Raw genomic sequence first — 51,050 nt, 5'->3', positions numbered from 1 at the left:
CATAACCTGGAGGCTGGCATCTTGCGCAAAGCCGGAGCTGATTTTGTGACTTTGGGAGAAAATTAGAAAATCTTAGTGTGTCTGTAGGTACACAGTGATGTTCTGCCACGGATGGCAGAACAAGGCAGCATCGAGTCATGGATGACTCGTTGTTGCCGTTCACGTCACTCCAAGAAAATCTAACTCAGACACACTTAGACTTTTCTTATTTTCGTACAATGGAACCAAAATTAACTCCGGCTTTGCGCAAGATGCCACTCACAAGCCTACGATACACCATTTAGGGAGATGATTTATTTCATAAACAAACCAGCATTTGTCGGGCAGCTATGATAGCAGTATTGTACAATATTATCCAACCATAATGCAAGAAAAACGAATAAAAATCAAATATAATATTTACATCAGCTGAAAAAGAAAACAGAATTATGCAAAAAATATAAAAAAGAATATTGAAATAAAATGTGTCAGGAGGAAAAAATGAAAAGAAAATGGTGGCATGACAAGGTAGCATATCAGATCTATCCAAAGAGTTTTCTGGATACAAACGGAGACGGAATTGGTGATCTGAGAGGAATTATCTCAAAACTGGATTATTTAAAAGAACTTGGCATTGATATCATCTGGCTTTCTCCGATTTATAAATCACCGTTTATTGACCAGGGATATGATATATCTGATTACTATAAGATTGCAGAAGAATTTGGAACTATGGAAGAATTTGACGAGCTGCTTGCCGAAGCAAAAAAGCGTGACATGTACATTGTTATGGATCTGGTGGTAAACCATTGTTCGAGTGAACATGAATATTTTAAGGCGGCTTTAGCTGATCCGGACGGACCTTATGCAGATTATTTTTATTTTGTAAAGGGAAAAGATGGAAAAGAACCAAGCAATTATCGTTCTTATTTTGGTGGAAAGGCATGGGAGCCGGTGCCGGGATCGGATAAATACTATCTGCATATGTTTGCTAAGGAACAGCCGGACTGGAACTGGGAAAACAAAGAAGTACGGGATAAGATATATAAGATGATCAACTGGTGGTTAGATAAGGGACTTGGTGGATTCCGTATTGATGCGATCATTAATATCAAGAAAGATACAAGTTTTCCTTCCTATGAACCGGATGGGGATGATGGTCTGGTGTCATGTGTGAAGATGGTAGAAGAGACAGACGGCGTCGGAGAATTTTTAGAGGAGATGAAACATGAGACTTTCGAGAAATACGACGCTTTTACAGTTGGTGAAGTATTTAATATGAAAGAGGACGAATTAAGGGAGTTTGTCGGGGATGATGGTCATTTCTCAAGCATGTTTGATTTCTCTGCACATGAACTGACCTATGGTGAGCATGGATGGTATGACAGCAAAAAGATAGATTTTAAACGCTGGCGAGAAATTTTGTTTGCTTCCCAGAAAGAGATGGAGGGCATTGGGTTTAAGGCAAACATCATTGAAAATCATGATGAACCGAGAGGTGCAAGCCGTTACCTTCCGGATTATGCGCAGAATGAAATGGGCAAAAAAATGCTTGCCACAACTTCAATCCTGCTTCGGGGAATCCCGTTTATTTATCAGGGACAGGAAATCGGTATGACAAACTGTCATAGAAACGATATTTCAGAATATGATGATATCAGTACAAAAGATCAGTATCAGGTTGCAATCGAGGCAGGATGTACGAAAGAAGAAGCATTGGCATGCTGCTATGAAAACAGCAGGGACAATGCGCGTACACCAATGCAGTGGAGTGCAGATGAAAAAGGAGGCTTTAGTGTACATGTGCCTTGGCTTGCAATGAATCCAAATTATAAAGAAATCAATGTCCGTGAGCAGGAAGGACGGGAGGACTCAGTACTTTCCTATTATAAAAAGCTGATCGCACTGCGCAAATCACCGGAATTTAAAGAAACTTTTGTTTATGGAAGAGTAGTACCGGTTTATGAAGATACGGATACAATATTTGGATTTATGCGTATTGGAGAAGAAAACGGACAGAAAATACTTGTAATCGCAAATTACGGAAAAGATGCGGCAGAGTTGATGCTGCCGGGAGAGGTAAAAGAAATTTTGCTGTCAAATACAGGTAGAAAAGCTCTGCCGGGTGAGAAGATTATGCTGGAGAGTCTTGAGACAGCAGTACTTTTTCTGTGAGCAGACATATAATAAACAGCATCTTTCTGGAACAAATATAATGATATTTGACAGATGCAGGCATTACATAGAATTGACAAAAACTTCATAAAAAAAATACAGGAAGCGTTAAGAATCCGATATCCCGGTTGACGGTAAAAAATACGTCTGATATGTTAAAAGAGTGTGTAAAAAGCGGCAATGACGTGTTTGCAGGAAAAACGGAAAATGCCGTAATAACTAAAAAAAGAGGGATAAAATGGGAGCAAAAGAATTTGCATCATTATTAGGAGGACTGGCGCTTTTTCTGTATGGAATGAACATGATGAGCCAGGGGATGGAGGCTGCTGCCGGAAATAAGATGAAACAGATCTTAGAGCGGCTGACAACGAACCGGTATTTAGGTGTTTTAGTAGGAGCAGTGATCACTGCGATCATACAGTCATCCTCCGCAACAACAGTTATGGTCGTAGGTTTTGTTAATTCCGGCATGATGACATTGCGGCAGGCAGTCGGAGTGATCATGGGTGCTAATATCGGTACGACCATTACAGGACAGCTGATCGCACTTGATGCCGGGGCGATCGCACCGTTTATTGCGTTTTTAGGTGTTGTGCTGGTTGTTTTTCTGAAACAGCCAAAAGTAAAAAACATAGGAGGTATTTTAGCAGGGCTTGGTGTTCTTTTTATTGGAATGGAAATGATGAGCACAGCAATGATGCCGCTTCGGGATTCCAAAGCGTTCATTGATATGATGACAAAATTTTCCAATCCTCTGCTTGGAATTTTAGCAGGTGCAGTTTTTACAGCATTGATCCAGTCCTCATCAGCGTCGGTTGGAATCCTTCAGGCTCTTGCGGCAAGTGGGGCGATTTCTTTTTCTGGAGCAGTGTATGTGCTGTTTGGACAAAATATCGGTACCTGTATTACAGCAGTGTTAGCGTCGATTGGAACAGGCCGGAATGCTAAGCGGACGACAATCATCCATCTTTCATTTAATATCATAGGAACAGCAGTCTTTACGATACTCTGTATGCTGACACCGCTGACATCCTGGGTTGGGGGATTTACACCGGCAAATCCGGCTGCACAGATCGCCAACATGCATACGCTGTTTAATATCGTAACAACGATATTGCTGTTACCGGCAGGAAATCTATTGGCAAAACTGGCAGAAAAAATTCTGCCGGACGTGGACGAGCCTGAGGAAGGGATGTATTTAAAATATTTAAAAAATACAAAACCGGTGACAGAGGGAAAAATCGGTGTATCAGCAATCAATTTTGAACTGACACACAAAGAGATTGCAAGAATGCTTGAGATTGCAAAGAAAAATGTCGCAGACAGCTTTACGGCATTTTTAAACTGTGATGACGGGTTTATTACAAAAGTGGAAGAAAAAGAGGAGTACGTGGATTTTTTAAACCGAGAGATTTCAAAGTACATATCCAAAAACATGGCACATGAGACAAATACGCAGGGAAGCAGGATATTAAGTGCCTATTTCAAAGTGACCAGCAACATAGAAAGAATCAGTGATCATGCAATGAATATTTGCGGATATTCTGAGTGGCTGAAGGAAAAAGATGTCAGATTTTCAAAAGAAGTAAAGGAAGAAATTTTGCAGATGCAGCAGACCTGCGAGGAACTTTTGACGCTGCTTTTAAATGAAAATATGGAGGCGCTTGATGGATTAAGCCGTATTTCGGCACTCGAACAAAAGATGGATGACATGACAGAGGATTACAGAAATCGTATGATGCACCGGATACAGGAAGGTACTGCGTCAGGTGAGGGGAGTGTTCTCTATACAGAGATGCTCACTGATTTTGAGAGAATCGGAGATCATGCATTAAATATTGCACAAGAGATGACAGAAGTAAGGTTGGCAGAATAACAGAAGTTGGAGGAATATTATGTCATTTTTAAAAGATGTATTGCGGGGAATCGCAATCGGTGTTGCAAATATCATTCCGGGTGTCAGTGGAGGAACTATGATGGTTTCCATGGGAATATACGGGGATGTGATCTCTGCTGTGACGGAAATGCCTAAACATTTTTGGAGGAGTGTCAGGCTTTTACTGCCATATGCAGTTGGGATGCTGTGTGGGATCGGTGGATTGTCGTTTGTGATCGGATATTTTTTTCTGGAATTTCCGTTTGAGACAGCAATGTTATTTATTGGTCTGATCTTTGGCGGAGTACCACTTTTATTGCCAAAAGTAATGGGAAAACGTGCTTCGGTTTCGGAGATATTGCTGTTTTTACTGTTCTTTGGACTGGTCGTATGGATGCAGTTTTGGAAACAGGGAACAGATGTTTCTTTAGAACCCGGTATACAGAGCAGTATGTCCTTATTTCTGGTCGGAACAGTAGCTGCAGCGACCATGGTCATTCCAGGTGTCAGTGGATCAATGCTTTTGATGTCTCTTGGGTACTATACGCCGGTCATAAACAGGATCAGTGAATTCCTGGCTGCATTGCCGGGATTAAGGTGGGAAGTGCTGTTTTCGTGTGCGGCAGTTCTCATTCCGTTTGGCATTGGTGTAGTGCTAGGAATATTTCTTGTTTCAAAACTCGTGGAATATCTCCTGAAAAAACAGGAGAGAAGAACTTATTTTGCGATTATGGGACTGGTCATTTCATCACCGATCGCAGTTCTTTCGGGAATGAATATTGTTTCCATTGGGATTGGACAGCTTTTGCTGGGAATATTACTTTTTATTGGCGGTTTTTTTATTGCAAATATGCTTGGAAAATAAAATAGTAGAAGATAAATAAAAATAATCAGACAATAACAAAAAAAGTGCGGAAAAATTAATCAATTTTTTTGCGCTTTTTTATTTGAAAAATAAAAAAATGTGTTACAATAGATAGGTACTAACGATTACCTTGGGGGTATTGTATGCAGGATAAAGATTCAGAAATGCTGAATCACCAGCGGAAACGCAGAAAAAGGATTGCGAAGATCCGAAACGGTATTATCTTGATCGTAGCAGGATGGATTGTTCTTTCCATGATTCTGATCGTGGCATTATTTTTTAAGATGGTGTCACTGGAACATAAGATAGACCGGCTGGTGACAAGCAGCAGCGAACAGAATACAGATCAGGTCAATGCAGGCGATGCCGCAAAGCTGAGTGGCGGTGTGATAGCAGAGGAAACAGAAGATACGGAAATTATGCAGACGGAGATGACCTGGGATAAAGTAACACCTCCGGCTACGGGAATATCCGATGAAGATAATATGGCATCGGACGGAGATTTACATAAGGTATACTTAACATTTGATAATGTACCGTCTGAACATACGTCTGAGATTTTAGATGTATTAGAAGAATATGGTGTGAAAGCTACTTTCTTTGTGAATGGAAGCCAGGATGAAGAAATGATTCCTGTTTATAAAAGGATTGTAGATGAGGGGCATACTCTTGGCATGAATTCTTATTCAAATCAGTATAGTGTGATCTATCAGTCAGAGAAAGCGTTTGAGCAGGATTATATGACACTGAAGAATTTCTTAAAGCAGACCACAGGAGTGGACAGCTTTTATTATCGTTTTCCGGGAGGAAGCAGTAATCTCATCAGTAATGTGCCGATGGATTATTTTATCCATTATCTTAATACGCAGGGAATTGTCTATTACGACTGGAATGTATCGGCTGGAGATGGAGCTTCAACTGTGTATACATCTGAGGAAATAGTTGAAAATGTGACAGATGATGTAGTAAAATATAAAACGTCGGTGGTTTTACTGCATGACGGGAAAGATAAGTCAGCAACGGTAGAAGCTTTAGGACCTTTGATTGAGGCTTTAGAGGGAATGGGCGCACAAATATTACCGATTGATGAAGATACACAGGTTATTCAGTATGTGAAAGCAGACACAGTGGAATAACTGAGAATAAATGGAGGAATGAACATGGGATTTTTCAAGGATTTTAAAGATGACTTCTCACAGGCAGTCAATGAACTGATGCCTGCAGATGACAACCTGGAAACCGGTACTAACGAAAACGACGTTGTTGTTAATACGTTAGAAGGGGAAGTAGATGTTGAAACAGAACTTTCCAAGCTGGATGGTCTGTTAGAACAGGTGACAAAGCAGGAAGCTGAGAAAGCAGCCGCAGCAAGAAGTGCCGCAGAAATGGCAGCACAGCATGCAAGTGTACAGCCGGAAAAAACAGCAGCACCTGTAACAGAAAAAAATGAAACAGTTTCAAATATTACAAAAGCAACCCAGGAGGAAAGAAAAATGGCTGACAATACAACAGCACCTGCAACTAATAACCAGAGCGCACCGGTATCTGATGAGGTATCTGTAATCACAGAGGGAACAATCATCAAAGGTGACATTGTATCAAACGGTTCTTTAGATGTAAGAGGACAGGTAGAAGGAAATGTAGGATGTAACGGCAAATTAGTTGTAACTGGTGTCGTAAATGGAAACAGCAGTGCGTCTGAGTTTTTTGCAGATGCAGCAAAGATCGAGGGAGAGGTTGTCAGCACAGGAACCGTTAAAATCGGTCTTGGTTCTGTTATCATCGGTAATGTAACTTCCACTTCCGCAGTGATCGCAGGAGCTATCAAAGGTGATATCGATGTACAGGGACCGGTTGTTGTAGACACATCCGCAGTTGTTATGGGTAACATCAAATCCCGTTCTGTACAGATCAACAACGGCGCAGTAATCGAGGGATTCTGTTCACAGTGCTACTCTGACGTGGATGTACAGAGCCTGTTCAATGGTAATGCTCAGAAAGGAAACGAGTAATCGAATATGAAGAGAGTATTCTTAAAATTAAGCGGTGAAGCTTTAGCCGGTGAAAAACATACCGGATTTGACGAGCCGACTGTTACAGAAGTGGCGCGACAGGTAAAACAGATTACAGATCAGGGCATTCAGGTCGGCATCGTGATCGGCGGAGGTAATTTCTGGAGAGGAAGAACCAGTGAAACCATTGATCGTACAAAGGCAGACCAGATCGGAATGTTAGCAACGGTTATGAACTGTATCTATGTTTCTGAAATTTTCCGTTCCGTTGGAATGAAAACACAGATCCTGACACCATTTGAGTGTGGAAGCATGACAAAACTGTTTTCAAAAGACCGTGCAAATAAGTATTTTGAAAAAGGAATGGTCGTATTTTTTGCAGGAGGAACCGGACATCCGTATTTTTCAACGGACACAGGCATTGTGCTCCGTGCGATCGAGATGGAGGCAGAGGGAATCTACCTTGCAAAAGCAATTGATGGTGTTTATGACAGCGATCCAAAGATCAATCCTTCCGCTGTAAAATACAGCGAGGTATCTATACAGGAGGTTATTGACCGCAAACTTGCAGTGGTTGACCTTACTGCATCGATCATGTGTATGGAAAATAAAATGCCGATGTTTGTTTTTGGACTGAACGAGGAAAACAGCATTGTAAAGGCAATGACAGGCGATTTTAATGGTACGAAAGTAACCGTATAATTCATGACAGCAGAATGTTTACAGAATATACATTCTATTGCAATAAAAACCGCGAAAGGTATGGAAAAATATATGGATGAAAGATTAGTTCAGTTTGATGAAAAAATGCAGAAAACAATGAATAACCTGTCTGAGGAGTTTGGAAGCATCCGTGCCGGACGTGCTAATCCGCATGTCCTTGACAAGTTAAGAGTTGACTATTACGGAACACCGACAGCAATCCAGCAGGTGGCAAACGTTAATGTACCGGAACCGAGAATGATTCAGATCCAGCCGTGGGAAGCATCCATGGTAAAAGAGATCGAGAAGGCAATCTTAACATCGGATCTTGGAATCAACCCGACCAATGATGGAAAAGTGATTCGTCTTCTTTTCCCGGAACTCACAGAGGAAAGACGTAAAGAACTGGCAAAGGATGTCAAGAAAAAAGGTGAGAGTGCAAAAGTTGCAATTCGTAATATCCGTCGTGATGCCAATGATTCTTTCAAGAAGTTAAGTAAGTCTGCAGATGTGTCCGAGGACGAAGTGAAAGAGTTAGAGGACGGCGCACAGAAAATGACAGATAAATATATCACTGAGATCGATAAGGCTGTTGAGGCAAAAACAAAAGAAATCCTGACAGTTTAAGGATTTTTGTGTAGAATATAGAGGTGAGGACATGACAAAAGCGTGTCCTCATTTTCGCTTTATGAAATGAAAATGATTTTTCATGAAAAGTAGGCAGGAACGGAGGATCAAAATGAAAATTCCACAGCATGTAGCAATTATCCTTGACGGAAACGGAAGATGGGCGAAAAGTAAGGGAATGCCAAGAAATTATGGACATACAGTCGGAGCAAAAAATGTGGAAACAGTCTGCAAAGCAGCACATGATATGGGAATCAGATATCTGACCCTGTATGCTTTCTCAACAGAAAACTGGAACAGACCTGAGGGAGAAGTGGCAGCGCTCATGAAGCTTCTCGAAAGTTATCTGAAGAACTGTATCAAAACAGCAGACAAAAATAATATGCGTGTGCGTGTGATCGGAGATACCACACGTTTAAGTGACCGGTTCCAGGCACAGATTACAGAACTGGAAGCAGCTTCTGCGAATAATGATGGCCTGAATTTACAGATTGCTATTAATTATGGAAGCAGGGATGAAATGATCCGTGCAATGAAAAAACTTTATCAGGATATGGAGAATGGAACAAGGCAGATATCAGAATTAAATGAGGATGTGTTTGCGTCATATCTGGATACAGCAGGGATTCCGGACCCGGATCTTCTGATCCGGACAAGTGGAGAACAGCGCCTTTCAAATTATCTGTTGTGGCAGCTTGCGTACAGCGAATTTTATTTCACGGATGTACCATGGCCGGATTTTGGAAAAGAGGAATTAGAAAAAGCTGTAGAAGCGTATAATAAGAGAGACAGAAGATTTGGTGGATTGACAGAGGAATCCAAATAAACTGAAAGAGGAAAGGGCAGGTTTTCGTATATGTTTAAAACAAGACTGTTGAGCGGCATTGTGTTAGTTGTAGCCGCATTGGTGCTTATTATCACAGGGGGAGATGTATTACTCTTTTCGACATTACTCATTTCGTATATCGGGATGTTCGAATTGTACAGGATTTTTCATGTGGAAAAAGAATTACCGGGAATCGTGGGCTATCTTGCAGCAACTGTATTTTACTGTAATTTAAAATGGGATTTTCTGCCGGATATTATGGTAGTTGTTTTAGGTTTTCTGATGGCACTTATGTTTGTTTATGTCTTTACCTATCCGAAATATAAGACAGAGCAGATGCTGGCTGTATTTTTTGGAGTGTTTTATGTTGCTGTGATGCTTTCTTATGTATACCAGACAAGGATGCTTAACGCAGGCGCTTATATTGTCTGGCTGATCTTTTTGTGTTCGTGGGGATGCGATACCTGTGCGTACTGTGTAGGCATGCTGATCGGAAAACATAAGATGTCTCCAAAATTAAGTCCGAAAAAGTCTGTTGAGGGAGCAATTGGCGGAGTAGTTGGAGCTGCACTTTTAACTGTCATTTATGGCATGATCTTTAAAAATGCGATGGGTGTTACCATGCAGCATGTGTGGATCATGGCGGCGATCAGTGCGGTTGGAGCGCTGATTTCCATGGTGGGTGATCTGACTGCCTCTGCAATCAAAAGAAACTATGAGATCAAGGATTACGGAAAGCTGATCCCGGGTCATGGCGGTATCTTAGACCGCTTTGACAGTGTGATCTTTACTGCACCGATGATTTATTTCCTTGCAGCAAATTTTATTGTATTGTAAACAGAGGATACGGATATGAAAAAAATAGCAATCTTAGGTTCGACGGGGTCGATAGGTACGCAGACACTTGATATCGTAAGAGAACAGAAGGATATTGAGGTTGTTGCGTTTGCAGCAGGAAGCAATATTACATTGTTAGAGCAGCAGGTCAGGGAGTTTTCTCCAAAACTGGTATGTGTGTTCAAGGAAGAAGCTGCAGAAGCACTGAAGATTAAAATAGCAGACACAGATACGAAAGTGGTTTCAGGGATGGAGGGACTGATCGATGTGGCAGTTCATCCGGAGAGTGAGATTTTAGTTACTGCGATCGTTGGCATGATGGGAATCCGGCCGACAGTTGCTGCAATTAAGGCAGGTAAAAAAATTGCCCTTGCAAATAAAGAAACACTGGTAACGGCAGGGCATATTATTATTCCATTAGCAAAAGAATATCATGTGCCCATCCTTCCGGTGGACAGCGAACACAGTGCAATTTTCCAGTCGCTGCAGGGAAATGCGGGCAATCGTATTGAAAAGATACTGCTGACAGCATCCGGTGGACCATTCCGCGGAAAAAGTACGGCTGATCTTGCAGGGATGAAAGTGGAAGATGCCCTAAAGCATCCGAACTGGTCAATGGGAAGAAAGATAACAATAGATTCATCCACACTTGTCAATAAAGGACTTGAAGTTATGGAGGCAAAGTGGCTTTTTGGGGTGGAATTAGATCAGATTGAAGTGGTCGTTCATCCACAGAGTGTGATCCATTCTGCTGTGCAGTATGAGGACGGGGCAGTGATCGCACAGCTTGGAACACCGGATATGCGTCTGCCGATCCAGTATGCACTTTATTATCCAGAGCGCAGAAAAATGTCAGGTAAAAGACTTGATCTTTTTGAACTGGGAAGCCTGACGTTTGAACGGCCGGATACAAAGACCTTCCTGGGACTGGCGTTAGCATACGATGCAATGAGAAAGGGTGGCAGTCAGCCAACCGTATTTAATGCGGCGAACGAGCGTGCAGTGGCAATGTTTTTAGACCGTAGGATCAGCTATCCGCAGATCACGGAGATCATTGAGGACTGCATGGAGCATGTGGCATATATCAGCGATCCGACTTTAGATCAGGTATTAGAAACAGAGCAGGCAGTATACGAATATATCGGGCAGAAATGGGCTTAGAGGCAGAATGGAAAGGTATTAAAAACGGATGAAAATTATTATCGCATTATTGATCTTCAGTATCATTATTATATTTCATGAACTTGGACATTTTTCACTGGCAAAGGCAAATGGGATCCGTGTCAATGAGTTCTGTCTCGGACTTGGACCGACGATTTTTGGCGTGACGAAGGGAGAAACGAAATATTCCTTAAAACTGCTTCCGTTTGGAGGTGCCTGTATGATGGAGGGAGAAGACGGCGAGAGTACAGATGACCGGGCATTTGGCAAAAAGTCTGTCTGGGCAAGGATCAGTGTGGTTGCCGCCGGGCCGGTGTTTAACTTTATCATGGCATTTGTCTTTTCTTTTATCCTTCTTTCCTGCAATGGATATGATGTCCCTAAGATCACAGAGGTCAGCGAGGGCTTTGCAGCGGAACAGGCAGGTATGCAGGCGGGGGATGTCATTGTAAAAATGAACGGAAAACATATTCATTTTTACCGGGAAGTCAGTTCCTACTCCATGTTTCATGCGGGGGAGACCGTGGAAGTGACTTATGAGCGTGACGGAAAAAGATATACGGCAGAGCTGACCCCGCTGTATGATGAAGAACTTGGCAGATACCGCTATGGTTTTGTCGGCGGCGAAGTGGAGAAAGGAAATGTGTTTAAGAATCTTCTGTACAGTGGATATGAGGTAAAATACTGGATCGATACGACGCTTGGAAGCCTAAAAATGCTTGTCACAGGCGGTGTTACCTTAAATGATATGAGTGGTCCGGTCGGGCTTGTCGATGCGATCGGTGACAGCTATGAGGAGAGTGTTTCCTACGGTTATTATGCGGCATTTTTACAGATGCTCTATATCTGTATTCTGATCTCGGCAAACCTTGGTGTTATGAACCTGCTGCCGCTTCCGGCATTGGACGGTGGACGACTGGTGTTTCTGATCGTTGAGGCGATCAGGGGGAAAAAGGTTGATCCGGACAAAGAGGGCATGGTGCATTTTATAGGACTTATGCTTTTAATGCTTTTGATGGTGGTTGTAATGTTTAACGATATTCGAAAAATTTTCATGTAGAGGTGAAAGTACAGTGAAAACAAAAACAGTAAAAATCGGTTCGAAAGTGATCGGGGACGGCAATCCAATCCTGATCCAGTCAATGACAAATACAAAGACAGAGGATGTTGCAGCGACAGTGGCACAGATCAATAAACTTGCTGCTGCAGGCTGTGATATCATAAGATGCGCAGTACCTACCATGGAAGCTGCAGAAGCACTGACAGAGATAAAAAAACAGGTAACGATCCCGGTTGTGGCTGATATTCATTTTGATTACCGTCTGGCGATCGCAGCGATCGAGCATGGTGCGGATAAGATCCGTATCAATCCGGGAAATATCGGAAGCAGGGAGCGTGTGCAGGCAGTCGTAGATGCAGCAAGAGAGCGCCAGATCCCGATCCGTGTCGGTGTTAACAGTGGTTCCCTAGAGAAAGATCTTGTAGAAAAATATCACGGTGTGACCGCCGAGGGAATCGTGGAGAGCGCATTAGATAAAGTAAAAATGATCGAGGATATGGGATATGATAACCTTGTCATCAGTATCAAATCCTCAGATGTTATGATGTGTGTGAAAGCACATGAACTGATCGCGGAGAAAACGGATCATCCACTGCATGTCGGAATCACAGAAGCAGGAACAATCATCAGCGGCAATATCAAATCCTCAATCGGACTTGGTCTGATCTTATCTCAGGGAATCGGAGACACAATCCGCGTGTCATTGACCGGAGATCCATTAGAAGAGATCAAATCTGCGAAGCTGATCTTAAAGACACTTGGACTGAGAAAGGGCGGCATTGAGGTTGTTTCCTGTCCTACCTGTGGAAGAACCAGAATTGACCTGATCGGACTTGCCAACCAGGTCGAGAACATGGTTGCAGATATTCCGCTTGATATCAAAGTTGCGGTTATGGGCTGCGTGGTCAATGGACCAGGAGAAGCAAAAGAAGCGGATATCGGAATTGCCGGAGGAATCGGAGAAGGGCTTATCATCAAACACGGGGAAGTTTACAAGAAAGTACCGGAATCTGAACTGTTAGAGAGCCTCAGGTTTGAACTGCTGCACTGGAATGAGAATTAAGTAAGTTGGAGTTGAAACAACATGACAAAAATGTTTTTTGATGTATTTCCGACACTGGAAGTGAACGGGGATATGAAAAAACTGTTATCGGAGACGGAAGTTACCAAAGTCGGTATGAATCATGAGAAAGATCATATCCGGATCTACTTAAATGGAAAACGTCTCATACATAAAAAGAATATATATCAGTTGGAAAAAAACATACATGACCAGATCTTTAAAAACAGACACATGGATGTCAAGGTCATTGAAAAATATCAGTTGTCAGAGCAGTATACAGCGGAGAAACTGATGGATCTGTATAAGGACAGTATCTTAGAGGAGCTGAAAAATTACAGTCTGATGGAGTATAATCTGCTGCGTTCCGCTAAAATGGAGTTTACAGGGGATTCACATCTGCTTTTAACTTTAGAGAATACGATCATTGCGCAGACCAGATCACATGAGATCGTTGAATTTTTAGAGAAAGTGGTCTGTGAGCGCTGTGGACTTGATCTTTCCGTGGAACTTGCTTTTGAGGAACCGAAAGAGAGTAAACATAAGAAAAACAGTGACTTACAGATACAGTTTGAGATAAAAAATATTTTAAAACGCGTACAGCTTCATGAGGATGATACACCGGTAAAAGTGGAATCACAGGATGACAGAGATGTGCAGACTGCGAATATGACGACAAAAACTGCCACAAAGGAATCAAATAATGCAAAAGAATCTGCAAACGCAGGAAATAATGCAAAATTTGCAGCAAATACAGCAAAAATGGCAGACGAAAAAGGGGAAAAATCTTTCGGGAAAAAAGAATTTCGAAAGAAATATGATGGTGGTTCCTATGGCGGATACAAAAAATCAGATAATCCGGATGTTTTATATGGAAAAGATTTTGATGATGAGACGATCCCGATCGAGAAGATCGTCGGAGAAATGGGAGAGGTTACGATACGCTGTCAGGTCATGACACTTGAAACGAGAGAAATCCGCAATGAAAAAACAATCGTGATTATGTCGGTAACCGATTTTACGGATTCGATCGTCTTAAAAATTTTTACCAGAAATGATCAGCTTCCGGAGCTGCTTGAGGGTGTGAAAAAAGGTGCATTTTTAAAGATTAAAGGTGTTACGACAATCGATAAATTCGATAGTGAACTTACGATAGGTTCGATTGTCGGAATCAAAAAGATACCGGATTTTACGTCTGTCCGTATGGATACAAGCCCGGAAAAACGTGTGGAACTGCATTGCCATACCAAGATGAGCGATATGGATGGTGTTTCCGAGGTAAAAGATATCGTAAAACGTGCCGTGAAATGGGGACATAAAGCAATCGCTATCACTGATCATGGGGATGTACAGGCGTTCCCGGATGCAAACCATGCGATCTCGCCGGATGATGACTTTAAGGTTATCTATGGTGTGGAGGCATATCTGGTGGATGATTTAAAAGATATCATTACCAACTCGAAAAACCAGAATCTCGATGATACTTATGTGGTATTTGATCTTGAGACGACCGGATTTTCTCCTGAAAAAAATAAGATCATAGAGATCGGTGCGGTAAAAGTGGAGCATGGGGAGATCACAGACCGGTTCTCCACTTTTGTAAACCCGGAAGTGCCAATCCCATACAGGATTGAGGAACTGACCTCCATCCGTGATGATATGGTAATTGATGCACCAAAGATCGAGACAATCCTGCCGCAGTTTATGGAGTTCTGCGGGGATGCGATCATGGTCGCCCATAATGCTGATTTTGATATGAGTTTTATCATCAAAAACTGTGAGAGGCAGGGGATTGAGAAAGATTTTACGATCATTGACACGGTTGCCTTAGCACGAATCCTGATGCCGCAGCTAAACCGGTTCAAACTTGATACAGTGGCAAAAGCACTTGGAGTCTCTTTAGAGAACCACCACCGTGCAGTGGATGATGCAGGATGTACGGCAGAGATTTTTGTAAAGTTTGTAAAGATGCTTCATGACCGGGGGATGGAGACTTTAGATGAAGTTAACCAGATGGGACAGGCTTCACCGGAGACGATCATGAAGATGAACACATATCATGCGATCATCCTTGCGACAAACGATATCGGACGTATCAATCTGTACCGTTTGGTCTCATTGTCACATCTGACTTACTATAACAAAAGACCGCGTATTCCGAAAAGCGAATTTGTAAAATACCGTGAAGGTCTGCTGTTAGGTTCTGCTTGTGAAGCGGGGGAGCTTTACCGTGCGATCGTAGGTGGAAGACCGGAAGAAGAGATCATAAGACTTGTAAAGTTTTATGATTATCTGGAGATCCAGCCACTTGGCAACAATGAATTTATGCTAAAAAGCGATAAGGAATCGGTCAGTACGATCGAGGAGCTGCAGGATATCAACCGTCGTATCGTAAAACTTGGAGAAACATTCGGAAAACTTGTTGTTGCAACCTGTGATGTACATTTCCTTGATCCGGAAGATGAGATTTATCGTCGTATCATTATGGCGGGAAAAGGATTTAAGGATGCAGATGACCAGGCTCCGCTTTATCTTCGGACAACAGAGGAAATGCTCAAAGAATTTGAGTATCTGGGCTCGTCAAAAGCGGAAGAAGTTGTTATCACAAACCCGAATAAGATTGCGGATATGTGCGAGAAAATTGCACCGGTACGTCCGGATAAATGTCCGCCTGTGATTGAAAATTCGGATCAGATGCTGCGTGATATCTGCTATACCAAGGCACACAGTATGTATGGGGAAGAGCTTCCACCAATCGTAAAGGAGCGGTTAGACCGTGAGTTAAACTCCATCATTTCCAACGGATATGCGGTTATGTATATCATTGCACAGAAACTGGTATGGAAATCAAATGAGGATGGATATCTGGTTGGATCACGTGGTTCCGTAGGTTCATCCTTTGCGGCAACAATGTCCGGTATCACGGAAGTAAATCCACTTCAGGCACATTACCGCTGCCCTAACTGTAAATACAGCGACTTTGATTCGCCGGAGGTTAAGGCATTTTCCGGCAGAAGCGGTTGCGATATGCCGGATAAGATCTGTCCGGTCTGTGGTGAAAAATTAGTGAAAGACGGATTTGATATTCCATTCGAAACTTTCCTTGGATTTAAGGGAAATAAGGAGCCGGATATCGACTTAAACTTCTCCGGTGAGTATCAGAGTAAGGCACATGCGTACTGTGAGGTTATCTTCGGTTACGGTCAGACATTCCGCGCCGGTACGATCGGTACACTTGCAGATAAGACGGCATTTGGTTATATTAAGAATTATTATGAAGAACGTGGTATTCATAAGAGAAACTGTGAGATCGACCGTATTGTACAGGGATGTGTCGGTGTAAGAAGAACAACCGGACAGCATCCGGGTGGTATCGTCGTACTTCCGGTGGGAGAGGAGATCAACACTTTTACTCCGGTACAGCACCCGGCAAACGATATGACAACTGCGACAGTCACTACGCATTTCGACTACCATTCGATTGACCACAACCTGTTAAAACTTGATATATTAGGACACGATGATCCGACCATGATCCGTATGCTTCAGGACTTAACGGGAATCGATCCGGTTACGATCCCTCTGGATGATGAAGCAGTCATGTCTTTATTTAAGAATACATCAGCACTCGGTGTCACACCGGAGGAGATCGGAGGTATTCCGCTTGGATGCCTTGGTATCCCGGAGTTTGGCACAGAGTTCGCCATGCAGATGGTTATCGATGCGAAGCCGCAGGAATTTTCGGATCTGATCCGTATTTCCGGTCTGTCACACGGTACCGATGTATGGCTTGGCAATGCACAGACATTGATCGAGCAGGGACTGGCGACGATTTCTACTGCCATCTGTACGCGTGATGATATCATGATCTACCTGATCCAGATGGGACTTGACAGTGAGCAGTCCTTTACGATCATGGAGTCTGTACGAAAGGGAAAGGGACTTAAGGAAGAATGGAAGACGGAGATGCGTGCACATGATGTGCCGGAGTGGTACATTGATTCCTGTTTAAAGATCAAATACATGTTCCCGAAAGCGCATGCGGCAGCTTACGTTATGATGGCATGGCGTATTGCATACTGCAAAGTATATTATCCGCTTGCCTACTATGCAGCCTATTTTTCCATCCGTGCGACCGGATTCAACTATGAGATCATGTGTCAGGGAAGAGAGCGCCTTACCTATTTTCAGAAAGATTATGAGCGCAGAAAAGACTCACTTTCCAAGAAAGAGCAGGATGTTTACCGTGATATGAAGATCGTGCAGGAAATGTATGCAAGAGGCTTTGATTTTATACCGATTGATATTTACCGGGCAAAACCGGATCGTTTCCAGATCATTGACGGAAAACTGATGCCTGCATTAAATACCATCGATGGTATGGGAGACAATGCTGCGATCGCGGTGGCAGAAGCAGCAAAGGATGGGAAATTCTTATCCAGGGATGATTTCAGACAGAGAACAAAAGCAACGAAGACGGTCATTGACCTGATGGGAGATTTAGGACTGCTTGGCGATATGCCGGAATCGAACCAGCTTTCACTGTTTGATTTCACGTAGAAAAAAGATAAAAAGGTATGAAAAAACACAGAAGACTAACAAAAAGTCCCTGTGTTTTTTTGATAAAACCATTGCTGGCTGTATATCTGTATATCCGCTGCAGGATCACTTGTCGGAAGAACCTGTTCCTGGATTGAAAACTTCGACGTCAGAAGGATCAGCGATCGGTGTTTTGTACATGACACCCGATGCAAAATCCCTGAAATAGATATCCGTTTCTGTGGCATTGATATTGGTATAGTTGCCCTCTGTGATCACGGTGTAATCACTGCCGTCCGTTTTCATACGGCAGAGAGCAGGCGCGCTTGTACTGTTGCGCTGGAAATAAATATAGTCACCGGTGATGTTATAGCAGTCAATGCGGTCATCGCTTAGAGTGACAGGCGAACCCCCGGAAAGATCTGTGCGGGTAAGTGTATAATTCTGTTCGTTGTCCAGAAAAAAGAGTGTATCACCAATTACAGCCGGCATATAATAATTTCCTTTAAGTACAAGTTCTGCCGTATCAGTAACTGTATCAAAACGCCAGATGCTATGTTCGTTCGATACACCATTATAATAGATATACTGTCCAACTGTCGAGCAGGGACGGTATGGTGTTTTATCTACCTGCTTCATGCCGGTGCCATCAATGCCTACTTCATAAAAAGTTGTAAAATCCTTATCATCATAATGCAGATAATAAACTTTATTTCCGACTAAAGAGGCATAAAGACTCGCGGAAGAATCAAGGAGAATGCTCTTTTTATGCTTGCTGCGGTCAAGCCGGCAGAGACTGTCTGTGTTGATCGTCAAAAATGAAAATGGTTCTGTAAAAACCGGATTGTTGCGCACATAGTAAATATAATTGTCATCCGTATTGATAAAGGTGGCAACATCATCAGAAATCTTTGTAAGGTCTGAACCATCACTGTTCATAGAATAGAGTTTACTGCCGTCAGAAGGATTGGCAAAATAAATCGTACCATCAGCTGCCGTGCAGAAGATGCCGGCATTGTAGAGATTGCCAGCCGTGTTGCCGTTTATGTAATCGTCATTGAATTTTGTCTCGTTTGATTTGTGGTGGTAGACACCAAAACCGACACCGGCGGCGAGTACGAGGATAACTAAGAGAATCGTGATAACTTTTTTCATAAGGCCTCCATTCTGAGAGCATTTTATGCTGACGTGACAATGTGTTTGATTTGCTTCTCATCTGTGTTTATTATAGCATTTTCAGATCACGAATACTATATTTTTCCTATGGAATATCACTTTTTCTGCCCTTGATATTAGCACGTTAATGTAATATATTAGAAGTAATACAAATAACAAAGGTGGAATCCATGAAAGACTTAAAAGAATTAAGAGACCAGATCGATGTCATTGACAGACAGATCGTAGATTTATATCAGGAGAGAATGGAGATTGCAGCAGGTGTTGCAGAATATAAGATCAATACCGGGAAAAAGGTATTTGACAAAGAACGCGAAGATTCAAAACTTGCAACTCTGACAGCACTTGGCAAAACAGATTTTAATAAACATGGGATACGTGAACTGTTTGAGCAGATCATGTCGATGAGCAGAAAACGTCAGTATCAGCTTTTAACCGCACACGGCATGTATGAAAAACCAGATTTTACAGAAGTGGAAAGTTTAGATTATCACAATGCGCGTATTGTATTTCAGGGGACAGAGGGAGCGTACAGCCAGCTTGCCTTAAGAGAATACTTTGGAGAGCAGACAGACAGTTATCACGTGGAGACCTGGCGCGATGCCATGGAGGCGATCAAAAACGGAGAAGCTGATTATGCAGTTTTACCGATTGAAAATTCCTCGGCGGGTATCGTATCTGAAAATTATGACCTGATGGTAGAATATGATAATTGTATCGTAGGGGAGCAGATCATACAGATCAATCATGCACTGCTTGGACTGCCGGAAGCAGAACTTTCTGATATCACAGACGTCTATTCTCACCCACAGGCACTGATGCAGTGCGGCAGATATCTTGAAAGCCATAGAGAGTGGGAAAAACACAGTCTGAAAAATACAGCAATGGCTGCCAAGAAAGTAAAAGAAGACGGCAAAAAACATAAAGCAGCGATCGCAAGCAGCCTGACGGCAGATATCTATGGACTGAAGGTACTCGATGAATGTATCCAGAATAACAAGATGAACGCAACACGCTTTATCATTGTATCCGGTAAACGTGTATTTACTTCAAAAGCGGAAAAGATCAGTATCTGTTTTGAAGGTATGCACGAGAGTGGATCTCTTTACCATATGTTATCCCATTTTATTTACAACGGCATCAATATGAACCATATCGAATCAAGACCGGTTCAGGGGAAAAACTGGGAATACCGTTTCTTTGTTGACTTTGAAGGAAATTTAAATGATGCGGCAGTACAGAATGCATTAAGGGGACTCGCAGAGGAAACATTGGGATTAAAGATCCTTGGAAATTATTAGAACGAAAGAAATGTGTGAAAAACTTTTCATACAGAGAAATGGAGAAAGACATGAAAAGCACAAAAAATCTGATTTTATATAAAAATTTTGAAAATGGAAAATTATTCTATAACATGGCATGGATCATGGAGAATTATGAGAATGAATATTACAACAGAGAGGATATCGAAGCTCTGTTATATGAGTGCTTTAACCAGTTATCAGAACTTGCTGTAAGCCATGGATTTAAAGGAAACCTCTGGCATAATTTTATTGCATTTATTCTGGTCAATAATGAAAATGCATACAGCTGTGGATGTGAGATCAGGGGTGGCATGGAAGGTTCTGTTAATCAGATCGCACTTCATGATTTTAAGATCATGAAAGATTTATTTGATTTTGATTTTACCGGGCTGGCAAAAGATTATGAGATCGACTGTATGGATGCATTACTGCATTATGAAAGTGCAAGTGACAGCGGAAAATTATTTAATAAGAGGATTCGTGACCGCATCTGTGAACTGACGGAAAAATTAGAACAGGCGGCTGACGCAAACGATTTTAAGGATGCCGTTACGGAGTTTTATGGTGAATTTGGTGTTGGAAAGTTAGGACTGCATAAAGCATTCCGTGTGTTACATAAAGAAGAAGGTGCACAGATCGTACCGATCACAAATATTGCACATGTAAGATTAGACGATCTGGTCGGATATGAGATCGCAAAACAGAAACTGATCGACAATACGGAGAGTTTTGTCCGTGGAAAAGAGGCAAACAACTGCCTGCTTTATGGAGATGCAGGAACCGGAAAATCAACCAGTATCAAGGCAATCGCAAATCAGTATTACGACAGGGGACTTCGTCTGATCGAAGTGTACAAGCATCAGTTCTGCGATTTGAATGATGTGATCGCACAGATTAAAAACCGTAATTACAAATTTATTATTTATATGGATGATCTGTCATTTGAGGAATTTGAGATCGAATATAAATATCTGAAAGCAGTGATCGAAGGAGGACTTGAGAAGAAACCGGATAATGTTTTGATCTACGCAACTTCAAACAGACGTCATCTGATCCGTGAGACATTCTCTGATAAAGAGGAAGTAAGGGAGGATATGCATACTTCAGATACAGTACAGGAAAAGTTGTCCCTGTATGCAAGATTCGGTGTTTCTATTTATTTTGGTGCACCAAGCAAAAAAGAGTTCCAGAATATCGTAGTCTCACTTGCCAAAAAGAATGGCATTACCATGGAAGAAGAAACACTTCTTGCCGAGGCAAACAAATGGGAACTTGCCCATGGCGGACTGTCAGGAAGAACAGCACAGCAGTTTATTAATTATCTGCTTGGAAAACAGGAATAACTTGAAAGCAGGAGGATAAGATATGGCAATTCATACATTTGCAGCGATTTATATCGGTTCTTATGAGGTGAGCTTGAAAATTTTTGAAATCTCTGCCAGAAAAGGTATTCGCAAAATCGATTATATCAGAAGCCGGATCGAGCTTGGGCGGGATGCGTATTCGCGCGGCGTGATCGGGTATGAGCTGGTGGAAGCTCTCTGTGATACGTTAGAACAGTTTACAGGCATCATGAAAGAGTATCAGGTGGATGGGTATGAGGCATATGCAGCTGCAGCGCTCCGTGATGTGAGCAATGAATTGTTTATCTTAGACCAGATCCGTATCCGCACCGGACTTACGGTACATGTCTTAAGCAACTCTGAGCATCGTTTTATCAGTTATAAATCGGTTGCGATGCGCAGTGAATTTGAAGAACTGATAAAAACAGGTGCAGCAGTAGTTGATGTCGGTGGCGGCGGTATGCAGATCACGATCTTTTCAAAGGGGAAAGTGATCACTACACAGCATCTTGGACTTGGAACCATGCGGATGCGGGAACAGCTTGCAAAAAAAAGCTGCAGTTTAGAGCAGTATGAGCTGCAGATCGAAGAACTGGTAGAAAAAGAACTAAACGTGTTTATGGCAATGTTCACAGAACAGGTAAAGGTAAAAAATCTGATCATCATCGGGGACTATATCATGGAAGTTGCCGGTAAAGTCACAGGGAAAAAACATGCAAATCTGATGGAAACCAATGATTTTCTGGCTTTTTTGGATGGGCTTGACAAAAAGACTGTGGAGCAGATCTCAGAGGAATTGAATTTATCAAATGAAAATGATTCCCTGATCATTCCATATATGATCATTTTTAAATGTATGGCACGTAAAATGAAAGCGGAAAAAATCTGGGCACCGGGTGTCATTGTCAGTGATGGTATTGCATATGATTATGCACAGAAACATAAACTTTGTAAACCGGTTCATGATTTTGATGCAGATGTTATCTCAGCAGCGGGAAATCTGTCTGCACGTTATATGAGTTATTCGCCACACATTGATGCATTGACGCAGATGGCTACACTGATCTTTGACACAATGAAAAAAATTCACGGACTGGGAAAAAGGGAGAGACTTTTACTGCAGGTGGCTGCAATTTTACATGATTGCGGTAAATATATCAGTCTTGCGAACGGACCGGTCTGTTCTTATGATATTATCATGGAATCGGAAATTATAGGACTTACGCATATGGAACGTGAGATTGTTGCGTACACGGTTCTTTATAATACCTATCCGCTGCCTGCCTACGAAGAGTTTGAAAACGATATCAGTCATGAAAGCTACCTTGTCATTGCAAAACTTTCTGCTATATTACGTGTATCAAATGCTATGGATCGCAGCCACAAACAGAAATTCAAAAATGTGCGTGCAGCAGTAAAAGGAAAAGAACTGGTGATCACGATTGAGACGGATGATGATATTGCGCTGGAAAAGGCACTGTTTGATGCGAAGGTTTCTTACTTTGAAAACATATTCAGCATAAAACCAGTGATAAAGGAGAAACGTGTGTATTAAATGGAGGACACCACTATGGAAAAGGAAAAAGATTTTAAAAATCCACAGTATTACGAAAACAGAGAATTAAGCTGGTTGAAATTTGATAATCGTGTATTAAATGAAGCACGCGACAAGAGCATCCCACTCTTAGAGCGTCTGAAATTTGTCAGTATCACTTCATCGAACCTGGATGAATTTTATATGGTGCGTGTTGCTTCTTTGAAAGATATGGTACATGCTGATTATAAAAAAAGAGACATTGCAGGTATGACAGCGAAAGAGCAGCTTACTGCCATCAATGAAAAAACAAGGGAAATGGTGGATCTGCAGTACACTACATATAACAGATCCCTGCTTCCACTGCTTAAAAAAGAACAGATCTACATCATTGATGCATTTGAGGATCTGACAGAGGAACAAAAAAGATTTGTAGACCGTTATTTTGAGGAGAATGTTTATCCGGTACTGACACCGATGGCAGTGGATGCATCACGTCCGTTTCCACTCATCCGCAATAAGACATTAAACATTGCTGCATTGCTTTCAAAAAAGAATACAAAAAGTGAAAAGCAGGAACTGGATTTTGCGACAGTACAGGTTCCGGGAGTACTTCCAAGACTGGTACAGATCCCTTCGGAAGAAGAAAGTGTCAGGAGCTTTATCCTGTTAGAACAGATCATTGAAAAAAATATCGACAAACTGTTTTTAAATTATGAAGTACTCTGTGCGTACCCATACCGTATCATGCGAAATGCGGATCTGACAATTGATGAGGACGAGGCAGAGGATCTTTTAAAAGAGATCCAGAAACAGCTTAAGATGAGACAGTGGGGCGAAGTGATCCGTCTTGAAGTAGAGAGTGGAATCGATAAACGTCTGCTGCGGTTCTTAAAGGATGAACTGAAAGTGGCAGAGGAAGATATCTTCTGTATTCAGGGACCGATCGATCTTACTTTCCTTATGAAAATGTATGGACTTTCCGGTTGTGATCATTTGCGTTACAAGCCGTATACACCGCAGAAGAATCCAAAGATCGAGCCGGGAGAAAATCTGTTTGAACTGATTAGAAATGGAGATATTTTTTTACATCACCCATATCAGACCTTTGACCCTGTCGTTGACTTTATCCGACAGGCGGCATCTGATCCCGATGTTCTTGCGATTAAGCAGACTCTTTACCGTGTCAGTGGTAATTCACCGATTATTGCTTCTTTGGCACAGGCAGCGGAAAATGGCAAGCAGGTATCTGTTTTAGTAGAATTAAAAGCACGTTTTGATGAAGAAAATAATATTGTCTGGGCGAAAAAATTAGAACAGGCAGGCTGTCATGTAATTTATGGACTGGTTGGTTTAAAAACCCACAGTAAGATCGCACTGGTTGTCCGCAGGGAAGAGGATGGCATCCGCAGATATGTGCATCTTGGAACCGGTAACTATAACGATTCAACAGCAAAATTATATACGGACTGTGGAATCTTTACCTGCAATGAAGCGATTGGAGAAGATGCGACAGCGGTATTCAATATGCTTTCCGGTTATTCTGAACCACTTTCCTGGAATGAACTGTCACTTGCACCAATCTGGCTGCGTAATAAATTCATGAAGCTGATCGGCAGGGAGACGGCACATGCAAAAAAAGGAAGACCTGCCCGTATTGTTGCCAAGATGAATTCACTCTGCGATCCGGGAATCATAGCAGCGCTTTATGAGGCGTCGGCAGCAGGGGTAAAGATCCAGCTGATCGTGCGTGGTATCTGCTGTCTGAAAGTAGGCATCGAAGGTGTGAGTGAAAATATCGAAGTGCGTTCGATTGTTGGAAATTTCTTAGAGCACAGCAGAATTTTCTGGTTTGAGAATAACGGTGCGGATGAAGTTTATATGGGAAGTGCAGACTGGATGCCGCGTAACTTGGACCGTCGTGTTGAAATATTGTTCCCTGTTCTGGATGATGATGCAAAAGAATCTGCAAAACATATTCTTGAAGTTGAATTATCTGACAATACAAAGGCTCATATCTTGAAATCAGATGGAAATTATGAGAAAATAGATAAAAGAGGAAAAGTTTTAGTCAATTCACAGATGCAATTCTGTGAGGAAGCCGTTGCGGCGGTCCCGAAACAGGATCATGTATACCGGGAAAGGGTGTTTGTTCCGGCAGAGCCTGCAGAATAGCGGAAGTGGTGGAGTGTGAAATGGTTTTTCACATATAAGAAGGGGAGAGGTATATGAATCACAAAATTTTATGTGTGGATCTGGATGCAACATTACTGTGCGATGATAAAAGTATCTCACAGAAGAACCGTGATGCAATTCACAAAATGTTAGAGGCAGGACATTACATAGCACTTGCAACCGGAAGACCGGTTGAAACGGCAAGAGAAGTCGCAAGAAATCTGGGGTTAAATACACCTGGGTGTTATATGATCGCATTCAATGGTGCGGTGCTTTATGACTGTGCGGCAGACCGCGTATTGTTGCAGCGTTCACTTCCGATTGAGGTTGTGCAGGAGCTTTTTGATAAGGCAAAACGTGCCGGTTTATATGTGCAGACCTATAACAGTACGGATCTTATCACTACAAAACATACCAAAGAGCTGGATTATTATGTGAAACAGGCACATATTTCCTATAAGATATCACCGAATATTCTGGATGCTTTAGAGGAAGAACCACAGAAGGTTATGCTGATCTCGCTGGATCAGAGAGACAAGTTAGAACGTTTCCAGAAAAGGAATTTGAAATGGGAACAGGGAAAATGTAACAGTTTCTTCTCAAGCAGCCAGTATCTTGAATATAGTCCTAAGAATACAAGCAAGGCGACCGGTATTTTAGAACTGACAAAGATTTTAAACATGCCGATGGATACGACCATCGCAGTCGGAGATGAAGATAATGATGTTCCGATGATAAAAACTGCGTACGTAGGGGTTGCAGTGAAAAATGCCACCGAAAAAGCAAAAGCAGCAGCGGATTACGTCACGGTAAATGACAATAATCATGATGCCATTGCTGAGGTGATTGAAAAATTTGTACTATGATCCACCGAACCTGTTTCCCCGTAAAATATATGGGATATGGACTATTTTCCGGCATGTATTTTGATTGCTTCTAATACAGAATAAGGGATATAAAGCTGTCCGCGTCCGATGCCAAGTTTTATGGCAGGTTTGTTTTCCCCATGAAAATCTGAGCCGCCGCTGATGAGCAGATTATTTTCTTTTGCAATACGTTTGACAAGCTGTTCTTCTCCGGTGGTATAGGTAGAGTAGATGGCTTCAATGCCGTCAAGTCCTGCCGCCTTTAAGTCGTCGATCAGAAGTTGTAATTGTTCTACACCCAGATGATAAAGCAGCGGATGCGCAAGGATGGCGACACCACCGGTTCTTTTTATAAGTGAGACGGCTTCCATTGGAGATACTTTAAAACGTCCGACATAGCAGCGGCAGCCATCACCGATGTATTTGTCAAATGCTTCGGAAACGGATTTGATCCATCCGTGTTCATAAAGAAAACGTGCGATGTTTGCGCGTGTAATGACACTATCCGGATTTTCTGCCAGGAGGGCTTCCATAGTAATTGGAAATCCTTCTTTTTGCAGGGCAAGGATCATTTTTTCGTTCCGTTTATCACGGCAGTCACGGAAGTCTGCAGTCATTTTTAAGAGTTCCGGGTCATCCGGGTTAATGTAGAGACCGACGATGTGGATTTCCTTTTCCTGTTTTTTTCCCGGAAACGTGTAAGCAGTGGAAAGTTCAATGCCCGGGATCAGCTCAATACCGGCTTCCTTTGCGGCATCCATAGCTTTTTTGATACCGGTGGCAGTATCATGGTCCGTCAGAGCGATAGCGGAAAGACCGGCTTTTTTTGCTTCGGCGATCACCTCAGTGGGTGTAAATGTTCCATCTGATTCCGTGGAATGTACATGCAGGTCAACAATTCTATTATCCATAGTCTGTAAGTCCTTTCATATCTGTATTTTATAACAACAGAGCTGTTATGGTAGAGTAAAGTCTGTTATTATATGAAAACGGTTAAGCAATTTCATCGTAGCATGAATGGAATATATTTGTCAAAAAGTTAAAAAATATAAAAAAAATGGTTTACATATTTTACCAGAATGGTACAATAGTCGCAGGATGGTTTTTAGGCAAAAAATACAGCAAAGAAGGTGAAAAAATGCAATTACTGACGTTTATGCTCAATAATGTCCGTTTTGGAATACCGGTGGATGATGTCGAGTCGATTGAAACCAGAATGAGTGTGGTAGGTGTTCCAAATGCACCTGCGCATATCGAAGGAATCGTGAATCTGCATGGTGATATCGTTCCGATATGTAATCTTGCTGACTATTTCGGATATCCAAAACAGGATATAAAAAATGTTATTGTGGCAAGTATGAATGGCATGAAGATTGGTCTTGAAGTAGAGAGTGTCCGTGAGATCATTGATGTAAATGAAAAACAGGTGATTCCGATGCCGACGATCATGAATGCCAATCAGAGCTGCTTTAATGATGTGGCATCCTATGATAAGCAGCTTATCGTGATGTTTGAGGTTTCAAAGCTGATGCCACAGTCCGAGCAGCAGGGGATAAAGCAGCTTATCGATGACAATACCTGACAGACATAGTAAATAAAGCGCACAAACAGGAGGAAAAGGTTATGTATAAGAATCTAAAAATTCAGGAACGGCTGAAAAAATGCTTCACAGTCGTTGCACTGCTTGCATCCATTGCAGGTGTTATTGGAGCAATTATGATGCTTATTATAGCTACGCAGTATAAACATGCACTTACTAATTATGGTTTTTCGCAGGGTGATATCGGAAAGGCAATGATCGTTTTTGCAGATGCGAGATCAGCAGCGCGCGGTGTGATTGGTTACAATGATACTGATATGATCGCAACCATGAAACAGATACATGATGAAAAGAAACAGAAGTTTGATGATTACTGGGTTATAGTTGCGAACACCTGTGTGACAGGCACTGAGAAAGATCTCTATGAGCAGGTGAATACACTTGTTCAGCAGTACTGGGATGCAGAAGCCCAAGCGATGGAGATCGGCGCTTCCACGGACAATGAAGACAGCATCAAAGCCCAGCAAATGATGAACGATACCGTAGATCCATTGTATGAGTAGGTTTACAGCCTTACAGCTGACTTGCTGAATGCAAACGTAAACGAGGGAAACTCCCTTGAGGCAAAGCTTTCTGCCATGAGTATTATTTTCCTTATTGTGATTGTTGCAATGATTGTATTTGCATTTGCACAGGCAATGAGAATGGGAAGTTCCATTGCAAAGGGTATCGCAGTACCACTTGGTGAGTTGAGTGACAGATTTACAACATTTGCAAAAGGTAACCTTACCGATCCGTTCCCGGTAGTAGATACCCAGGATGAGGTTGCAGATATGATCAATACAGCGAATGAGATGAAAGAAACATTAAAGCTTGTTATTGCTGACTGTGGCAAACATCTTGCAGATATGGCAAGTGGTAACTTCGATATCAGAACAGACTGTCCGGAAGTATATCAGGGTGAATTTGAGAAGCTGCTTCTCGCTATGCGTGATATGAAGGATCAGATGATCGTAACATTACGTTCTATTGAAGATGCGTCCAGTCAGGTATCCGCAGGATCTACAAACCTTGCAGAGGCATCCCAGAGTCTTGCAGAGGGTGCTACTGAGCAGGCAGGTGCAGTAGAAGAGTTACAGGCTACGATCACAAGCATCACAGAGAATATTGAAAAATCTGCAGATCAGGCACATGAGTCCTATGTACAGGCAAAACAGTATGCAGACGAAGCTGACAACAGCCGTGTGCAGATGACAGCAATGGTAGATGCAATGACACGCATCAACGAGACATCCAAAAATATCGAGAATATCATTTCTGAGATTGAGGATATCGCATCCCAGACAAACCTGCTTTCCTTAAATGCTTCCATTGAGGCGGCAAGAGCAGGAGAGGCAGGAAGAGGATTTGCGGTTGTTGCTGACCAGATCCGTCAGTTAGCAGAGCAGAGTACAAAATCTGCAGTAGATACCAGAAAACTGATTGAAGGATCCTTAGAGGAGATCGCAGAAGGAAACAAGGCGGCAGACAAAGCTGCAGCATCCATTGAAACAGTTGTAGAAGGAATCGGCAAAATTGCCGAGTCTGCCAGAAATGTCAGACAGGTATCCAGAGATCAGGCAACTGCCATGGAACAGGCAGAGCAGGGTGTCAACCAGATTTCGGAGGTTGTTCAGGCAAACTCCGCAACCGCACAGGAGTCCTCTGCTACCAGCGAGGAGCTTTCTGCTCAGGCAGTATCCTTAGATGAACTGATTAGTAAATATGTTCTTCCACAGGAATAATTAATAAGAAAACACTTGACAGAGATATTTTGAAGTGGTATAGTTAAATAGTTGTTGAAAACAAAGTAGAGTATCCACTCTCACCGGAGCACCAGCATTCGTGTGACTCATGGTTTTATATTCAAGGCATCGGGAATATTCCTGTTGTTTGAAGTACCGCACCTTGCGAGTATTGAGTATTAAAAGTGGATAGTCTGCCTATCCACTTTTTTTGATGCAAGTAAAGAATAATATTTTGGAGGTGCAATACCATTAGCGAGTTAATGATTAATGAACAGATCAGAGACAGAGAAGTTCGTCTGATCGGAGAAAACGGAGAACAGCTTGGCATTATGTCAGCAAGAGAAGCAATGAAGCTGGCTGAGGAAGCAGAGCTTGATTTGGTCAAGATTGCTCCGACCGCAAAGCCGCCGGTATGTAAGATTATCGATTACGGTAAATATCGTTATGAGATGGCTAGAAAAGAGAAAGAAGCCAGAAAAAAACAGAAAGTGGTCGAGTTAAAAGAGATTCGTCTGTCACCGAATATTGATTCAAATGATTTGAACACCAAAATGAATGCTGCAAAAAAATTCTTGAGCAAAGGTGATAAAGTAAAGATTACTTTAAGATTCCGCGGACGTGAGATGGCACATATGAATGCCAGCAAACACATTCTGGATGATTTTGCTGAGAGTCTTGCAGAGGTTGCAGTAGTGGAAAAAGCACCAAAGGTTGAAGGCAGAAGCATCAGCATGGTGTTGGCAGAAAAAAAATCATAATTTTAAGGAGGAATATATCATGCCAAAAATGAAAACAAGCAGAGCAGCTGCAAAACGTTTCAAAGTAACAGGAACAGGAAAATTAAAGAGAAATAAAGCTTACAAGAGACATATCTTAACAAAGAAAACAACAAAGAATAAGAGAAATCTTAGAAAACCGGCTATCGTAGATGCTACAAACGTTAAGAATATGAAGAAGATTTTACCATACATGTAAGAAAGTTGTTAAGGAGGAATAGATCATGGCAAGAGTTAAAGGCGGTTTAGGCGCTAAAAAAAGACATAATAGAACATTAAAATTAGCAAAAGGTTACAGAGGAGCTCGTTCTAAACAGTACCGTGTTGCAAAACAGTCTGTTATGAGAGCCTTAACAAGTTCTTATGCAGGTAGAAAAGAAAGAAAGAGACAGTTCCGTCAGTTATGGATTGCTCGTATCAACGCAGCAGCAAGAATGAACGGAATCTCTTACAGCCAGATGATGCACGGCTTAAAAGTAGCTGGTGTTGATATCAACCGTAAAATGTTAGCAGAGATGGCTGTAAATGATGCAGCAGGATTTGCAGCATTAGCAGAAATTGCTAAGAAAGCAGTTGCTTAATTATAGGACAAGACTTAAGAGAACTTATTCCGGTGGGACAACCTGCCGGGGTAGGTTCTTTTTCTATGGAAGACAAAGTGGAGGTTTTTCATGCAGATAAACGGATATTTATATGACACCCATGTACACACGTCAGAGGGTAGTGCATGCGGACAGAATACAGGAGCAGAGATGGCGGGAGCGTATCAGAAAGCGGGATATGCCGGCATCGTTGTAACAGACCATTTCTTCTATGGAAATACGGCAGCAGACCGGAGTCTTCCGTGGAAAGACTGGGTGGAACAATTCTGCAAGGGATATGAACATGCAAAAGAAGAAGGCGATAAGATTGGATTGCAGGTATTCTTTGGATGGGAGTCAGGATATCAGGGAACAGAATTTTTAATATATGGGTTAAGTAAGGAATGGCTGTTAGAACATCCCGAGATCAAGGATGCAGATGTAAAAGAGCAATATGAACTGGTGCATGCCGGTGGAGGCATTGTCAGTCAGGCTCATCCGTTCCGTGAGGAGGACTATATTCCGGAAATCCGTCTTTTCCCGGACTGTGTGGATGCGGTAGAGGGAATCAATGCCACACATGAGAGTCCGGCAAGCACGGCGCATAAAAACATTTTATATAATGAGAAAGCCATTGCCTATGCAAGAAAACATGAACTTCCTATTACGGCAGGCTCTGACCAGCACACCACAAAGATGATTGGTGGTGGTATGCTGTTTGACAGAAGACTTGCTGATGAAAAAGATTTTTGTAAGGCGGTGCTTGCGGGAGAAGCAAAAGCATACTGGAATGGCAGTGAGTTCTATGCGAAAACCAGTGATATGTAAAAACGATATTGAAAAAGGAAATCATGTACGTTAAATGCGGTATTATGACTGGGGAGTACGCGAATGTGCCCGGTATTCTTTTGGGGACATTTGCTTTTGCTTGTGAAATGTTTTGGAAAAATATAAGCTGTTGTCAAAACCAAGTGAGTTCGCAATTGCAGTGATGGACAGATTGGAGTGTTCTAAAAGATAACATGCCTGTTTCATGCGAAAATCCGTCAGATATTCCTTTGGTGACTGACCGAGCACTGACTCAAAAGAGCGGAACAGGTGGCTGCGGCTGACCCCGACATAGTCTGCAATATCTTCCACGGTAATTGCATAAGAATAATTGGAAGAGATATATTCGATGCCTTTTTGCACATAACTGTTGGCAGAAATTTGTTCTGTTGTGTGGGAGGCGTCGTGTAAAAACATGGCGAGCATTGTATAGAGCCGTCCGGTCATTTCCACGGCATGCTGAAATTCGTTGCCTCTTGCATCATATATATGAAGTATCTGCCGGTGAATGTCATCTCCGTGAGGTGTAGAGCGGATAATCGGTTTTTCAGGCGAAAAATCAGTTGCTTTTAAGATCATGGAAGCGTCACTGCCTGTAAAACCTACCCATGCATATTCCCACGGATCCGCTTCGGCAGCGTAATAAACAACCTCTGTGTTTGGATAGACTAAAAATGAGTCTCCCGCCTGTAATTCATAAGTGCGTTTTCCAATCTTATAGAATCCCTTTCCTGAAATAATATAGTGGATCAGATAATGATCCCGGATTCCCGGTCCCCACTGATACAGGGAATCACATCGTTGAAATCCTACATTGTACACAGAAAGAGAAACCAGTTCCTTTTCCGTTACTTTGTAGGAATTTTTATATTTTTCATACATAGAAATCCTCCATTATTTACTGGTAATTAACTGCCAGTGTATTTTATAAATATAAGTATACTGGCTGCCATACTAATATGCAACATTTTTACATATTATTTGTACATTTTTGGCTATACATTTTCATCAGAATGGGGTAAGATGTACCCATAACGTTGAAGGTAAATAAAAAGACTTGTTATGGAAAGGTGGAAGAAAACTATGGCAATTTTAGTTACCGGCGGTGCCGGATTTATTGGAAGTCACACATGTGTAGAATTATTAAATGCAGGTTATGAGGTTGTTGTTCTTGACAATCTGGTAAATGCATCTGAGAAATCATTAGAGCGTGTAAAAGCAATCACAGGAAAAGATGTAACTTTCTATAAAGGAGATATTTTAGACCGTGAGATCTTAAATGAGATCTTTAAGAAAGAGAAAATTGACAGCTGCATTCATTTTGCAGGATTAAAGGCTGTTGGTGAGTCTGTACAGAAACCTTGGGAATATTACAACAACAATATTTCAGGAACATTAACTCTGGTAGATGTAATGCGCCAGCATAACTGCAAGAACATTATTTTCTCATCTTCAGCAACGGTATATGGTGATCCGGCTGAAATCCCGATCACAGAGAACTGCCCGAAAGGTCAGTGTACCAATCCTTATGGCTGGACAAAATCCATGTTAGAGCAGGTACTGATGGATATCCAGAAAGCTGATCCGGAGTGGAATGTTATTTTACTTCGTTACTTTAACCCGATCGGTGCCCATAAGAGCGGAACAATGGGAGAAAACCCGAATGGTATCCCGAACAATCTGATGCCGTATATCACACAGGTGGCAGTTGGAAAATTAAAAGAACTTGGTGTATTTGGCAATGATTATGATACACCGGATGGAACTGGTGTCAGAGATTATATTCATGTCGTTGATCTTGCACTTGGTCATGTAAAGGCATTGAAGAAGATTGATGAGAACTGTGGTCTTGCAATCTATAACCTTGGAACTGGTCATGGTTACAGCGTACTTGATATTGTGAAAAACTTCGAAGCTGCAACCGGCGTAAAGATTCCATACGCAATCAAACCAAGACGTGCAGGAGATATCGCAACATGCTATTGCGATCCTTCAAAAGCGGAGCGTGAGCTTGGCTGGAAGGCACAGTATGGTATCAAGGAAATGTGTGAAGATTCCTGGAGATGGCAGAAGAATAATCCGAATGGATATGACGAATAATCTGTAAGACAGACTATATAACAGAAGATGGAAAATACCCTGTAATGCCGATGCGGCAGAGCAGGGTATTTTTCTTTATAAATAATAATATGGTTGCCATTGACATGATATATATTAAATGCTACTATAATACATAGTAATAAAAACTATATATAATAGAGAGGGATATTATGAAACCAATTTTTTCGATGAACAGTTTTGAGGGATGGAATCTGAGCCTGCCGCTGATACAGGGAGGCATGGGAGTTGGTGTGAGTTTAAGCGGTCTGGCAGGTGCAGTTGCGGCGGAGGGAGGTATGGGAGTGATCTCCACAGCACAGATCGGATTTGAAGAACCTGATTTTGTGGGAAATGAAGAAGAATGTAATCTGCGCGGTATCCGGAAACATATTGCCAGGGCAAAAGAATTGTCTGCTGGAAGAGGAATGGTGGCAGTGAATGTCATGGTTGCATTACAGCAGTACAGAGAACATGTAAAAGAAGCAGTGCGTGCGGGGGCAGATGCTGTGATCTGTGGAGCAGGGCTTCCAATAGACCTGCCGGAACTGGTGGAAGCAGGGAAGGCAAAGATCGCACCCATTGTATCATCAAGGCGTGCTGCGTCCCTGATCTTAAAAACCTGGGATAAGAAATACGGCAGAACAGCAGATTTTATTGTTGCTGAGGGACCAGAAGCAGGCGGTCATCTGGGATTTTCAAGAGAACAGCTTGAGGACATTCCCAAAATCCGTTTTGCGGAAGAACTGACTGCGATCATGGAAGAAAAGAAACAGTATGAGGAGAAATACCATAAACAGATCCCTGTTTTTGCGGCAGGTGGAATCTGGGATGCAGCCGATGCGAAACAAATCAAGGAACTTGGGGCAGATGGCATTCAGGCAGCGACAAGATTTGTTGCAACAAAAGAATGTGATGCGTCTTTAGAATATAAGAATGCTTATGTGACAGCAGAAGAGTCGGGCGTAAAAATTATCAAAAGTCCGGTCGGCATGCCAGGACGTGCATTAAATAATGCGTTTGTCCAGAAAACAGAAAATACGGCACAGCGGGTGGAACGCTGTTATCATTGCATTAAAAACTGCAAACCTGCGCAGATTCCATACTGCATTACACAGGCATTGATCCGTGCCGTACATGGAGATATCGAAAACGGGCTTGTATTTTGCGGTTCAAATGTTGGAAAAATAGAACGGATTTCGACGGTTAAGGAAGTAATAGAGGATTTAATGTATGAAAAGGTGTAAATATGCCATGAAAACAGGAAAAAATATGACACAGAATTGTGTAAATTGTTCATATTTTTAAAAAAATAAAAAAAGTTCAAAAAAAGACTTGCAAATAAAAAAAAGCATGCTATAATAAGTATCAGTTCGGCTCGTTGGTCAAGCGGTTAAGACGCCGCCCTCTCACGGCGGAAACAGGGGTTCGATTCCCCTACGAGCTATTCTGTTTTATAACAGAGATAATCAAATATTTGTGGCCCGTTGGTCAAGCGGTTAAGACGCCGCCCTCTCACGGCGGAAACAGGGGTTCGATTCCCCTACGAGCTATTCTGTTTTATAACAGAGATAATCAAATATTTGTGGCCCGTTGGTCAAGCGGTTAAGACGCCGCCCTCTCACGGCGGAAACAGGGGTTCGATTCCCCTACGAGCTACTCACTGTTATTTCGAAAGAGATAAACAGCCCAACCCGGAAGTTGTCAGTATACCAGATGGTGTATTGGCAATTTTTTTATGTAATAGGAAATTTCATTGAAATCCCGCAAAAGGCTTGCATTTTAGAAAGGAAAGTGTTACAGTAATAAATGATAACACGATGACTTGATTGAGAGAGGACGAAAGCCCTCTCTCAATTCACGTTTAGGAGCCATGTATTCTGATGAGTGAAAGAATCTGGCAAAAGGAAAACTGAATATGGAAGAAAGAAGGTGTACACATGTCAAAACGTGAAACATACGAAACGCGCACCGAAGAACTGATTACTCCGATCTTGGACCGCATGAATTTTGAGCTGGTCGATGTGGAGTATGTAAAGGAAGGCGGTACCTGGTACTTGAGAGCCTATATCGATAAGGAAGGCGGCATTACCGTAAATGACTGTGAGGCAGTGGCGCGGGAGATGAACGAGATTTTAGATAAAGAAGATTTCGTTGAAGATTCTTATGTTTTTGAGGTCAGCTCTCCGGGACTTGGAAGACCGTTAAAAAAAGAAAAGGATTATGTCCGCAGCATGGGAAAAGAAGTAGAGATACGAACATACCGTGCGATTAACCGTGAAAAGGAATTTTATGGTATTTTATCTGCATATGATGAAAATACCGTGACAATAAAGACAGAGGATGAGACGGAAATGACGTTTGAAAAAAGCGATATTGCGCTGATCCGTCTGGCATTTGATTTTTAAAGATTCAATAAAACTAAAGGAGGAAAATCCTCTGCTCCTGCAGAGGCAGTCGCATTTTGCTCCGCAAAACAAGGAGGATTTTAAAATGAGTAATAATGAGTTGTTAGAAGCGTTAAATATATTGGAACAGGAGAAGAATATCAGCAAGGATACATTGCTTGAGGCGATTGAAAATTCTCTTGTTACAGCATGCAAGAATCATTTCGGTACATCTGATAATGTAAAGGTATCGATTGATCCGGAAACCTGTGAGTTCCATGTGTTTCAGGAAAAAACAGTTGTTGAAAATGTAGAAGATCCGGTAGAGCAGATCAGTCTGGTCAATGCTAAAATGATCAATTCCAAATACGAGATCGGCGATGTTGTCAATATTGAGGTGCAGTCTAAAGAATTTGGCCGTATTGCAACACAGAATGCAAAGAATGTGATCTTACAGAAAATCCGTGAGGAAGAGCGTAAGGTTTTATATGATCAGTATTACAGCATGGAAAAAGATGTTGTGACCGGTGTGGTACAGCGCTACATTGGAAGAAATGTCAGCATTAATTTAGGAAGAGTTGATGCGATCTTAACAGAAAATGAACAGGTGAAAGGTGAGGTGTTCCAGCCGACAGAACGTATCAAAGTGTACATTCTGGAAGTTAAGGCTACTTCAAAGGGACCAAAGGTATTAGTATCAAGAACACATCCGGAACTTGTAAAACGTCTGTTTGAATCTGAGGTTGCTGAAGTCCGCGAGGGTATCGTTGAGATCAAAGCAATCGCCCGTGAAGCAGGAAGCAGAACAAAGATCGCAGTATGGTCCAATGATCCGGATGTTGATCCGGTTGGCGCATGTGTTGGTATGAACGGTGCCAGAGTTAATGCAATCGTTGGTGAGCTGCGCGGTGAGAAAATTGATATCATTACCTGGAATGAGAATCCGGCAATGATGATCGAAAATGCATTAAGTCCGGCAAAAGTTATTTCCGTTATTGCAGATGCTGAAGAAAAATCAGCGAAAGTTGTTGTACCGGATTACCAGCTTTCTCTTGCAATCGGTAAAGAAGGACAGAATGCAAGACTTGCAGCACGTCTGACAGGATTCAAGATCGACATTAAGAGTGAGACACAGGCGAGAGAGTCCGGTGACTTCCTTGATTATGAGAATGATTACGAGGAAGATGAGTATTACGATGAGGACGGCGAGTCCTATGAGGATTACGAAGACGGCAGCGCACCGGCAGAAGACAGCTATGAGGCTGACGGAACAGAAGAAAACAATGTTGAAGCTGACGGAGAGGACAGAGAATAAGAGGTATTAAGAAGAATGTCAAATAAAAAGATTCCGATGAGGCAGTGTGTCGGCTGTCATGAAATGAAAGCCAAAAGAGATATGATCCGTGTGATCAAAACAGCGCCGACGGAAGAAGGGGAAACGGAGATCATTTTAGATGCGACTGGAAGAAAGAACGGAAGAGGTGCTTATATCTGTCCGAACCGTGAATGTCTTGCAATGGCGATAAAGAATAAAGGGTTAGAACGATCATTTAAAATGCCGATCCCAAAAGATGTATATGAAACGCTGACAAAGGAGATGGAACAGCTTGAAACCAGATAGAGTGTTATCTATGCTAGGAATTGCCGCAAAGGCCGGCAGTGTGGCGAGCGGAGAATTTTCTACGGAAAAGGCAGTAAAAGAGGGCAGGGCATACCTTGTCATCGTTGCACAGGATGCGTCAGACAATACAAAGAAAATGTTTCGCAATATGACAGAGTTTTATCAGGTGCCAATGTATGAATATTCAGATAAAGAAATGCTTGGGCATTTCATTGGAAAAGAATTTCGTGCGTCGCTTGCAGTCACGAACGAGGGACTGTCGCACTCGATAGAAGAGAGACTGAAACAACAATCACAACTGAATAGTGGGAGGAATTAAGATAAATGGCAAAAATGAGAGTATATGACCTTGCAAAAGAATTAGGAATAGAGAGTAAACAGATTATAGAGACATTAAATACGACAGAATATGCAGTAAAAGCAGCTTCAAGCAATGTGGATGATCCGGCACAGGAGATTGTGAGAAAGAAGTTCGGGAAATCTGCTGCACCGGAGAAAAAGGCGCAGAACAAAGAAAATGCACCGGAAAATAAACCGGCAGATAATAAGGCGGCTGCACCAGAAAATAAACCGGTACAGAAACAGCAGGCAAATGAACAGACAAAATCAGCAGAAAATGCAGAGCAGCGTCCGAAGAAAAAATCAAGCATTACTGCTGTATTCAATGCACAGTACAGTAAACAGGGCAATAACCGCGGTGGTAATAACAACAGACGTCCGGGCAATGGCGACAGACGTCCGGGTAATGGTGAACGCCGTCCGCAGGGACAGAACCAGAACCGTGGCAATGCGCAGGCAAGACCGACATCCGGTTATGATGTGAGAAAAGCATTTGAGCGTGCAATCAACCCGGAGGCTGCAAAGGCAGCAGAAGAGGCAGAACGTCTTGCAGCAGCAAAAGCAGCAGAGTTAAAGGCACAGAGAGATGCTAAACCGGCAGCTGAAGAACCGAAAAAACCGGTTGAGACTGTACAGGTACAGACTCCGAGAGAAAATGTATATGCACAGAATCCGGAATACCGTCCGCAGAATAATGATCGTCGTCAGGGAAATAATAATGACAGACGCGACCGTAATAACAATGGTCAGCGCCGTCCACAGGGAGACGGAAGAAACCAGAGAAACAATGGTGACAGACCACAGCGTCCATACGGTGACAGAAACGGAAGAAATGACGGACAGCGTCCATACCAGAACAATGGCAGACCGGGACAGGGTCAGGGCGACAGAAATAATAACAGAAACAATGGCTTCCGTGGCGGAAATAACGGTGGTGGCAGACTTGACCGTGAGATCGACCGTTTCAATAAAGAGGCAGCGGCAGCAGCACCGGAAGAATTAAGAGGAAAAGAATCGAGAGAGCGTGATAAAGACAGAAACAAAAACGCAAGACAGCGTAATGATTATGATGCACTTGGCGGAAAGAAACAGGAACGTTTTATCAATCTTGAGAAGAATGGCGGCAAGAAGAAACCGCAGCAGCAGCCAAAACAGCAGCCGGAAGAGGATGCGATCCGTACACTTGTTCTCCCAGAGAAACTTACGATCAGAGAATTAGCTGACAAGATGAAAGTACAGCCATCTGTCATCGTAAAGAAGCTGTTCTTAAAAGGAACAATGGTTACTGTGAATCAGGAAGTAGATTACGAGCAGGCAGAAGAAATCGCATTAGAGTTTAACTGTATCTGTGAACCGGAGGAAAAAGTCGATGTGATCGCTGAACTCTTAAAAGAGGAAGATGATCCGGAAGATACTTTAGTAGCACGTCCACCAGTTGTCTGTGTTATGGGTCACGTTGACCATGGTAAAACATCTTTACTGGATGCAATCCGTTCTACCCGTGTGACAGACAGAGAAGCGGGCGGTATCACACAGCATATCGGTGCGTCTGTGGTATCTATCAATGGACAGAATATTACATTCTTAGATACACCGGGACATGAGGCATTTACCGCAATGCGTATGCGTGGTGCAAATTCTACTGATATTGCAATCTTAGTTGTAGCAGCAGATGATGGTGTTATGCCACAGACTGTAGAGGCGATCAACCATGCAAAGGCAGCAGGTGTTGAGATCATTGTTGCAATCAACAAGATCGATAAACCAAGTGCAAACATCGAGCGTGTAAAACAGGAGTTATCCGAATATGAGCTTATTCCGGAAGACTGGGGTGGAAGCACGATCTTCTGTCCGGTATCCGCACATACAAAAGAGGGTATCGACAACCTGCTTGAGATGATTCTTTTAACAGCAGAAGTGCTTGAGTTAAAAGCAAATCCAAAGCGTAATGCAAGAGGTCTTGTCATCGAAGCACAGCTTGATAAAGGACGCGGTGCTGTTGCAACTGTTCTGGTACAGAAAGGTACTTTAAAAGTTGGTCAGCCGGTAGCATGTGGAAGCTGCTATGGTAAAGTCCGTGCGATGATCGATGATCAGGGAAGACGTGTCAAAGAGGCTGGTCCTTCCATGCCGGTTGAGATTTTAGGTTTATCTTCTGTTCCGGAAGCAGGCGAGACATTCGTTGCAATGGATACTGAGAAAGAAGCAAGAGCATTTGCAGAGACCTATATTTCCGAGGGCAAGAATCGTCTGATCGAAGATACAAAAGCAAAGATGTCCTTAGACGATCTGTTTTCACAGATCCAGTCCGGAAATGTCAAAGAACTCGATATCATCGTAAAAGCCGATGTACAGGGTTCTGTGGAGGCAGTAAAACAGAGTCTTGTAAAACTGTCGAACGAAGAAGTAGTTGTAAAAGTCATTCATGGTGGTGTTGGTGCGATCAACGAGTCTGATGTCAGCCTTGCATCTGCATCGAATGCGATCATCATCGGATTTAACGTTCGTCCGGATCCGACTGCAAAACTTACTGCAGATAAAGAAAATGTAGATATCCGTCTCTATAAAGTCATCTACAATGCGATCGAGGATGTAGAGGCAGCAATGAAGGGAATGTTAGACCCGGTATACGAGGAGAAAGTCTTAGGCCACGCAGAGATCCGTCAGATCTTCAAGGCTTCCGGAGTCGGCAATATTGCAGGTTCTTATGTGCTTGATGGTATGTTCCAGAGAGGATGTAAAGTTCGTATCTCCCGTGAGGGTGAGCAGATCTTTGAGGGTGATTTAGCTTCCTTAAAGAGATTTAAAGATGATGTGAAAGAAGTAAAAGCAGGATTTGAGTGCGGTCTTGTATTTGAAGGCTTTGGAGATTTCCAGGAATTAGATATCGTAGAAGCGTATACAATGGTTGAGGTACCGCGCTAAAAGAGGATTGATATGAGAAAAAACAGTATTAAAAATACCAGGATCAATGGTGAAGTGCAGCGTGAACTTTCCAATATTATCCGCGGGGAGATCAAAGACCCGCGGATCAATCCGCTGACAAGTGTTGTTGCAGTGGAAGTTGCACCGGATTTAAAGACATGCAAAGCATATATCAGCGTTTTAGGAGATGAGGAATCCCAGGCAAAAACGCTGGCAGGATTAAAGAGCGCGGAGGGATTTATCCGCAGCAAACTTGCAAAAACAGTCAATCTGCGCAATACACCGGAGATCCGTTTTGTATTAGACCAGTCAATCGAGTATGGCGTAAAAATGTCTAAGATGATTGATGAGGTTACAAAAGATATCAGAGATGATAACGAGGAAGAAACAGATACAAACAATGATTAAGATGCACAGATCATGTGTATTTGGGGATGGAGGAGAAAATGAAAAGTCTTGATGAACTTTTCCAGGGAGTGAAAACAGTTGCCATTGCAGGCCATGTAAGACCGGATGGAGACTGTGTCGGTTCCTGCCTTGCAACTTATAATTATATCACAACCTATTATCCACAGATAGAAGTCAGCCTGTATCTGCAGCCGATTCCCAATATTTTCAAGTTTATGAAAAATTCAGATAAGATCATAAGCGACTGTACTGCGGATACAAGTTATGACCTGTTTATCGCACAGGACTGTGGTGATCTCGGAAGACTTGGGGATGCGGCAAAATATTTTGAACATGCGAAAAAAACAGCATGTATCGATCATCATATCAGCAATCAGAGCTTTGCAGATGAAAATTATATTTTCCCGCAGGCAAGTTCTACATCAGAGCTTGTATTTGAACTGATTCCGAGAGAACGGCTGAATAAGGAAATCGCAGAGTGCATTTATACCGGGATCATTCATGATACCGGTGTGTTCCAGTACTCCTGCACATCGGCAAAAACGATGGAAGCAGCAGGTGTTCTGATGGGACTGGGAATAGATTTCCCGAAGATCGTGGATCAGACATTTTTTACGAAGACTTATGAGCAGAACCGTATTATGGGACTTGCGTTAGTCAAAAGTAAGCTGCATCTGGATGGAAAATGCATTTCAAGCATCATTACTGCGGAAGAAATGAAAGAATATGACGTATTGCCGAAACATTTAGATGGAATCGTCAGTCAGCTCCGCGTGACAAAAGATGTGGAAGTGGCAGTATTTTTATACCAGACAGATGAGGAAAATTATAAAGTCAGCACCCGGTCTGCAAGTTATGTGGATGTTGCAAAGATCGCTGCAAAATACGGTGGTGGCGGGCATGTCAGGGCAGCCGGTTTTTCTGTGACAGGAGATCCGGATGTACGGCTGAATGAAATCATTGCAGATATTAAAGAACAGATCACAGATTGATTTTGGGGAAATTTATGATTAACGGAATTATCAATGTATACAAAGAAAAAGGATATACATCCTTTGATGTGGTCGCAAAATTAAGAGGCATTTTAAAAACAAGGAAAATCGGACACACAGGGACACTCGATCCGGATGCGGAGGGAGTGCTTCCTGTGTGTCTTGGTAAGGCGACAAAAGTCTGCGACCTTTTGACGGATAAAAATAAAGAATACGTTGCTGTGATGCTGCTTGGAAAAGTGACAGATACGCAGGACGTCACCGGAACTGTTTTAGAGGAACATCCGGTAGAAGTAAGTGAAGAACAGGTAAAAGAAGCGGTTCTTTCTTTTGCGGGAGACTACATGCAGGTGCCTCCAATGTATTCTGCATTAAAAGTAAACGGCAAGAAGCTGTGTGATCTGGCAAGAAGCGGTGTAACTGTGGAACGTCAGGCGAGACCGGTTCAGATTTATTCGATAGAGATCATCAAAATGGAACTGCCGAGAGTCTGCATGCGTGTGCGCTGTTCGAAAGGAACTTATATCAGAACGTTATGTCAGGATATCGGTGAAAAACTTTCCTGTGGAGCATGTATGGAATCACTTTTGCGGACAAAAGTATCTGAGTTTTGTGTACAGGATGCATTGCGGCTCTCAGAGATTGAGGAGCGTGTCAAAAAAGCAGTAGGACAGACAGCACCGGAGCAGTGGGAAGCAGGGATGTTTGACTTTATTTATACAGTTGATTCCGTATTTTTACAGTATAAAAAAGCGGTGATCTGCAGAGAATGGAACAAACTGTTATATAACGGAAACCGGATAAAAAAAGACATGTTTGTTTCCTATCAGAGTAAATGGGAACAGCAGCCGATCCGTATTTATGATGAGGAAGGGCGTTTTATCGGAATTTATGAGTACTCAGATATACAGGGGGATTATAAACCGGTAAAACTGTTTATGGAAGCATGAAATATCTGAAAAATACAACCGAATTTTATATAGAAGAACCAACGGTACTTTCGCTTGGAAAATTTGATGGAATACACAGAGGACATGAACTTCTGATGGAACATCTTGCTGCTAAGAAAGAAGATGGACTTGCTGCGGTCATATTTACCTTTAATATTCCACCGCGGAAAAGTGTGGAACAGGTTGAAGCGAAAGTTTTGACGACTAATGAAGAAAAAATGCATATCTTTGAACAGATTGGGATTGATTATCTGGTTGAGTGTCCGTTTACAAAAGAAATCATGTGCATGGAACCGGAAGATTTTATAGCAAAGATTGTACACCAGCTCCATGTGAAATGTTTTGTGGTTGGTTCAGATTTTCATTTTGGACACAACCGCAGAGGCGATTATCACATGCTGAAAGATCTGTCGGACAAGTATGGTTATGAGGTGCTTGTCATTGACAAGATGCAGGAAGATAAGAGAGATATCAGCAGTACATTTGTCCGGGAAGAGATTGCAAAAGGCAATATCGAGAAAGCGAATCACCTGCTGGGATACCACTATTTTGTGACAGGAGAGATCCTTCATGGGAGACATTTAGGCAGCACTAAACTTGGAATCCCGACGATCAATCAGATCCCGCCGGAAGAAAAACTTCTTCCGGAGAGCGGTGTATACGTGACTGAAGTACGGCTCGCTGACAGGTGTTACCGTGGTGTTACGAATGTTGGTGTAAAACCGACGATTGAAGGAAAAAATCCGATCGGAGTTGAAACCCATCTTCTGGATTTTGCAGGAGATCTTTATGGAAAAGTTGTAACGGTAGAGTTCCTGACCAGAGTACGTGAGGAACGGAAATTTCCATCCATTGAGGCTCTGAAAGAGGAAATGCAGAATAACATTGCATATGCAAGGGCATGGTTTGGGAAAAATGAAACCTAAATATTACGAAAATATTACATAAATATGTTGACATTGTAAAAAATGACTGCTATACTTGAGCAGTATTGAATAAATAAGGTATTTTGGAATATTTGGAAAGGTACGGATATGAAAGCAAAATGGGTTAAGGCAGCCGGACTCCTTGCAGCTGGTTCTCTTATATTTTCAGTAGCTTATATTGATGAAAAGTCAGGTTCAAAAGATGGACGTGCAGTGATGGCAGAAAGCACATCTTTACAGGAAAATGAGGTATCTGCCGGAGTTTCTTCCACATTGGGCGGACAGATTGGAAATTATGCAATGACGGATGCAAAGGTGACTTCTGGTGTTACGGATGCAATGTCAGATTATCTTTCTGTTACGGCTGCAGATATGGTCAGTGTTTCGGAGTCAGACCGTGATGTGACCGCATCCGGTCAGGAGGAAGAGACGCAGGAAGAGGATAAAGAAAAAGCACTTGCAGAAGCAGCAGGCGAATTTGGCTATACGAACCTTGGCATTGCACAGGCGGACGGTAATATCAATGTCCGTGAAGTACCTGGAACAGAGGCAGAGATTGTTGGCAAACTGCCAAATAATGCAGGATGTGAAATTATTGGAACAGACGGTGAGTGGACGCAGATCGAGTCAGGAAAAGTAAAAGGATATGTAAAATCAGAATATCTTCTGACCGGGGAAGCTGCGATCGCAAAAGCACAGGAGGTAAAGCAGACTGTTGCGACCGTGACAACGACAACACTTTATGTCCGTGATGAGGCAAATACAGACAGTCATGTTATCACCATGATGCCGGAAGGAGAAGAACTTGAGGTACTTGAAGTTCTTGACGGCTGGGTAAAGATCAATGTTGACAGTGATGAGGGATATGTTTCATCTGATTATGTCAGTATAGCAACGGAACTGCCGAAAGCACAGACCATGACAGAAGTTCGTTATGGACAGGGTGTATCGGATGTGCGCGTATCACTTGTTTCCTATGCTACACAGTTTGTTGGAAACCCATATGTCTGGGGAGGAACAAGTCTTACAAGAGGGGCAGACTGCTCCGGATTTGTATTAAGTGTATTTGCTAATTATGGTATTTCACTTCCGCATTCTTCTAAGGCACAGGCAAACTGTGGAACAAAGATTGCTGCGTCGGACGCACAGCCGGGAGATCTTTTCTTCTATGGCAATGGCAGCAGTATCAATCATGTGGCTATTTATATTGGCGGAGGTCGTGTGGTACATGCAAGTTCTCCAAAGTCCGGTATCAAGATTTCCGGAGCATATTACAGAACGCCGGTTAAAGTAGTGCGTGTGATCAATAATTAAATTTAGGCATTTACAACAGGATGAACCCATGTTATAATAACGAAGTATGAGTTTAGCCCATATTCGGTAGATGGACACTCCGACCTTTTACTGAGTATCATATCCCGGCACAGCCGGAATGGGCGTTTAATAAGAAAAGGAGGATCATAAAATGATCGCAAAGGAAAAGAAACAGGCAATTATCGCAGAGTATGGCAGAACACCGGGAGATACAGGTTCACCGGAAGTACAGATCGCTATCTTAACAGCACGTATCGAGGAATTGAATGCTCATCTTGCTGAGAACAAAAACGACTATCATTCAAGACGTGGTCTTTTAAAGATGGTTGGTCAGAGACGTGGTTTACTGGCATACTTAAAGAAAGTTGATATCGAAAGATATCGTTCCTTAATTGAGCGTTTAGGTCTTAGAAAATAAGATCTTCTCCATACAGAGCCGCTTCCGCATGGAGGCTGGCTTGTATGGATACCGTATGGAATCTGTTCCATGCGGTTTTATCGAGTGGAGATATACTCCACTCGATTTTCAGTTAAATAAGAAAGGGTCCCCAAAAAGATTCTTTCCAAAGACGGATTACAGGCAGAAGTATATTTCCGAGACCACTGAAAAATGTATGAAAAGTCGTGTATTTTTCAGTAGTTTCGGTGCTTCTGTCTCCACAGAGAAAAGGAGAAAACGAATGTATAAAAGTTTTTCAATGGAACTTGCCGGCAGAACATTGACTGTTGATATCGGCAGAGTGTGTGCCCAGGCAAATGGTGCTGCATTATTAAAATACGGCGAGACAACTGTCTTATCTACAGCTACCGCATCGGACAAGCCGAGAGATGGCGTTGATTTCTTCCCGCTCAGTGTTGAGTATGAGGAGAAGATGTATGCAGTTGGAAAGATCCCTGGAGGCTTCAATAAGAGAGAGGGAAAAGCATCTGAGAATGCGATCCTGACTTCTCGTGTTATTGACCGTCCAATGCGTCCGCTGTTCCCGAAAGATTACCGTAATGACGTTACCATCAACAACATGGTTATGTCTGTTGACACAGAGTGCCGTCCGGAAGTTGTAGCAATGATCGGTTCTGCACTTGCAGTTACCATTTCTGACATCCCATTTGCAGGTCCTTGTGCTATGACACAGATGGGTATGGTAGATGGCGAGTTTATCATCAATCCGTCCCAGAAAGTATGGGATACCGGTGATTTACAGCTTACGGTTGCATCTACATCAGAGAAAGTCATCATGATCGAGGCCGGTGCGAATGAGATCCCGGAAAAGAAAATGATCGAGGCAATCTATAAATGTCATGATGTAAACCAGACGATCATTGCGTTTATCAATCATATCGTAGAAGAAGTAGGCAAGCCAAAACATGAGTACACAAGCTGTGCAATTCCGGAAGAAATGTTTGCTGCAATGAAAGAAATCGTAACACCGGAGCAGATGGAAGAAGCTGTATTTACCGATGAAAAGCAGAAACGTGAAGAGAATATCCGTGAGATTACAGATAAACTTGCTGAGGCATTTGCAGATAACGAAGAATGGTTAGCAGTGCTCGGTGAGGCTGTTTACCAGTATCAGAAGAAGACTGTCCGTAAGATGATCTTAAAAGATCATAAACGTCCGGATGGCCGTGCAATCAATCAGATCCGTCCACTTGCAGCAGAGGTTGACCTGATTCCAAGAGTTCATGGTTCTGCAATGTTTACCCGTGGACAGACACAGATCTGTGATGTTGTTACATTAGCTCCACTTTCTGAAGTACAGAAGATTGACGGATTAGATGAGAATATTACAACAAAGAGATATATCCATCAGTATAACTTCCCTGCATATTCTGTAGGTGAGACAAAGGTTTCACGTGGACCGGGACGTCGTGAGATCGGTCATGGTGCATTAGCAGAGAAAGCACTTATGGCTGTACTTCCTTCTGAGGAAGAGTTCCCGTATGCAATTCGTGCTGTATCCGAGACATTTGAGTCAAACGGATCTACTTCCATGGCTTCTACCTGTGCATCCTGTATGTCATTAATGGCAGCAGGCGTTCCGCTTAAAGCAATGGTTGCAGGTATTTCCTGTGGTCTTGTTACCGGTGATACAGATGATGATTATCTTGTTCTTACTGATATCCAGGGACTTGAAGATTTCTTCGGGGATATGGACTTTAAAGTAACCGGTACGCACAAAGGTATCACTGCGATCCAGATGGATATCAAGATTCATGGTCTTACAAGACCGATCGTTGAGGAAGCGATCAGCCGTGCAAGAGAGGCAAGAATCTACATCATGGATGAGGTTATGTCAAAAGCGATCGAAGAGCCGAGAAAAGAAGTAAGTGCGTATGCACCGAAGATCGTTCAGATTCAGATCAATCCGGACAAGATTGGTGATGTAGTCGGACAGAGAGGCAAGACAATCAACGAGATCATCGACCGCACTGGTGTTAAGATCGATATCACGGATGACGGTGCAGTTTCTGTATGCGGTACAGATGCTGAGATGATGAATAAAGCAATCGAGATGATCAAGATCATCACGACTGACTTTGCTGAGGGACAGATTTTTACCGGTACGGTTGTAAGCATCAAAGAGTTTGGTGCATTCATTGAGTTTGCTCCGGGTAAAGAGGGAATGGTTCATATTTCCAAAATTTCCAAAGAGCGTATCAACCGTGTAGAAGATGTCCTGACATTAGGAGATAAGGTTAAAGTTGTATGCCTTGGAAAAGATAAGATGGGACGCATCAGCTTTTCTATGAAGGATGTTCCGGCAGAGGCATAAGAAAAGATAGACAATTTGAAAATTGCAAATGGTCTGTATATTTTGGTATACAGACCTGAAAAAAGAACTGCGTGTTGATCTGAAAACACGCAGTTCTTTTTGTAACTATATTCAAATACCGGCGATTGAATAGCAGATAACCATGACGGAATGTATCATTGACATTATAATCCCATAATTCCATCCACCGGCAGGGAAAAAGCGACGCCGTGTGCAGGAGAGTCCATGCCATGAGCAGAACTGATTGCCTGCATGATCTCGGTTTTTTTATCTTTTGGAACAACGATTGCGACAATTTCCTGTTCTTCCTGGATCGTGATACCGAAAATGACGGCTGATTTTCCGGGGCTGCAGCGCAGACCTTTTAGAATTGTGCCTCCGGTTGCACCGGCAGCGCGTGCGGTATTCATGACAGCATCACTGTATCCCTGATTGATCGTTACAAGTATCATGGCATGTGTAATTGTTTCGCTCATTTTTTTCACTTCCTTTTCAACATCGTCTCTGTCTGATTCTGCTGTATGTTCATTTAAAAGTTTATAGAGAAAACCCTGCATGCCGTTCATTGGAATACTTACGGCAATACCGGTTCCTTTCTTATGAAGACTTAATGCCTGATTCATCTCAGCAAGCAGAATTTTCTTGCGCTCATTTGGAATAAAACAGAGTGTAATACTTTTCTGGATGCTTCCAAGACCACATAATTCCAGCCATTCCGAGCTGGCTGTGCCGATTCCATGCATCTGATAGTAGACCGGTATATGGGAATCTGCTAAAAATTCACATAATCGTTCCCGGATATGGGAATCTGTAATAATTACAAGACAACGGTAAGCCTCTCTTTTTTTCTGTTCCTGCATCGTTAAAATTCCTCCTCAAAATCCAGAATCTCATTGTCGTCAATTCCAATGAGTGCAGCGGCAGGGGTACTTGCTTTCTTTAATTTGATATTATAAGAAACTCCCATAACCTGAACTGCAATGAGTGGTGCCATGGCAACCATGGCGACAACACCAAAAGCGTCTGTTACGACATTGCCTCCGATTGCAGTACAGGCACCCATGGCGAGAGGAAGCAGGAAAGTGGAAGTCATAGGACCACTTGCAACTCCACCTGAGTCAAATGCAATACCGACAAATACTCTGGGTACAAATCGTGTCAGAATCAGTGCGATCAGATAGCCGGGGATTAAAAGCCAGTAAATATTTAAACCGGTAAGAACACGCAGCAGAGCAAGCGCAACTGAGGCGGATACACCGATCGACAGACTTAAATTCATAGTGTCTCTTGAAATAGAACCGTTTGTGACATCTTCAACCTGGCGGTTCAGTACCTGAACGGCAGGCTCAGCTTTTACGATATAATAACCGATCAGAGCACCGATCGGAATCAGGATCCATTTCCATGGCTGTCCGGCAAGACTGCTTCCAAGAAGACTTCCGACAGGCGCAAATCCGACATTTACACCGGTTAAGAAAAGAATCAGACCGATGATCGTGTAGAGAAAACCGATGATCATCTTGATCATCTGCGGGCGGTGATAACGCCTGGAAATAAGCTGGAAAATCAAAAAAACAAAAAGTACCGGAAGAATGGACAGAAGTACTTCTTTGGCGTAATCCGGTACCATATGTACAAATTCGCGGATTACATCCTGCATGGTGATCACGTCAGGAATTGTTGTTTCATTGTAAGCGGCACCGGTTGGATGATAAAAGATGCCAAGCAGCAGAACCATCAAAACCGGACCGATGCTGCAAAAAGAGATCAGTCCGAAACTGTCGCTTGAACCATTTTTATCATTTCTGGTGGCGGAGAGTCCAACACCGATCGCCATGATAAAAGGAACTGTCATAGGACCTGTTGTCACACCGCCGGAATCAAATGCGACTGCGATAAAATCAGCAGGTGCCGCAAAAGAAAGAAGAAACAGCGCAATATAAAAAATGCACAACAGGACTGGAAGACTGATCCGGAAAAGAATACGGAGTACGGCGATTACCAGAAATACACCGACACCAAGTGCAACCGTAAAGATCAGAGTATTGTTTGGAATAGAAGGAACCTGATTTGCGAGAACCTGAAGATCCGGTTCTGCAAGAGTAATGATAATACCCATTAGAAAACAAACACTGATTAAAATAGGAAGTTTTCTTGTTTTCATAATGGAAGAACCAACGCCTTCGCCGAGAGGAGTCATGGCAGTTTCTGCACCGAGCTGGAAAAAAGCCATACCAATGATCAACATAAATGCACCGACTAGGAAGAGGGCAATCGTACCTGTTTCCATGGGGACGACAAAAATAGAGAGCAGAAGTACGATCACAGTGATCGGGAGAACCGCGTTTACGGATTCGTCAAATTTTTCTTTGAGTTTTTTGTTCAAGATGGCATCACACTACTTTCTTTTTTATTTTTAAAGCAAACCATAATAGTTCACTAATTAACTATTATTTATTTTAAGAAAAAACATTCCGGCTGTCAAACATTCTTCTGAATTTTCAGAAAAAATTAACATTTTCTTATCATTTTTTAGCAGAAAGGATACTTTTTCATATAATAATATGGAAGTTTTTTAATAGAAGGGGGCTGCTATGGATCGGGTTAAGAAGATCATTCACACAGATTATGCATACAGATCAGGACTTAGCGGGCAGAATATTACGGTCGCAGTGATGGATACCGGCA

General features: G+C 42.4%; 43 protein-coding genes, 3 tRNA genes and 1 pseudogene (1 of these 47 only partly in view). 42 read left to right on the top strand and 5 right to left on the bottom strand.

The window, feature by feature from the left end:
• Nucleotides 1-480: 480 nt before the first annotated feature.
• From DXA60_RS09165 to DXA60_RS09105, 13 genes are all read left to right on the top strand, one after another.
• Nucleotides 481-2,154, top strand: a complete 1,674-nt coding sequence (locus DXA60_RS09165; protein WP_117920959.1) for an alpha-glucosidase — start codon at nt 481-483, stop codon at nt 2,152-2,154.
• Between the two features lie 238 nt (nt 2,155-2,392).
• Nucleotides 2,393-4,030, top strand: a complete 1,638-nt coding sequence (locus tag DXA60_RS09160; RefSeq protein WP_117920958.1) for a Na/Pi cotransporter family protein — start codon at nt 2,393-2,395, stop codon at nt 4,028-4,030.
• Nucleotides 4,031-4,049: 19 nt separating this feature from the next.
• Nucleotides 4,050-4,895 carry a DUF368 domain-containing protein gene (locus DXA60_RS09155; RefSeq protein ID WP_117920957.1) on the top strand — a complete coding sequence of 282 codons (846 nt, stop codon included), beginning with the start codon at nt 4,050-4,052 and terminating at the stop codon, nt 4,893-4,895.
• 143 nt (nt 4,896-5,038) lie between these two features.
• Nucleotides 5,039-6,031, top strand: a complete 993-nt coding sequence (locus tag DXA60_RS09150; RefSeq protein ID WP_117920956.1) for a polysaccharide deacetylase family protein — start codon at nt 5,039-5,041, stop codon at nt 6,029-6,031.
• A gap of 24 nt (nt 6,032-6,055) precedes the next feature.
• On the top strand, nt 6,056-6,907 hold the full coding sequence (locus DXA60_RS09145; RefSeq protein ID WP_117920955.1) for a polymer-forming cytoskeletal protein: 852 nt from the start codon (nt 6,056-6,058) through the stop codon (nt 6,905-6,907).
• Nucleotides 6,908-6,913: 6 nt separating this feature from the next.
• Entirely contained in the window at nt 6,914-7,609 is a 696-nt protein-coding gene (pyrH, locus tag DXA60_RS09140; protein WP_006858906.1) for a UMP kinase, read from the top strand.
• Nucleotides 7,610-7,681: 72 nt separating this feature from the next.
• Nucleotides 7,682-8,236, top strand: a complete 555-nt coding sequence (frr, locus tag DXA60_RS09135) for a ribosome recycling factor (RefSeq protein WP_117920962.1) — start codon at nt 7,682-7,684, stop codon at nt 8,234-8,236.
• A gap of 112 nt (nt 8,237-8,348) precedes the next feature.
• Complete coding sequence (locus DXA60_RS09130; protein WP_243006828.1) at nt 8,349-9,062, top strand: isoprenyl transferase; 714 nt, start codon at nt 8,349-8,351, stop codon at nt 9,060-9,062.
• Nucleotides 9,063-9,092: 30 nt separating this feature from the next.
• Complete coding sequence (locus DXA60_RS09125) at nt 9,093-9,899, top strand: phosphatidate cytidylyltransferase (protein WP_117920953.1); 807 nt, start codon at nt 9,093-9,095, stop codon at nt 9,897-9,899.
• Between the two features lie 15 nt (nt 9,900-9,914).
• Nucleotides 9,915-11,060 carry a 1-deoxy-D-xylulose-5-phosphate reductoisomerase gene (locus DXA60_RS09120; protein WP_117920952.1) on the top strand — a complete coding sequence of 382 codons (1,146 nt, stop codon included), beginning with the start codon at nt 9,915-9,917 and terminating at the stop codon, nt 11,058-11,060.
• A 28-nt stretch (nt 11,061-11,088) separates the two neighbouring features.
• Nucleotides 11,089-12,120, top strand: a complete 1,032-nt coding sequence (rseP, locus tag DXA60_RS09115) for an RIP metalloprotease RseP (RefSeq protein ID WP_117920951.1) — start codon at nt 11,089-11,091, stop codon at nt 12,118-12,120.
• A 13-nt stretch (nt 12,121-12,133) separates the two neighbouring features.
• The gene (ispG, locus tag DXA60_RS09110; protein ID WP_117920950.1) at nt 12,134-13,183 is read left to right on the top strand and encodes a flavodoxin-dependent (E)-4-hydroxy-3-methylbut-2-enyl-diphosphate synthase; all 1,050 of its coding nucleotides are present in this window, start codon (nt 12,134-12,136) and stop codon (nt 13,181-13,183) included.
• Between the two features lie 21 nt (nt 13,184-13,204).
• Nucleotides 13,205-17,740 carry a PolC-type DNA polymerase III gene (locus tag DXA60_RS09105; protein WP_117920949.1) on the top strand — a complete coding sequence of 1,512 codons (4,536 nt, stop codon included), beginning with the start codon at nt 13,205-13,207 and terminating at the stop codon, nt 17,738-17,740.
• A 105-nt stretch (nt 17,741-17,845) separates the two neighbouring features.
• Here DXA60_RS09105 and DXA60_RS09100 read toward each other — a convergent pair whose 3' ends face one another.
• Nucleotides 17,846-18,874 (bottom strand): DUF5050 domain-containing protein, encoded by a 1,029-nt coding sequence (locus DXA60_RS09100; protein WP_117920948.1) that lies wholly within the window; start codon nt 18,872-18,874, stop codon nt 17,846-17,848.
• 191 nt (nt 18,875-19,065) lie between these two features.
• Between DXA60_RS09100 and pheA the strand changes: the two genes are divergently transcribed.
• Genes pheA through DXA60_RS09075 form a run of 5 tightly spaced genes read left to right on the top strand, consistent with a single transcriptional unit; the run spans nt 19,066 to nt 26,117 of the window.
• Nucleotides 19,066-20,196 carry a prephenate dehydratase gene (pheA, locus tag DXA60_RS09095; protein WP_117920947.1) on the top strand — a complete coding sequence of 377 codons (1,131 nt, stop codon included), beginning with the start codon at nt 19,066-19,068 and terminating at the stop codon, nt 20,194-20,196.
• Between the two features lie 50 nt (nt 20,197-20,246).
• Complete coding sequence (locus tag DXA60_RS09090) at nt 20,247-21,542, top strand: ATP-binding protein (RefSeq protein ID WP_117920946.1); 1,296 nt, start codon at nt 20,247-20,249, stop codon at nt 21,540-21,542.
• 22 nt (nt 21,543-21,564) lie between these two features.
• On the top strand, nt 21,565-23,097 hold the full coding sequence (locus DXA60_RS09085; RefSeq protein WP_117920945.1) for a Ppx/GppA phosphatase family protein: 1,533 nt from the start codon (nt 21,565-21,567) through the stop codon (nt 23,095-23,097).
• Nucleotides 23,098-23,112: 15 nt separating this feature from the next.
• Complete coding sequence (locus DXA60_RS09080; protein WP_199536202.1) at nt 23,113-25,251, top strand: RNA degradosome polyphosphate kinase; 2,139 nt, start codon at nt 23,113-23,115, stop codon at nt 25,249-25,251.
• A 53-nt stretch (nt 25,252-25,304) separates the two neighbouring features.
• A complete protein-coding gene (locus tag DXA60_RS09075) occupies nt 25,305-26,117 on the top strand; it encodes a Cof-type HAD-IIB family hydrolase (RefSeq protein ID WP_117920943.1) in 813 nt (270 codons plus the stop codon).
• Nucleotides 26,118-26,158: 41 nt separating this feature from the next.
• On the opposite strand, the gene DXA60_RS09070 is transcribed toward DXA60_RS09075, so the two are convergent.
• Nucleotides 26,159-27,028, bottom strand: coding sequence for a PHP domain-containing protein (locus tag DXA60_RS09070; RefSeq protein WP_117920942.1), 870 nt, complete (start codon nt 27,026-27,028; stop codon nt 26,159-26,161).
• A gap of 227 nt (nt 27,029-27,255) precedes the next feature.
• Here DXA60_RS09070 and DXA60_RS09065 point away from each other — a divergent pair, with 227 nt between their 5' ends.
• From DXA60_RS09065 to DXA60_RS09040, 6 genes and pseudogenes are all read left to right on the top strand, one after another.
• The gene (locus DXA60_RS09065; RefSeq protein ID WP_015560470.1) at nt 27,256-27,699 is read left to right on the top strand and encodes a chemotaxis protein CheW; all 444 of its coding nucleotides are present in this window, start codon (nt 27,256-27,258) and stop codon (nt 27,697-27,699) included.
• A gap of 41 nt (nt 27,700-27,740) precedes the next feature.
• A pseudogene (locus DXA60_RS09060) lies at nt 27,741-29,441 on the top strand (methyl-accepting chemotaxis protein).
• A gap of 263 nt (nt 29,442-29,704) precedes the next feature.
• On the top strand, nt 29,705-30,202 hold the full coding sequence (gene infC, locus DXA60_RS09055; RefSeq protein ID WP_157350346.1) for a translation initiation factor IF-3: 498 nt from the start codon (nt 29,705-29,707) through the stop codon (nt 30,200-30,202).
• A gap of 19 nt (nt 30,203-30,221) precedes the next feature.
• Nucleotides 30,222-30,419, top strand: coding sequence for a 50S ribosomal protein L35 (gene rpmI / locus DXA60_RS09050; protein WP_006858928.1), 198 nt, complete (start codon nt 30,222-30,224; stop codon nt 30,417-30,419).
• A 25-nt stretch (nt 30,420-30,444) separates the two neighbouring features.
• Entirely contained in the window at nt 30,445-30,801 is a 357-nt protein-coding gene (gene rplT / locus DXA60_RS09045) for a 50S ribosomal protein L20 (protein WP_006858929.1), read from the top strand.
• Between the two features lie 90 nt (nt 30,802-30,891).
• Nucleotides 30,892-31,629 carry a PHP-associated domain-containing protein gene (locus tag DXA60_RS09040; protein ID WP_117920939.1) on the top strand — a complete coding sequence of 246 codons (738 nt, stop codon included), beginning with the start codon at nt 30,892-30,894 and terminating at the stop codon, nt 31,627-31,629.
• A 42-nt stretch (nt 31,630-31,671) separates the two neighbouring features.
• Here the strand turns inward: DXA60_RS09040 and DXA60_RS09035 are convergent, their stop codons facing one another.
• Entirely contained in the window at nt 31,672-32,511 is an 840-nt protein-coding gene (locus DXA60_RS09035; protein ID WP_117920938.1) for an AraC family transcriptional regulator, read from the bottom strand.
• Nucleotides 32,512-32,712: 201 nt separating this feature from the next.
• Between DXA60_RS09035 and galE the strand changes: the two genes are divergently transcribed.
• The 17 genes from galE (at nt 32,713) to DXA60_RS08950 (ending at nt 48,362) form a co-directional block, all read left to right on the top strand.
• Nucleotides 32,713-33,729 (top strand): UDP-glucose 4-epimerase GalE, encoded by a 1,017-nt coding sequence (gene galE / locus DXA60_RS09030; RefSeq protein WP_117920937.1) that lies wholly within the window; start codon nt 32,713-32,715, stop codon nt 33,727-33,729.
• Between the two features lie 170 nt (nt 33,730-33,899).
• Nucleotides 33,900-34,973 carry an NAD(P)H-dependent flavin oxidoreductase gene (locus tag DXA60_RS09025; RefSeq protein WP_117920936.1) on the top strand — a complete coding sequence of 358 codons (1,074 nt, stop codon included), beginning with the start codon at nt 33,900-33,902 and terminating at the stop codon, nt 34,971-34,973.
• Nucleotides 34,974-35,101: 128 nt separating this feature from the next.
• A tRNA-Glu gene (locus tag DXA60_RS09020) sits at nt 35,102-35,173 on the top strand.
• A 34-nt stretch (nt 35,174-35,207) separates the two neighbouring features.
• Nucleotides 35,208-35,279 (top strand) — tRNA-Glu (locus DXA60_RS09015).
• Between the two features lie 34 nt (nt 35,280-35,313).
• Nucleotides 35,314-35,385: transfer RNA gene (locus DXA60_RS09010), tRNA-Glu, on the top strand.
• 281 nt (nt 35,386-35,666) lie between these two features.
• Nucleotides 35,667-36,134 carry a ribosome maturation factor RimP gene (gene rimP, locus DXA60_RS09005; RefSeq protein WP_117920935.1) on the top strand — a complete coding sequence of 156 codons (468 nt, stop codon included), beginning with the start codon at nt 35,667-35,669 and terminating at the stop codon, nt 36,132-36,134.
• Between the two features lie 85 nt (nt 36,135-36,219).
• Nucleotides 36,220-37,428: a transcription termination factor NusA gene (gene nusA, locus DXA60_RS09000; RefSeq protein ID WP_117920934.1), complete on the top strand. Its 1,209-nt coding sequence runs from the start codon at nt 36,220-36,222 to the stop codon at nt 37,426-37,428.
• Between the two features lie 15 nt (nt 37,429-37,443).
• Nucleotides 37,444-37,734, top strand: coding sequence for an RNase P modulator RnpM (rnpM, locus tag DXA60_RS08995; protein ID WP_006858061.1), 291 nt, complete (start codon nt 37,444-37,446; stop codon nt 37,732-37,734).
• 10 nt (nt 37,735-37,744) lie between these two features.
• Nucleotides 37,745-38,053: a L7Ae/L30e/S12e/Gadd45 family ribosomal protein gene (locus DXA60_RS08990; RefSeq protein WP_117920933.1), complete on the top strand. Its 309-nt coding sequence runs from the start codon at nt 37,745-37,747 to the stop codon at nt 38,051-38,053.
• A gap of 5 nt (nt 38,054-38,058) precedes the next feature.
• Nucleotides 38,059-40,998: a translation initiation factor IF-2 gene (gene infB, locus DXA60_RS08985; protein ID WP_117920932.1), complete on the top strand. Its 2,940-nt coding sequence runs from the start codon at nt 38,059-38,061 to the stop codon at nt 40,996-40,998.
• A gap of 12 nt (nt 40,999-41,010) precedes the next feature.
• Nucleotides 41,011-41,406: a 30S ribosome-binding factor RbfA gene (gene rbfA / locus DXA60_RS08980; protein WP_117920931.1), complete on the top strand. Its 396-nt coding sequence runs from the start codon at nt 41,011-41,013 to the stop codon at nt 41,404-41,406.
• Nucleotides 41,407-41,444: 38 nt separating this feature from the next.
• The gene (locus DXA60_RS08975; protein ID WP_186898828.1) at nt 41,445-42,398 is read left to right on the top strand and encodes a DHH family phosphoesterase; all 954 of its coding nucleotides are present in this window, start codon (nt 41,445-41,447) and stop codon (nt 42,396-42,398) included.
• A 14-nt stretch (nt 42,399-42,412) separates the two neighbouring features.
• Entirely contained in the window at nt 42,413-43,348 is a 936-nt protein-coding gene (gene truB, locus DXA60_RS08970) for a tRNA pseudouridine(55) synthase TruB (protein WP_117920929.1), read from the top strand.
• Complete coding sequence (locus tag DXA60_RS08965) at nt 43,345-44,274, top strand: bifunctional riboflavin kinase/FAD synthetase (protein ID WP_117920928.1); 930 nt, start codon at nt 43,345-43,347, stop codon at nt 44,272-44,274. The genes truB and DXA60_RS08965 overlap by 4 nt, the downstream gene beginning before the upstream one ends.
• A gap of 108 nt (nt 44,275-44,382) precedes the next feature.
• Entirely contained in the window at nt 44,383-45,588 is a 1,206-nt protein-coding gene (locus DXA60_RS08960) for a C40 family peptidase (RefSeq protein WP_117920927.1), read from the top strand.
• Between the two features lie 151 nt (nt 45,589-45,739).
• Nucleotides 45,740-46,006, top strand: coding sequence for a 30S ribosomal protein S15 (gene rpsO / locus DXA60_RS08955; protein WP_006858056.1), 267 nt, complete (start codon nt 45,740-45,742; stop codon nt 46,004-46,006).
• 262 nt (nt 46,007-46,268) lie between these two features.
• Nucleotides 46,269-48,362: a polyribonucleotide nucleotidyltransferase gene (locus DXA60_RS08950; protein ID WP_117920926.1), complete on the top strand. Its 2,094-nt coding sequence runs from the start codon at nt 46,269-46,271 to the stop codon at nt 48,360-48,362.
• 164 nt (nt 48,363-48,526) lie between these two features.
• Here DXA60_RS08950 and DXA60_RS08945 read toward each other — a convergent pair whose 3' ends face one another.
• Both DXA60_RS08945 and DXA60_RS08940 read right to left on the bottom strand, forming a co-directional pair.
• Nucleotides 48,527-49,222 (bottom strand): hypothetical protein, encoded by a 696-nt coding sequence (locus DXA60_RS08945; RefSeq protein ID WP_117920925.1) that lies wholly within the window; start codon nt 49,220-49,222, stop codon nt 48,527-48,529.
• Nucleotides 49,223-49,224: 2 nt separating this feature from the next.
• A complete protein-coding gene (locus DXA60_RS08940; protein WP_117920924.1) occupies nt 49,225-50,748 on the bottom strand; it encodes a DUF1538 domain-containing protein in 1,524 nt (507 codons plus the stop codon).
• 208 nt (nt 50,749-50,956) lie between these two features.
• On the opposite strand from DXA60_RS08940, the gene DXA60_RS08935 reads away from it, so the two are divergent.
• Nucleotides 50,957-51,050, top strand: the beginning of a protein-coding gene (locus DXA60_RS08935) for a S8 family peptidase (protein ID WP_117920923.1). Its footprint extends 827 nt past the window's final position; the window shows 94 of its 921 coding nt (coding positions 1-94); its start codon is at nt 50,957-50,959; its stop codon lies beyond the right edge, outside the window.

Origin of the sequence: Roseburia sp. OF03-24 (assembly GCF_003463035.1) — a bacterium.
GTDB classification, from domain to species: Bacteria; Bacillota; Clostridia; order Lachnospirales; family Lachnospiraceae; genus Roseburia; species Roseburia rectibacter.
Note: the sequence above shows the minus strand (reverse complement) of the source record. Positions and strands in the feature narration are given on the sequence as shown.

Bases quoted from the DNA above. Each gene is read 5' to 3' on its own strand.
- DXA60_RS09165 (WP_117920959.1), top strand. From the start codon at position 481: ATGAAAAGAAAATGGTGGCATGACAAGGTAGCATATCAGATCTATCCA.
- DXA60_RS09160 (WP_117920958.1), top strand. From the start codon at position 2,393: ATGGGAGCAAAAGAATTTGCATCATTATTAGGAGGACTGGCGCTTTTT.
- DXA60_RS09155 (WP_117920957.1), top strand. From the start codon at position 4,050: ATGTCATTTTTAAAAGATGTATTGCGGGGAATCGCAATCGGTGTTGCA.
- DXA60_RS09150 (WP_117920956.1), top strand. From the start codon at position 5,039: ATGCAGGATAAAGATTCAGAAATGCTGAATCACCAGCGGAAACGCAGA.
- DXA60_RS09145 (WP_117920955.1), top strand. From the start codon at position 6,056: ATGGGATTTTTCAAGGATTTTAAAGATGACTTCTCACAGGCAGTCAAT.
- pyrH (WP_006858906.1), top strand. From the start codon at position 6,914: ATGAAGAGAGTATTCTTAAAATTAAGCGGTGAAGCTTTAGCCGGTGAA.
- frr (WP_117920962.1), top strand. From the start codon at position 7,682: ATGGATGAAAGATTAGTTCAGTTTGATGAAAAAATGCAGAAAACAATG.
- DXA60_RS09130 (WP_243006828.1), top strand. From the start codon at position 8,349: ATGAAAATTCCACAGCATGTAGCAATTATCCTTGACGGAAACGGAAGA.
- DXA60_RS09125 (WP_117920953.1), top strand. From the start codon at position 9,093: ATGTTTAAAACAAGACTGTTGAGCGGCATTGTGTTAGTTGTAGCCGCA.
- DXA60_RS09120 (WP_117920952.1), top strand. From the start codon at position 9,915: ATGAAAAAAATAGCAATCTTAGGTTCGACGGGGTCGATAGGTACGCAG.
- rseP (WP_117920951.1), top strand. From the start codon at position 11,089: ATGAAAATTATTATCGCATTATTGATCTTCAGTATCATTATTATATTT.
- DXA60_RS09105 (WP_117920949.1), top strand. From the start codon at position 13,205: ATGACAAAAATGTTTTTTGATGTATTTCCGACACTGGAAGTGAACGGG.
- DXA60_RS09100 (WP_117920948.1), bottom strand. From the start codon at position 18,874: ATGAAAAAAGTTATCACGATTCTCTTAGTTATCCTCGTACTCGCCGCC.
- pheA (WP_117920947.1), top strand. From the start codon at position 19,066: ATGAAAGACTTAAAAGAATTAAGAGACCAGATCGATGTCATTGACAGA.
- DXA60_RS09090 (WP_117920946.1), top strand. From the start codon at position 20,247: ATGAAAAGCACAAAAAATCTGATTTTATATAAAAATTTTGAAAATGGA.
- DXA60_RS09085 (WP_117920945.1), top strand. From the start codon at position 21,565: ATGGCAATTCATACATTTGCAGCGATTTATATCGGTTCTTATGAGGTG.
- DXA60_RS09080 (WP_199536202.1), top strand. From the start codon at position 23,113: ATGGAAAAGGAAAAAGATTTTAAAAATCCACAGTATTACGAAAACAGA.
- DXA60_RS09075 (WP_117920943.1), top strand. From the start codon at position 25,305: ATGAATCACAAAATTTTATGTGTGGATCTGGATGCAACATTACTGTGC.
- DXA60_RS09070 (WP_117920942.1), bottom strand. From the start codon at position 27,028: ATGGATAATAGAATTGTTGACCTGCATGTACATTCCACGGAATCAGAT.
- DXA60_RS09065 (WP_015560470.1), top strand. From the start codon at position 27,256: ATGCAATTACTGACGTTTATGCTCAATAATGTCCGTTTTGGAATACCG.
- infC (WP_157350346.1), top strand. From the start codon at position 29,705: ATGATTAATGAACAGATCAGAGACAGAGAAGTTCGTCTGATCGGAGAA.
- rpmI (WP_006858928.1), top strand. From the start codon at position 30,222: ATGCCAAAAATGAAAACAAGCAGAGCAGCTGCAAAACGTTTCAAAGTA.
- rplT (WP_006858929.1), top strand. From the start codon at position 30,445: ATGGCAAGAGTTAAAGGCGGTTTAGGCGCTAAAAAAAGACATAATAGA.
- DXA60_RS09040 (WP_117920939.1), top strand. From the start codon at position 30,892: ATGCAGATAAACGGATATTTATATGACACCCATGTACACACGTCAGAG.
- DXA60_RS09035 (WP_117920938.1), bottom strand. From the start codon at position 32,511: ATGTATGAAAAATATAAAAATTCCTACAAAGTAACGGAAAAGGAACTG.
- galE (WP_117920937.1), top strand. From the start codon at position 32,713: ATGGCAATTTTAGTTACCGGCGGTGCCGGATTTATTGGAAGTCACACA.
- DXA60_RS09025 (WP_117920936.1), top strand. From the start codon at position 33,900: ATGAAACCAATTTTTTCGATGAACAGTTTTGAGGGATGGAATCTGAGC.
- rimP (WP_117920935.1), top strand. From the start codon at position 35,667: ATGTCAAAACGTGAAACATACGAAACGCGCACCGAAGAACTGATTACT.
- nusA (WP_117920934.1), top strand. From the start codon at position 36,220: ATGAGTAATAATGAGTTGTTAGAAGCGTTAAATATATTGGAACAGGAG.
- rnpM (WP_006858061.1), top strand. From the start codon at position 37,444: ATGTCAAATAAAAAGATTCCGATGAGGCAGTGTGTCGGCTGTCATGAA.
- DXA60_RS08990 (WP_117920933.1), top strand. From the start codon at position 37,745: ATGCTAGGAATTGCCGCAAAGGCCGGCAGTGTGGCGAGCGGAGAATTT.
- infB (WP_117920932.1), top strand. From the start codon at position 38,059: ATGGCAAAAATGAGAGTATATGACCTTGCAAAAGAATTAGGAATAGAG.
- rbfA (WP_117920931.1), top strand. From the start codon at position 41,011: ATGAGAAAAAACAGTATTAAAAATACCAGGATCAATGGTGAAGTGCAG.
- DXA60_RS08975 (WP_186898828.1), top strand. From the start codon at position 41,445: ATGAAAAGTCTTGATGAACTTTTCCAGGGAGTGAAAACAGTTGCCATT.
- truB (WP_117920929.1), top strand. From the start codon at position 42,413: ATGATTAACGGAATTATCAATGTATACAAAGAAAAAGGATATACATCC.
- DXA60_RS08965 (WP_117920928.1), top strand. From the start codon at position 43,345: ATGAAATATCTGAAAAATACAACCGAATTTTATATAGAAGAACCAACG.
- DXA60_RS08960 (WP_117920927.1), top strand. From the start codon at position 44,383: ATGAAAGCAAAATGGGTTAAGGCAGCCGGACTCCTTGCAGCTGGTTCT.
- rpsO (WP_006858056.1), top strand. From the start codon at position 45,740: ATGATCGCAAAGGAAAAGAAACAGGCAATTATCGCAGAGTATGGCAGA.
- DXA60_RS08950 (WP_117920926.1), top strand. From the start codon at position 46,269: ATGTATAAAAGTTTTTCAATGGAACTTGCCGGCAGAACATTGACTGTT.
- DXA60_RS08945 (WP_117920925.1), bottom strand. From the start codon at position 49,222: ATGCAGGAACAGAAAAAAAGAGAGGCTTACCGTTGTCTTGTAATTATT.